At 60.4% G+C, this 57468-nt stretch carries 51 protein-coding genes; 23 read left to right on the top strand and 28 right to left on the bottom strand.

The genetic code is table 11. The features are described from left to right. Positions 1-83 precede the first annotated feature (83 nt). The 3 genes from betA to ABWV42_RS18410 all read right to left on the bottom strand — a co-directional run bounded on the left by betA (position 84) and on the right by ABWV42_RS18410 (position 4609). Positions 84-1739, bottom strand: coding sequence for a choline dehydrogenase (gene betA / locus ABWV42_RS18420; RefSeq protein ID WP_353341455.1), 1656 nt, complete (start codon positions 1737-1739; stop codon positions 84-86). Between the two features lie 87 nt (positions 1740-1826). Continuing rightward, entirely contained in the window at positions 1827-3278 is a 1452-nt protein-coding gene (gene betB, locus ABWV42_RS18415) for a betaine-aldehyde dehydrogenase (RefSeq protein WP_255109230.1), read from the bottom strand. A 122-nt stretch (positions 3279-3400) separates the two neighbouring features. Beyond that, positions 3401-4609 (bottom strand): BCCT family transporter, encoded by a 1209-nt coding sequence (locus tag ABWV42_RS18410; protein WP_255109232.1) that lies wholly within the window; start codon positions 4607-4609, stop codon positions 3401-3403. A 169-nt stretch (positions 4610-4778) separates the two neighbouring features. Here ABWV42_RS18410 and betI (ABWV42_RS18405) point away from each other — a divergent pair, with 169 nt between their 5' ends. After that, complete coding sequence (gene betI, locus ABWV42_RS18405) at positions 4779-5363, top strand: choline-binding transcriptional repressor BetI (protein ID WP_255109234.1); 585 nt, start codon at positions 4779-4781, stop codon at positions 5361-5363. Positions 5364-5417: 54 nt separating this feature from the next. Here betI (ABWV42_RS18405) and ABWV42_RS18400 read toward each other — a convergent pair whose 3' ends face one another. From ABWV42_RS18400 to ABWV42_RS18385, 4 genes are all read right to left on the bottom strand, one after another. Next, positions 5418-7076: a BCCT family transporter gene (locus ABWV42_RS18400; protein ID WP_353341454.1), complete on the bottom strand. Its 1659-nt coding sequence runs from the start codon at positions 7074-7076 to the stop codon at positions 5418-5420. Between the two features lie 116 nt (positions 7077-7192). Beyond that, positions 7193-8701, bottom strand: a complete 1509-nt coding sequence (betC, locus tag ABWV42_RS18395) for a choline-sulfatase (RefSeq protein ID WP_353341453.1) — start codon at positions 8699-8701, stop codon at positions 7193-7195. Beyond that, complete coding sequence (betI, locus tag ABWV42_RS18390) at positions 8698-9273, bottom strand: choline-binding transcriptional repressor BetI (RefSeq protein WP_353341452.1); 576 nt, start codon at positions 9271-9273, stop codon at positions 8698-8700. The genes betC and betI (ABWV42_RS18390) overlap by 4 nt, the downstream gene beginning before the upstream one ends. A gap of 100 nt (positions 9274-9373) precedes the next feature. Further along, entirely contained in the window at positions 9374-10273 is a 900-nt protein-coding gene (locus ABWV42_RS18385; RefSeq protein ID WP_353341451.1) for a LysR family transcriptional regulator, read from the bottom strand. 91 nt (positions 10274-10364) lie between these two features. Here ABWV42_RS18385 and ABWV42_RS18380 point away from each other — a divergent pair, with 91 nt between their 5' ends. Further along, a complete protein-coding gene (locus tag ABWV42_RS18380) occupies positions 10365-11189 on the top strand; it encodes a TauD/TfdA dioxygenase family protein (RefSeq protein ID WP_353341450.1) in 825 nt (274 codons plus the stop codon). A 27-nt stretch (positions 11190-11216) separates the two neighbouring features. Here the strand turns inward: ABWV42_RS18380 and ABWV42_RS18375 are convergent, their stop codons facing one another. The 3 genes from ABWV42_RS18375 to ABWV42_RS18365 form a co-directional block, all read right to left on the bottom strand. Beyond that, on the bottom strand, positions 11217-12122 hold the full coding sequence (locus tag ABWV42_RS18375) for a DMT family transporter (RefSeq protein ID WP_353341449.1): 906 nt from the start codon (positions 12120-12122) through the stop codon (positions 11217-11219). A gap of 48 nt (positions 12123-12170) precedes the next feature. After that, a complete protein-coding gene (locus tag ABWV42_RS18370) occupies positions 12171-13103 on the bottom strand; it encodes a pirin family protein (RefSeq protein WP_353341448.1) in 933 nt (310 codons plus the stop codon). Positions 13104-13192: 89 nt separating this feature from the next. Then, entirely contained in the window at positions 13193-13789 is a 597-nt protein-coding gene (locus tag ABWV42_RS18365) for a LysE/ArgO family amino acid transporter (protein WP_353341546.1), read from the bottom strand. 92 nt (positions 13790-13881) lie between these two features. Between ABWV42_RS18365 and ABWV42_RS18360 the strand changes: the two genes are divergently transcribed. Next, positions 13882-14772 (top strand): LysR family transcriptional regulator ArgP, encoded by an 891-nt coding sequence (locus ABWV42_RS18360; protein ID WP_353341447.1) that lies wholly within the window; start codon positions 13882-13884, stop codon positions 14770-14772. A gap of 129 nt (positions 14773-14901) precedes the next feature. Here the strand turns inward: ABWV42_RS18360 and ABWV42_RS18355 are convergent, their stop codons facing one another. After that, positions 14902-15642, bottom strand: coding sequence for a YebC/PmpR family DNA-binding transcriptional regulator (locus tag ABWV42_RS18355; protein ID WP_353341446.1), 741 nt, complete (start codon positions 15640-15642; stop codon positions 14902-14904). A gap of 199 nt (positions 15643-15841) precedes the next feature. Between ABWV42_RS18355 and ABWV42_RS18350 the strand changes: the two genes are divergently transcribed. Then, positions 15842-17614, top strand: coding sequence for an SLC13 family permease (locus ABWV42_RS18350; RefSeq protein ID WP_353341445.1), 1773 nt, complete (start codon positions 15842-15844; stop codon positions 17612-17614). Here ABWV42_RS18350 and ABWV42_RS18345 read toward each other — a convergent pair. From ABWV42_RS18345 to ABWV42_RS18335, 3 genes are all read right to left on the bottom strand, one after another. Then, a complete protein-coding gene (locus ABWV42_RS18345) occupies positions 17611-18609 on the bottom strand; it encodes a type I glyceraldehyde-3-phosphate dehydrogenase (RefSeq protein WP_353341444.1) in 999 nt (332 codons plus the stop codon). The genes ABWV42_RS18350 and ABWV42_RS18345 overlap by 4 nt on opposite strands. Before the next feature lie 131 nt (positions 18610-18740). Beyond that, on the bottom strand, positions 18741-19556 hold the full coding sequence (locus tag ABWV42_RS18340) for a bifunctional allantoicase/(S)-ureidoglycine aminohydrolase (protein ID WP_353341443.1): 816 nt from the start codon (positions 19554-19556) through the stop codon (positions 18741-18743). A 110-nt stretch (positions 19557-19666) separates the two neighbouring features. Next, positions 19667-20320 (bottom strand): SOS response-associated peptidase, encoded by a 654-nt coding sequence (locus ABWV42_RS18335; protein ID WP_353341442.1) that lies wholly within the window; start codon positions 20318-20320, stop codon positions 19667-19669. A 77-nt stretch (positions 20321-20397) separates the two neighbouring features. Between ABWV42_RS18335 and ABWV42_RS18330 the strand changes: the two genes are divergently transcribed. Together ABWV42_RS18330 and ABWV42_RS18325 are read left to right on the top strand one after the other, a co-directional pair. Continuing rightward, the gene (locus ABWV42_RS18330; protein ID WP_353341441.1) at positions 20398-22143 is read left to right on the top strand and encodes a sulfotransferase; all 1746 of its coding nucleotides are present in this window, start codon (positions 20398-20400) and stop codon (positions 22141-22143) included. Between the two features lie 80 nt (positions 22144-22223). Further along, positions 22224-24065 (top strand): tetratricopeptide repeat-containing sulfotransferase family protein, encoded by a 1842-nt coding sequence (locus ABWV42_RS18325; protein WP_502930975.1) that lies wholly within the window; start codon positions 22224-22226, stop codon positions 24063-24065. Here the strand turns inward: ABWV42_RS18325 and ABWV42_RS18320 are convergent. Both ABWV42_RS18320 and ABWV42_RS18315 read right to left on the bottom strand, forming a co-directional pair. Beyond that, complete coding sequence (locus ABWV42_RS18320; RefSeq protein WP_353341439.1) at positions 24062-24367, bottom strand: DnaJ family domain-containing protein; 306 nt, start codon at positions 24365-24367, stop codon at positions 24062-24064. The genes ABWV42_RS18325 and ABWV42_RS18320 overlap by 4 nt on opposite strands. A 63-nt stretch (positions 24368-24430) precedes the next feature. Beyond that, complete coding sequence (locus ABWV42_RS18315) at positions 24431-26011, bottom strand: bifunctional metallophosphatase/5'-nucleotidase (protein WP_353341438.1); 1581 nt, start codon at positions 26009-26011, stop codon at positions 24431-24433. A gap of 102 nt (positions 26012-26113) precedes the next feature. Here ABWV42_RS18315 and ABWV42_RS18310 point away from each other — a divergent pair, with 102 nt between their 5' ends. Genes ABWV42_RS18310 through arsC form a run of 3 tightly spaced genes read left to right on the top strand, consistent with a single transcriptional unit; the run spans position 26114 to position 27845 of the window. Beyond that, positions 26114-26455, top strand: coding sequence for a DUF952 domain-containing protein (locus ABWV42_RS18310; RefSeq protein ID WP_353341437.1), 342 nt, complete (start codon positions 26114-26116; stop codon positions 26453-26455). Then, positions 26452-27510 carry a quinone-dependent dihydroorotate dehydrogenase gene (locus ABWV42_RS18305; protein WP_353341436.1) on the top strand — a complete coding sequence of 353 codons (1059 nt, stop codon included), beginning with the start codon at positions 26452-26454 and terminating at the stop codon, positions 27508-27510. The genes ABWV42_RS18310 and ABWV42_RS18305 overlap by 4 nt, the downstream gene beginning before the upstream one ends. Further along, the gene (gene arsC / locus ABWV42_RS18300; protein WP_353341435.1) at positions 27507-27845 is read left to right on the top strand and encodes an arsenate reductase (glutaredoxin); all 339 of its coding nucleotides are present in this window, start codon (positions 27507-27509) and stop codon (positions 27843-27845) included. Before ABWV42_RS18305 ends, arsC begins: the two co-directional genes overlap by 4 nt. Before the next feature lie 18 nt (positions 27846-27863). Here the strand turns inward: arsC and ABWV42_RS18295 are convergent, their stop codons facing one another. From ABWV42_RS18295 to ABWV42_RS18285, 3 genes are read right to left on the bottom strand one after another with little or no spacing between them, the layout of a single operon-like run. Then, positions 27864-29183 (bottom strand): MATE family efflux transporter, encoded by a 1320-nt coding sequence (locus ABWV42_RS18295; protein WP_353341434.1) that lies wholly within the window; start codon positions 29181-29183, stop codon positions 27864-27866. Beyond that, positions 29176-29688 (bottom strand): PaaI family thioesterase, encoded by a 513-nt coding sequence (locus ABWV42_RS18290; protein ID WP_353341433.1) that lies wholly within the window; start codon positions 29686-29688, stop codon positions 29176-29178. Before ABWV42_RS18290 ends, ABWV42_RS18295 begins: the two co-directional genes overlap by 8 nt. Beyond that, the gene (locus ABWV42_RS18285; protein ID WP_255109278.1) at positions 29688-30113 is read right to left on the bottom strand and encodes a PaaI family thioesterase; all 426 of its coding nucleotides are present in this window, start codon (positions 30111-30113) and stop codon (positions 29688-29690) included. Before ABWV42_RS18285 ends, ABWV42_RS18290 begins: the two co-directional genes overlap by 1 nt. Before the next feature lie 113 nt (positions 30114-30226). On the opposite strand from ABWV42_RS18285, the gene ABWV42_RS18280 reads away from it, so the two are divergent. From ABWV42_RS18280 to ABWV42_RS18245, 8 genes are all read left to right on the top strand, one after another. After that, entirely contained in the window at positions 30227-30601 is a 375-nt protein-coding gene (locus tag ABWV42_RS18280; RefSeq protein ID WP_255109280.1) for a MerR family transcriptional regulator, read from the top strand. 252 nt (positions 30602-30853) lie between these two features. Further along, entirely contained in the window at positions 30854-31255 is a 402-nt protein-coding gene (locus ABWV42_RS18275; protein ID WP_255109282.1) for a MerR family transcriptional regulator, read from the top strand. Between the two features lie 15 nt (positions 31256-31270). After that, positions 31271-33046 carry an acyl-CoA dehydrogenase C-terminal domain-containing protein gene (locus ABWV42_RS18270; protein WP_353341432.1) on the top strand — a complete coding sequence of 592 codons (1776 nt, stop codon included), beginning with the start codon at positions 31271-31273 and terminating at the stop codon, positions 33044-33046. 50 nt (positions 33047-33096) lie between these two features. Continuing rightward, positions 33097-33309, top strand: a complete 213-nt coding sequence (locus ABWV42_RS18265) for a hypothetical protein (RefSeq protein WP_255109302.1) — start codon at positions 33097-33099, stop codon at positions 33307-33309. Positions 33310-33328: 19 nt separating this feature from the next. After that, positions 33329-34468, top strand: a complete 1140-nt coding sequence (locus ABWV42_RS18260; RefSeq protein ID WP_255109304.1) for an acyl-CoA dehydrogenase family protein — start codon at positions 33329-33331, stop codon at positions 34466-34468. A 22-nt stretch (positions 34469-34490) separates the two neighbouring features. Then, positions 34491-35129: a glutathione S-transferase family protein gene (locus ABWV42_RS18255; protein WP_353341431.1), complete on the top strand. Its 639-nt coding sequence runs from the start codon at positions 34491-34493 to the stop codon at positions 35127-35129. Between the two features lie 14 nt (positions 35130-35143). Beyond that, the gene (locus tag ABWV42_RS18250) at positions 35144-36355 is read left to right on the top strand and encodes an acetyl-CoA C-acetyltransferase (protein WP_353341430.1); all 1212 of its coding nucleotides are present in this window, start codon (positions 35144-35146) and stop codon (positions 36353-36355) included. Positions 36356-36367: 12 nt separating this feature from the next. After that, on the top strand, positions 36368-38563 hold the full coding sequence (locus ABWV42_RS18245) for a 3-hydroxyacyl-CoA dehydrogenase NAD-binding domain-containing protein (protein ID WP_353341429.1): 2196 nt from the start codon (positions 36368-36370) through the stop codon (positions 38561-38563). A gap of 71 nt (positions 38564-38634) precedes the next feature. On the opposite strand, the gene ABWV42_RS18240 is transcribed toward ABWV42_RS18245, so the two are convergent. Together ABWV42_RS18240 and ABWV42_RS18235 are read right to left on the bottom strand one after the other, a co-directional pair. Continuing rightward, entirely contained in the window at positions 38635-39288 is a 654-nt protein-coding gene (locus ABWV42_RS18240) for a Hint domain-containing protein (protein ID WP_353341428.1), read from the bottom strand. A gap of 195 nt (positions 39289-39483) precedes the next feature. Beyond that, on the bottom strand, positions 39484-40386 hold the full coding sequence (locus ABWV42_RS18235; protein WP_255109314.1) for a DMT family transporter: 903 nt from the start codon (positions 40384-40386) through the stop codon (positions 39484-39486). A gap of 113 nt (positions 40387-40499) precedes the next feature. On the opposite strand from ABWV42_RS18235, the gene ABWV42_RS18230 reads away from it, so the two are divergent. Both ABWV42_RS18230 and ABWV42_RS18225 read left to right on the top strand, forming a co-directional pair. Beyond that, positions 40500-42128, top strand: a complete 1629-nt coding sequence (locus ABWV42_RS18230; protein WP_353341427.1) for an AMP-binding protein — start codon at positions 40500-40502, stop codon at positions 42126-42128. Positions 42129-42238: 110 nt separating this feature from the next. Next, positions 42239-43255: a M48 family metalloprotease gene (locus tag ABWV42_RS18225; RefSeq protein ID WP_353341426.1), complete on the top strand. Its 1017-nt coding sequence runs from the start codon at positions 42239-42241 to the stop codon at positions 43253-43255. Between the two features lie 54 nt (positions 43256-43309). Here ABWV42_RS18225 and ABWV42_RS18220 read toward each other — a convergent pair whose 3' ends face one another. The 6 genes from ABWV42_RS18220 to ABWV42_RS18195 form a co-directional block, all read right to left on the bottom strand. Then, positions 43310-44536 (bottom strand): SPOR domain-containing protein, encoded by a 1227-nt coding sequence (locus ABWV42_RS18220; RefSeq protein WP_353341425.1) that lies wholly within the window; start codon positions 44534-44536, stop codon positions 43310-43312. A 133-nt stretch (positions 44537-44669) separates the two neighbouring features. After that, positions 44670-45302, bottom strand: coding sequence for a uracil phosphoribosyltransferase (gene upp, locus ABWV42_RS18215; protein ID WP_255109349.1), 633 nt, complete (start codon positions 45300-45302; stop codon positions 44670-44672). Then, positions 45299-46285: an adenosine deaminase gene (locus tag ABWV42_RS18210; protein WP_353341424.1), complete on the bottom strand. Its 987-nt coding sequence runs from the start codon at positions 46283-46285 to the stop codon at positions 45299-45301. The genes upp and ABWV42_RS18210 overlap by 4 nt, the downstream gene beginning before the upstream one ends. Next, positions 46282-47493, bottom strand: coding sequence for a phosphopentomutase (locus tag ABWV42_RS18205; RefSeq protein ID WP_353341423.1), 1212 nt, complete (start codon positions 47491-47493; stop codon positions 46282-46284). The genes ABWV42_RS18210 and ABWV42_RS18205 overlap by 4 nt, the downstream gene beginning before the upstream one ends. Beyond that, on the bottom strand, positions 47493-48797 hold the full coding sequence (locus ABWV42_RS18200; RefSeq protein ID WP_353341422.1) for a thymidine phosphorylase: 1305 nt from the start codon (positions 48795-48797) through the stop codon (positions 47493-47495). Before ABWV42_RS18200 ends, ABWV42_RS18205 begins: the two co-directional genes overlap by 1 nt. Before the next feature lie 5 nt (positions 48798-48802). After that, positions 48803-49195 carry a cytidine deaminase gene (locus tag ABWV42_RS18195; RefSeq protein WP_353341421.1) on the bottom strand — a complete coding sequence of 131 codons (393 nt, stop codon included), beginning with the start codon at positions 49193-49195 and terminating at the stop codon, positions 48803-48805. A 178-nt stretch (positions 49196-49373) separates the two neighbouring features. On the opposite strand from ABWV42_RS18195, the gene ABWV42_RS18190 reads away from it, so the two are divergent. From ABWV42_RS18190 to ABWV42_RS18175, 4 genes are all read left to right on the top strand, one after another. Then, on the top strand, positions 49374-51653 hold the full coding sequence (locus ABWV42_RS18190) for an NADP-dependent malic enzyme (protein WP_353341420.1): 2280 nt from the start codon (positions 49374-49376) through the stop codon (positions 51651-51653). 273 nt (positions 51654-51926) lie between these two features. Continuing rightward, positions 51927-53819: a propionate-CoA ligase PrpE gene (prpE, locus tag ABWV42_RS18185; protein WP_353341419.1), complete on the top strand. Its 1893-nt coding sequence runs from the start codon at positions 51927-51929 to the stop codon at positions 53817-53819. Positions 53820-54005: 186 nt separating this feature from the next. Beyond that, on the top strand, positions 54006-55220 hold the full coding sequence (locus ABWV42_RS18180) for a threonine ammonia-lyase (RefSeq protein ID WP_353341418.1): 1215 nt from the start codon (positions 54006-54008) through the stop codon (positions 55218-55220). 80 nt (positions 55221-55300) lie between these two features. Continuing rightward, positions 55301-56449: a M24 family metallopeptidase gene (locus ABWV42_RS18175; protein ID WP_353341417.1), complete on the top strand. Its 1149-nt coding sequence runs from the start codon at positions 55301-55303 to the stop codon at positions 56447-56449. Between the two features lie 6 nt (positions 56450-56455). Here the strand turns inward: ABWV42_RS18175 and ABWV42_RS18170 are convergent, their stop codons facing one another. Further along, the gene (locus tag ABWV42_RS18170; protein ID WP_255109337.1) at positions 56456-57217 is read right to left on the bottom strand and encodes an NAD kinase; all 762 of its coding nucleotides are present in this window, start codon (positions 57215-57217) and stop codon (positions 56456-56458) included. Between the last annotated feature and the right edge of the window lie 251 nt (positions 57218-57468).

The raw sequence follows: 57468 nt of genomic DNA, 5'->3' as shown, positions 1-57468 counted from the left end.
TTTCTAAGTTCACAGAAACGCTATCCGCCCCCGGCGCGCGGCTCTTTGACAGGGATCAAAAAACCGGCGCCGGCGGCAATATTTTAACGCTGGGAGGTCTCCCAGTTCGGATTGAACCACGCCTGCGCATTCGACGAGGGAAGACGGCGACCAAGGATGTGATCCGAGGCCTTCTCGCCCGTCATGATCGACGGCCCGTTCAGGTTGCCATTGGTGATGCGCGGGAAGATCGAACTGTCGGCAACCCGCAATCCTTCAACACCGATCACACGGCATTCCGGATCGACAACGGCCATCGGATCGTCCAAAGCGCCCATCTTGCAGGTCCCGCAGGGGTGGTAGGCGCTCTCGACGTGTTCGCGCAGGAAACCATCGATTTCATCGTCGGTCTGCAAGTCCGTTCCGGGCTGGATTTCATGCTTCACGAAGGGCTTCATGGCGTCCTGCGCGAAAATCTCGCGGGTCAGGCGCACGCACTTGCGGAAATCGATCCAGTCCTGCTCGGTCGACATGTAGTTGAACAGGATTTTTGGCGCGTCCTTGGGATCGGCACTGGCCAGCGTGACCTCGCCCCGAGAAGGCGAGCGCATCGGCCCGACGTGGGCCTGAAAGCCATGCCCCTCGGCCGCCGCCTGACCATCGTAGCGCACGGCAATCGGCAGGAAGTGGTACTGGATGTCCGGATAATCGACACCCTTGTCCGACCGGATAAAGGCCGCGCTTTCGAACTGGTTCGATGCGCCCAGACCGGTTTTCGTAAACAGCCACTGTGCCCCGACAAAGGCCTTGCCGAAGAGGTTCCAGTATTTGAACAGGGTGATCGGCAGTTTCGAGGCAAACTGGAAATAGAACTCCAGGTGATCCTGAAGGTTCTGGCCAACGCCCGGACGGTCTGCCACCACCTCGATACCGTGTTCCGCCAGATGCTTGGCCGGGCCAATCCCCGACAGCATCAGCAGTTTGGGCGAATTCAGCGACGAGGCCGCGAGGATCACCTCAACTTTGGCACGGATCACCTCGATCTTGCCACCGCGCTCCACCTCAACGCCAACGGCACGGCCATCTTCGATCACGACCTTGCGGGCAAAGGCACGGATCAGATCACAGTTGTCGCGTTTCAGTGCGGGCTTCAGATAGGCATTCGCCGCAGACCACCGCCGCCCCTTGTAGACGGTCATCTCCATCGGGCCAAAGCCCTCTTGCTGCTCGCCGTTATAGTCCTTGGTGACAGGGTATCCCGCCTGTTCCCCCGCCTTCACAAAGGCATCGTGCAACGGGTTGTCCCGCGGACCACGGGTCACATGCAGCGGGCCATCCTTGCCGCGCCAATCCGGGTCTCCGCCATGGCCCCGGTCGTTCCAGGTCTCCATGCGCTTGAAATAGGGCAGCACGTCGGCATAGTCCCAGCCCTGTGCACCGCTTTCGGCCCAGTGCTTGTAGTCCCCCGCGTGTCCCCGCACATAAACCATTCCGTTGATCGACGACGACCCGCCAATCACCTTGCCGCGCGGCGTCACCAGCTCACGGCCGCCAAGATGCGGCTCGGGCTGGGATTTGTATCCCCAGTCATACATCGACATGTTCATCGGATAGCTCAAGGCCCCGGGCATCTGGATCAGCGGCCCCGCGTCCGTGCCGCCATGCTCGATGATCAACACCTTCTTGCCCGCTTCCGACAGGCGGTAAGCCATTGCACAGCCCGCCGAACCGGCCCCGACAATCACGTAATCTGCTTGCATTTCTTTCCTCCAGCTGGCCCACCACACCGCCGATCAGCGCCCTTTAGGGCAACGGGGTGGGTGGGTGGGCGTTGCCCGAAAGGGCGCTTAGAACGCCGCTTCCACATCTCCCATGCGCACGTAAACCGATTTGACCTGGCTATAGTGCTGGATGGCTTCCTTCGAATTCTCACGGCCAACACCCGAGGCCTTCACGCCACCAAACGGCGCTTCCACCGGGGCATCGTTGTAGGAGTTGATGAAACAGCTCCCCGCCTGCAATTCGCCGATCACGCGGTGCGCGCGCTGGATGTCGCGGGTAAACACGCCCGCCGACAGACCGAACTCGGTGTCATTCGCCCGCGCAATCACCTCGGCCTCGTCCTCGAAATCCAGAACCGCCATCACCGGCCCGAAAATCTCTTCGCGGGCAATGGTCATGTCGTCGGTCACATCGGCAAAGACGGTCGGCTCGAGATAAAAGCCATCCATGTCCAGACGTTTGCCGCCACAAACCAGTGTCGCGCCCTCTTCAACGCCCTTGGCCATATAGCCCAGAACGATGTTCATCTGGTTCTCGCTCACCATCGGGCCAAAGCTGACTTTCTCGTCCAGCGGATCACCGACAACGGCATCACCGATGCGCTCCACAAGGCGCTTGAGGAAGGCCTCCTTGATGTCCTTGTGCACAAACACGCGCGTGCCGTTCGAACAGACCTGCCCCGAGGAATAGAAGTTGCCGTTGATCGCGCCACCCACGGCGTTCTCGATATCGGCGTCCTCGAAAACGATCAGGGGCGACTTGCCGCCCAGTTCCATGGTGACGTGCTTCATGCCGGCCGCTGCTGCCGCATAGACCTTCTTGCCGGTCGGCACGGACCCTGTCAGCGATACCTTGTCGACACGCGGATCGTTGACCAGCGCACCACCCACTTCGCCCATGCCCTGCACGACGTTGTAAAGACCTGCCGGAAGCCCTGCCTCGACAAGGATCTCCGCCACTTTCAGTGCACAAAGCGGGGTGGTCTCGGAGGGTTTGAAAATCATCGCGTTACCACAGGCCAGCGCAGGCGCGCCCTTCCAGCAGGCAATCTGCGTCGGATAGTTCCAGGCCCCGATCCCGACGCAGACCCCCAGCGGTTCGCGCACGGTATAGACCCAGTCCTCACCCATCGGGATGTGCTCGCCGGTCAGCGTCGCCGCCATGCCACCGAAATACTCAAGCGCATCCGCCCCCGAGGTCGCATCCGCCACCAGCGTCTCCTGCAGCGGCTTGCCGGTGTCATAGGTCTCCAGAACCGAAAGCTCGTGGTTGCGTTCGCGGATGATGTCCGCCGCCCGGCGCAGGATACGCCCCCGCTCGGTGCCGCTCATCTTGGCCCAGGCCCCTTGCGCCTCTTTCGCCGCGACAATCGCCTTCTCAACAATCTCCGGCGTCGCCGCATAAACGGTTGCGACCACCTCACCGGTGGCCGGATAGATCACGGGGATCGGGGTTCCATTCGTATCCTCGACGTATTCGCCGTTGATGAAGTGACTGGCTTTGGGTTGCAATTCCATGCGCGCCTCGGTTCTTGAGTGGGCCTTTGGAATTGGCCCGGGTTGATCGAATAAAGGTCCAAATGAATCAAAAAGGCCCGGCACCCCCCAGAGGAAACAGGGGCGCCGGGCAAAGACCGCAGTTAGTGCACGGTCTCAATCTTGTGGAAGTCCAGCTCACGCTCTTCCGGAGACGAGTTGATCGCCATGACTTCCTTGCGCTTGGTCATCACGATGTAGCCGATGCAGGCCACATAGATGCCGATCACCACCGCACCAATCCACTGGATCTGCAGCCATTGGCTCTTGAAGGCCACGGTCAGACCAAACAGGACGACGGCGTTGCCCAGAACGTAAGGCACGGTGCCGAAACGCTTGGCGGTCAGGTTGAGGTTGTCGGTGTAAAGACGGATCAGCGAGTCAAACGAGTTGATCACGAAGGTCACGCCCACGATCACCATGGCGACGTTGATCATCAGCGTCGTCGGGATCTCGTTCAGGTGGTAGTAGTACAGCACCGAGAACCAGACGCCCAGCGGGATCGACGGGAACACCAGCAGTGCCGCCAGAACCTGCCATGTCTTCAGGCCGCCGACAAAGCGCGAGGTGAACTGTCCGATCATGATCGACCAAGCGAACCACCAGAACAGGTAGAACTCGTGATAGTCGGTCAGCGGCAGGATGAACTTGTGGATATTCGAGAAATAGCCACCAATGTTCGATGCGGTGCCAAAGAACTCGCCCAAACCCATGCCTGCATAAGCCCACATGCCCAGGATCAGCGCCGCGAACATGACGGTCGAGCCAACCGACAGGATGCGAACATACTTGATGTCGGTCGACGAGAAGGCCGCGAACAGGATCACCAGGAAGGTCACCACGTAGAATGCCGGGATCACGGTCTCGCCGTCACCCATGAAGGTCGCGTAATACGGCAGATAGATCAGGAACAGGGCGCCGGTGAAGGCACAGGTGCCGATGATGACGATGTTGTTGATCCATTTGACCAGCGGGATCTCGAAGAATTTCACACGCGGTTCGATCACGCAGAAATAGAAGGTGGTCAGGAAGTAGAAGCCCCAGATCAGGAAGCCCCAGAAGCCGAACTCAAGCGCCAGCGGGTTGGTAAAGGCATAAGCCGGTTCCGCCGCCGTATCCGCGTAGAGCGGAAAGTCCCAGGCCAGCGGGAACATGATCAGGCCCACGTCCAGCCCGGACGTGAACAGAATAGCGATGAAAGTGAAAAGGTGAACGGGTGTCGGTCCGATGTTGCGAACGTTCCACCACTTGATCACGCAGAAAACCACCAGCGCCAGCGCCAGCAGGATCCCGAATGAAATCAGTGCAGTCATTGTTTTTGGTCCCTCATTCCGGGGCATCCTCCGCACCCCAATTGATGATGGAAGCGGACGCTATCAGCAATTTTTGAAATTCCAAAGCAATTTTTTAAACGCTCATTTAATAATTCCGCATTCACAATCGCGCTTGCGACATGATCCGCCAACGTTCAAACTGAATTTCATGAGCAGAAGAAGAATCCGCGACATCCGCCACGACGAGCTGATCCAGGCGACCCTTAAAGCCGTTCATCAGCGTGGTTATGCTGTTGTGACAATGGCGGAAATCGCGCGCGAGGCCGGAGCAACGGCCGCCTCGATCAACTACTACTTCGGGTCCAAGGAAAAACTGATGGAGGCCACCATGCGGCGGCTCCTGTCGCTCCTGAAAACCGCAATGCTCGAACGCTACGCAGAGGCAAAATCACCGCAGGATCGCCTGATTGCCGTGCTTGATGCCAACTTTGACGACAGGTTTTATACGGTCGAGCACTGCAATTTCTGGATGCAGTTCTGGGCAAACGCCCCTTATTCCCCCCCCCTCGCCCGCCTGCACAGAATCAACCGTGCCCGTGTGACCTCGCATTTCCGCGCCGAGTTGCGCTCGCTTGTCGAAGACTGCCGCCGCGAGACGGTGCGCGATGCGTTGCAATGCTACATGGACGGTGTCTGGCTTGAAGCCGCGCAGTCCGCGGCCCCGCTGGATCCGGCCTATGCCCGTTCCGAAGCCCGGCGCGTTGCCCGCCTGCTCCTGAACGGCGACCACTGAACAGGAACGGCCGGCACCGCGCGGGCACCGGCCGACTTGCAATTGGCATTTTGCTCAGGCGTCCGTATTCTCCGCCATTGTCGTCGGCAAGCCATGCGCCGCACGCTTGCTGTCGCGATAGATCGCCTTGATCAGCGCCACGCACATCAGGACCATCACAAGTGAAAACGGAAGTGCACCGATCACCATCGCGGTCTGGATCGCCTTGAGGCCGCCAACCAGCAAAAGCGCCGCAACGACCAGTCCCAGTGCGCTGCCCCAGAAGATGATGTGAGGCCGCGCCTTCGGACCTTCGTCCCCGGCGGCATTGATGGTGTTCACGATCAGGACAGCCGAGTCCGCCGATGTCACGAGGTAGGTCATCAACAGGATCACGATGATCACTGCCATGCCCCACCCAAGGACATCCCCAAGGATCAGCCCCGTCATTGCGAAAATCTTGTCGCCGTCCGTGGCCGAGAAGATCGCACCATTCGCAACGCCCGACATCTCCATTTGGATGGCCGTGCCGCCCGCAAACGAGAACCAGACAAAGCACATGATGGCCGGAACGATCATCGCTCCCAGAACGAACTCTCGGATCGTGCGACCTCGGGAAATACGCGCGAGGAACAGGCCAACAAAGGGGGCAAAAGCCACCCACCATGCCCAGTAGAACACGGTCCAGCCGCCCTGCCAGCCCTCAAGCTTGTCGGCAACGCCGCCAGTGCCATCGCCGCGGAACACATCGAACAGCATACCGGGCAGCGCCAGCACGTACTCATAGGTGCCCTGGAACAGCGCGGTAATACCGAACCACGTCGAGCCAAACAGCATCAGGAAGCCCAGAAGGAAAATCGAAAGCCCCATGTTCAGGTTCGACAGCCACTTGATCCCCTTGCCAACACCCGAAAGCGCCGACAGGGTCGAAGCCCCCATGATGATCAGCAGGGCAAAAATGATCCCGGTGGTCGAAGCGGTCCCCGCCTCGTTCAGAAGCCAGCCGCCGATCCCGATGCGGCTCATGCCGGCAACAAACTGCTCGACGCCGAACCCGAGGGTCTGTGCCACGCCCAGAATGGTTGCGATCACTGCGACGATGTCGACAACATGCCCCAGCGGCCCCGATAGGCGCGATCCGAACAGCGGCGTCAACGACGACCGGATCGTCAATGGCAGACCGCGACGATACGAGAAAAAGGCCAGCGCCAGACCTGCAATGGCATAGGATGCCCAGGCCGAGAATCCCCAGTGCAGGTACGACCACTTGTAGGCGTTCATGACGTTATCCGCGCTGCTCCCCGTGGCCAGGCCCTGGATCACGTCCGGGTTGTTCTTGAAGTGATACACGGGTTCGGCCACCGCCCAGGTCAGCATCCCGACCCCGATCCCCGCCCCAAACATCATGGAGAACCAAGAGAAGTTCGAAAACTCGGGCCGGTCCCCGTCATGTCCCAAACGTAGGCGCCCCGCGGCGGGCCACAACGCCAGCCCGAGGCACACCAGGACGAAAGACGCCATCACGTAGATGTACCAGCTGGCAAAGTTCGCCAGAATGAATTTGTTGAAACCGGCAAGAACGGTTCCTGCCTGCTCCGGAAAGGCAACGGCCCAGATGACAAGGCCACCCACTGCCAGTTTGGAGGTCACGGTGACATCGACGCTAAAGCCGGAGTAAAACCCCTTCTCCGCTGTCTTGATCGGCAACTCTGTTACCGGTGGTTCGATAGACATTACTTACTCCCTGTTCTTGGAACTTGGTTACTCTCCCAATGCCATCTCACCGGCACTCACACATACAGGGGACGATCAGCACGGCCTCCGCGCTGACCCTTCCATTTTACTTGTGGCTATTCGCCACGCGGGTATCTCTGGTTTTCCTCCACGACGTTCAGGTCCATGTGGTTGCGCATGTACCTCTGGGTCGCGTCCTTCTTGGGCTGGAAATCCCACGGCGTATATCCGCCCTGCCGCAGCGCCTCGTAGACAACCCACCGCCGCGCCTGGCTGGCGCGGATCTCCGCATCGAACGCCCCGAGATCCCACCGTGCCTCGCATTTCGCCTGCAGGCTTTGCAGAGTGCCCTGGTGCTCTGCCACCTCAGCCAGATTGGTCAACTCGTGCGGATCGGCCTCCATGTCATAAAGCTGATCGGGATCCAGCGCACAGCGGTTGAACTTCCACTTGCCATAGCGCAGCGACACCAGCGGCGCATAAGAGGACTCGGCCGCATATTCCATCATCACCGGCGCCGTGCGCTCTCCCCCCTGCCCCAGATGCACCAGGCTCTCGCCATCCGTCCAAGGCATGATCTCTGTCATGTCCATCCCCGCGAGATCGCAAAGCGTCGGGCAGATGTCCAACAGGCTCACCGGCGCCGCAACCTTTCCCGGTTCCATATCCGGCGCCGACACCATGAGCGGCACCCGCGAAGATCCGTCAAAGAAGGTCATCTTGAACCAGAGCCCGCGTTCGCCAAGCATGTCGCCGTGATCTGACAGGAACAGGATCACCGCCTCCTGCCGCGTGCTCTCCAGCGCCTCCAGAACCTCGCCAATCTTGTCGTCCAGATAGGAGATATTGGCAAAATAGGCCCGCCGCGACCGTTTGATATCCTCTTCGCTGATATCGAAACTCTGCCAATCATTGGCATCGAAAATCCGCTTGGAATGGGCATCCTGCGCGTCATAGCCAAGGTCCCCGACCTCCGGCAGCAGGTGTTCGCAATCCTCGTACAGGTCCCAGTACTTCTTGCGCGCCACATAAGGATCATGCGGATGGGTAAACGAAACCGTCAGACACCAGGGCCGCGCATCATGCCCCCGCGCGAGATCATAGACCTTGCGCGTGGCGTTATAGGCCACCTCGTCGTCATACTCCATCTGGTTGGTGATCTCGGCCACCCCGGCCCCCGTCACCGACCCCATGTTGTGATACCACCAGTCGATCCGCTCGCCCGGCTTGCGATAATCCGGCGTCCAGCCATAGTCAGACGGGTAGATATCCGTGGTCAGCCGCTCCTCGAACCCGTGCATCTGGTCCGGCCCGACAAAGTGCATCTTGCCACACAGGCTTGTCTGATACCCCGCCCGGCGCAAATGGTGGGCGTATGTCGGCAAGTCCGGCGCAAACTCGGCGGCATTGTCATAGACGCCCGTATTGGACGGCAACAACCCTGTCATATAGCTCGCCCGCGACGGCGCACACAACGGCGACGCGCAATAGGCTTTCTCGAACCGGGTCGACCGTGCTGCCAGCTTCTTGAGGTTCGGCGCATGCAGCCAGTCGGCGGGGCCATCGGGAAACAGGGTCCCGCTCAGCTGATCCACCATGAAGATCAGGATATTGGGTTTGCTCATCTCGCCTCTCCCAGCAATGCGTCCAACGTCATCAATACCGTTTCCGGCGCTTTCGGGTCCGGCCCCGCGCCTTTCAGCGCCGCCCGCAGGTAAACCCCGTCGATCATCGCCCCGATGGCGGTCGCCACCTCTTCTGGGCGGTCCGTCAGGGCGCGCAGGTCATACAAAAGGTTCGACCGCAGGCGCGACTGGTACATCCGCATCAGCTGCGCCGCCTGTCGATTGCCCTGCGCCATGCCGTAAAAGCTCAGCCAGGCGCTTGTCTTGCTGCGATCAAAAACGTGGTCTTCAAAGTTGGCCCGGATCAAGGCCTCCAGCCGCTCTCGCGGATTGCACTTCCCACGCAACCCGTCACGCACTTTCCCGGCATAGACCGTCAGGATGTGGCGCATGGCCGCCAGCATCATCTGCTCCTTGCCTCCAAAATAGTGGTGCGCAAGCCCGCTCGACATACCAGCCCGCCGCGCGATCTGCGCCACGGTTACGTCAAGCGACCGCGCGTCCCCGATCTCGGCGATGGCCGCATCCACAAGGGCGCGGCGTCGTTTTGGTTCCATCCCGACCTTGGGCATCGAACCCCTCCCAACTGTGTTGAAGGGGACGTTAATTTTTTATTGATTGACGAGTCAATCAAAATAAACATTCAAAAATCGAGAGGCGTCCTGCGCGTTATCAGGCCACCTGCGCCCGACACGCATCCAGAAAAGCATCAAGTAAAGCGCTTCCGTTCACGGCCCGCGCCTGCGCAATCACCACCCTGAACCGGCCAATGTCCCTATCAAGCGGGCGCGCAACCACAGCGTCGCCCTCGATGGTCAGGTTCCTGTCCGGCGGAAAACCAACCAAAGTGTATCCCAGCCCCTTGCCCACATAGGCCTGCACCAATTCGCGCGACTGCGAGGTAAAGGGCACCTCGGGATCAAGCCCCGCCGCCTGCAACAGGCTAAGGTAACTCGGCCCCGGCCCGGCACGGGACACCGCGATATAAGGCAGGCCGGACAGGGCCTCCAACGGAACACGATCATCCTGCGCCAGCGGGTGTGCCGCCGACAAAAGAACAAGCGTCGGCAAGTCCGCAAGCGGGGCAACCGCGTGCCTAGCCTCATCAAATCCTTGATCGAACACCACCAGCGCGTCGACATCCCCGGCATCGAGCGCCGTTAAAAGGCTTGGATAATCGTCTTCGACAACCTCGATCCGCACACCGGGATGGCTTTCCCGAAAGGCAAGCACGGCAGGCAATACGATCTTGTGGGCAATGCCATAATGGGTACCGATGTGAATGGTCCCGCTTGTGCCTTCGACAAGATCAGATATTCGCCGGCCCAGCGCATCTGCACGCGTCAGCAGGGCTTCGGCCTCGACGATGAAGTCCTGCCCTGCGCGTGTCAGACGCATCCCGCGCGCGGGAAACCTGTCGAACAGGATCAGGCCGGTGGTCTCTTCGAATTTGTCGATGGCTGATGAGATCGCCGCCGGAGAGACATTCAAAATCCGCGCCGCCGGGGCGATCCCGCCGCTGCGGGCGGTTTCCACCAAAAGTGCCAACTGGCGCAGCGTGAACCCATTCATCAGAAAAACCTTTCCTTTAGGTCAATTAATTCAGTTTTTCCGATCTTCAGCAATCCCCTATACCTGACAACGTAGGAACGGGAGGAAGCAAATGGACATCAGGCCACTGACCGGCGGATTGGGCGCGGAAATCCATGGGGCAGACATTCGAAATGCTGAGGATTTCGACGCCATTCACGAGGCCTTTGCCACCTACTCGGTGATCGTGCTGCGAGATCAGATCGCCAGCCCCGACGACCACCTCGCCTTTGCCCGTCGCTTTGGCCCAATCAACGTCAACAGGTTCTTCAAACCGGTAGAAAGCCACCCCGAGATCGCCATGGTCCTCAAGGAAAAGGACCAGAAAGAGGCCGTGGGCGAAGGCTGGCACACCGATCATTCCTACGATCAGGTTCCGGCAATGGGCTCCATCCTGCACGCCATCGAAATGCCGCCCTTCGGGGGCGATACGCTATTTGTCTCGATGGGCGCGGCCTACGACGCCCTGTCGCCCACGATGCGCGGCTTTCTGGATGACCTCCACGCCATCCACTCCTCGCGCCACGTCTTTGGCGCCAGCGTTCAAGACAGCGAGGCCGCGAAAAGCGGGCGGCTTGGCAACGCCGAGGCCGCCACGCAGGACGCAAGGCATCCGGTGGTTATCACCCATCCCATGAGCGGCCGGCGCGGGCTGTTCGTGAATCCCGTGTTCACCACCCACATCGAGGACCTGACACCAGACGAGTCCGACGCCATCCTCGCCATGCTCTACGACCACTGCAAACAACCCGAATTCCAATGCCGCGTCCGCTGGCAGGCCGGTGACATCACCATGTGGGACAACCGCGCTACCTGGCACAAGGCCATCAACGACTACCACGGCTTCCGCCGCCTGATGCACCGGATCACCGTCGACGGCGTTGCGTTGACACCCTAGCAATAGATATCGATGGCGGCGCGGACTCTAAACCTTCGTCGCCGTGTCCGTCGGCGTGACCTGCCGCCGCTTCAGCACCGCTTCGCGCCAGGTTATGAAGCTGATCGACCCGATGATGATAAGGCCCCCCGTCACAACCCAGACGTCCACGCTTTCATTGAACACCAGCCACCCCAGCAGCACCGCCCAGACCAATTGCAGAAAGGTCACCGGTTGGGTCACCGTCACCGGCGCCGCGGCAAAGGCCAGTGTCATCGCATAGTGTCCGGCGGTCGCGAAACTGGCCACCCCGAACAGGATCAGCAAATCCCAGAGCGTCGGCGTCACCCAGACCGAGGCCGCAAGCGGCGCCAGCCCGATCGTCACCGTCACCGACAACATGCCCACCACCACGGACGGGCTCACTTCTTCGCTCATGATCTTGGCAATCAGATACCCGGCTGCAAAAAGCACCGCCGTGAACAGCATCGCGATGTGGCCACTGTTCACCTCGCGAAATCCGGGCCGCAGGATGATCACCGCCCCGATCAGGGCCACGACAACCGCCAGAATGCGGCGCGCCGCCAGCGTTTCCCCAAGGAACAGTGCCGCCCCGATGGTCACATAGACCGGCGAGAGATAGTTCATCGCCGTCACCTCGGCGATCGGGATCTGTGTCATTGCGTAGAACCAGCAGACAACCCCGGCGGTATGCACCACGCCCCGCGTCCCGAACAGACCCAGCTGCCGCTTGGTCAGCCCCGCCCGCAGCATCGGGCGCACCATCGGCAAGAGAAACACCAGCCCCAGCAGATAACGCAGAAAGGCCGCCTCAGCCGCAGGCACCCGCGGCCCGAGGTATTTCACCAGCGCCGTGACGGCCACAAAACAGGCCCCCGTCACCAGCATCCAGAACACCCCCATCAGGGGTCGTGAAGTTGTTGTCTCGCTCATGCCGGCATTAACACCCGTTGGCCGGGGAATGTCGAGATCGGAAACACGTTAAGGAAGTGGAATAAACTCCTGATCATCCCCCGCAGGCAGTTGGAACCTGCCGTTGGTCCAGTCACCAGCCGCCCAGGCCGCCTTGGCCTCTTCGATGCGTTCGCGCGATGAGGCCACGAAGTTCCACCAGATATGGCGCTGCCCGTTCATCGCCGCCCCGCCCAGCGCCATCAGGCGCGCACCCTGCGGACCGGCCTGAACGGTGATGGCATCACCGGGGCGGAACACCATCATGCGCCCCGCCTCGAACACGTCTCCCGCGATCTCGACCGACCCTTGCGTGATGTAAAGCCCGCGTTCCTCATGCTCGACCGGCAAAGGCAGTTTTGCCCCCGCCTCAAGCACGACATCGGCATAAAATGTTTCCGACAACATCGTTGCCGGCGCAGCCTCGCCCCAAGCCGATCCAAGGATCAGCCGCACGCTTTTGCCCTCTGCCTCAAGAAACGGCAACGCCCCGGCACCATGATGCTCGAAAAACGGCGCATCATCCTCGTGTTTCTCGGGTATGGCGATCCAGGTCTGGATGCCGAACAGGTTGCTTGCCCCTCTGCGCGTCTCTTCACTGGTGCGTTCGGAATGGGTCACCCCCTGCCCGGCCATCATCCAGTTCACCTCGCCCGGGCGGATCATCTGATGCGCGCCCGTGCTGTCGCGGTGCTCGAACTCGCCATCATAGAGATAGGTCACCGTTCCCAGCCCGATATGAGGATGCGGGCGCACGTCGATGCCCTGCCCGGTGACAAACTCTGCCGGTCCCATCTCGTCAAAAAAGATGAAGGGGCCCACCATCCGCCGCCCCGGCGCAGGCAAGGCGCGGCGCACCTCGAAATCGCCAAGGTCACTGGCACGGGGCAAAATCACCGTTTCAATATCGTCAAGCTGTGCGGGCGTGACATGGTCGGGGTCGATACAGGGGTTCCAGCTCATCTGCGCCTCCTCGCGTTGCGGCTATGCTGATCAACCTAGGGCGATACCGTCCCCCGCCAATGCACACCCGTGCACAGGGCTTGTGCACCTCACCCCAGGATCAGCTTGGCCGCAATCGCCCACATGGTCAGCCCGACAACCACGTCCAGCACCTGCCAGGCCCGCGGGCTGACAAACAGCGGCCGCAACAGACGGGCCCCAAAGCCCAGCGAGAAGAAGAACACGAAACTCGACACGACCGCCCCGACACCAAAGCCCCAGGCCGGGCTGTATTGCGATGAAATCCCGCCCAGCAACACAACCGTATCCAGATAGACATGCGGATTTGCCCAAGTCAGCACAAGGCAGGTCGAAACCGCCGCCCAGAGGCTCGACGCATTGCGCCCCTCTTCCTCCAGCGCCTCGCCCCCCTTCATCGCCGCCCGCAGACTCATCGCGCCATAGACGATCAGAAATAGCGCCCCGCCCCATCGCGCAAACTCCACTGCCGTGGGCATCTGTTCGACGATGATGCCGAACCCGGCCACACCGGCGGCAATCAGGATCGCGTCTGAGACCGCGCAGGTCATCACCAGCGGCAGCACGTATTCCCCGCGCAGCCCCTGCCGCAGCACAAAAGCATTCTGTGCCCCGATGGCGAGGATAAGTGAAAATCCGAGTGCAAATCCTGCCATTGCCGCCTGCATCATGGCCGTCTCCTTTGTCCAGTCCCGGCTTGAGTACGCGGCCCCTCTGAATTACACAAATTAAAGTGATTGACCTGACATTAGGAAATCTAATGCACCTAGACTATGGCCAGCTTCGCGCATTGTCCGCCATTCTGCGCACCGGCTCCTTCGAAGCCGCAGCCGCCGAACTGGGCATCACGCAATCTGCGGTCTCGCAACGCTTAAAGGCCCTCGAGGATCAGGCCGGGGCCCTTCTGGTGCATCGGGGCCAGCCCTGCACAGGCACGGATGCGGGCCGTCGCCTTGCCGCCCATATGGATCATGTCGGCCTGCTTGAGGGCCAACTGAAAAGCGATCTCGGTGCACTGACCCCCGGCAGCGACACCCCCCTGCGCATCGCGGTCAACGCCGACAGCCTCGCCACATGGTTCCTGCCTGCTCTGGCCTCTGTCCCCGGTCTTCTCTTCGATCTTCTGGTCGACGATCAGGATTTCTCCGCCGACTGGCTTCGAAAAGGCGAGGTCGTCGGCGCGATCACCGCCAATGCCCGGCCAGTCGCGGGCTGTGATAGCACCCCGCTGGGCAATCTCGCCTATATCGCGACCTGTAGCCCTGCCTTCTTCGCGCGCCACTTTGCCAATGGCGTCACGTCTGACGCGGTGCAACACGCGCCAATGCTGCGCTTCGATCAAAAAGACGCGCTTCAGGCACAGTGGATGCAAAAGCACCTCGGCAACAAGGTCACACCGCCCAGTCACCGCCTGCCCTCCTCTCAAGGCTTCGTTGATGCCGCCTGTCTTGGGCTTGGCTGGGGCATGAACCCTGAACTCCTCGTACGGGATCACATCGCCCAAGGTCGCCTTGTCCCGCTTCTGCCGGACACCCCGCTGAACACGCCGCTCTACTGGCAATCGACACGCCTTCTGCGCGACGCGGTCGAACCGCTGACCCGCGCCGTGAAAATGGCCGCCCGCAAGGCCCTGCCCCCGATCCCCGCCTGAACCGGCACCTCCGCAATACAGCCGTAATACCGACGCAATACCGACGTTGGTTTTCGAGGGTTTCCCAAGAAAAAACCGGCGCGCCTTGGCGCACCGGTCTTAACCATTCCTAACGGGTTGGTAAGCGGCTTAGAGCTGATCCATGACCTCGTCGGACGCTTCGAAGTTCGCGGTCACACGCTGAACGTCGTCGTCATCCTCCAGGGCATCAATCAGCTTCATCAGCTTCTGCATGCCTTCCAGGTCCATCTCGGTGGTGGTGGTCGGCTTCCAGACTAGCTTGGTCGAATCCGATTCACCCAGCGCCTCTTCAAGCGCGTTGGATACGTCGTTCAGGTCGGTGTCCTCGCACCAGATGATGTGGCCGTCTTCCGAGCTTTCCACATCTTCTGCGCCCGCCTCGATGGCCGCTTCGAAAATCGCATCCGCATCCCCGGCACTCGCCGGATAGGTCACTTCGCCCTTACGCTCGAACATGAACCCGACCGAGCCCGTCTCGCCAAGGTTGCCGCCGTTCTTGGAAAAGGTCGAACGTACGGTCGAAGCGGTCCGGTTGCGGTTGTCGGTCATCGCTTCCACGATCACGGCAACACCGTTCGGGCCATAGCCCTCGTAACGGATTTCCTCGTAATCGTCGCCTTCACCCGCCGTCGATTTCTTAATGGCCCGCTCGATCACGTCCTTGGGAACCGACTGCGACTTCGCCTCCTTCACCGCCAACCGCAACCGCGGGTTCTTGTCGGGATCAGGGTCGCCCATCTTCGCTGCGACGGTGATTTCCTTCGACAGCTTCGAAAACAGTTTCGACCGCGCGGCGTCCTGACGTCCCTTGCGGTGCTGAATGTTTGCCCATTTACTATGGCCGGCCATGTGTGCGTGCCCTGTTCTGTTACCTGAATTTCGCTTCATATAGCCCAACGCCACAGGGGCCTGCAAGTTGAGCACGCCTCTTAATCCATGCACTTTTGGGGGCTTTTCCCGCCGACAGCGGGGAATTTTCGCTTACCAAGCCCGCTTGCCATCCTGCGCGCCCTGCGTTTGGGTAGGGACAACGCGTAAAAGGTGCCGCATGACCACTGACCAGATCATCCTGTTTTCTCTTTTCGGAGCCGTCTTTGCCCTGCTGCTCTGGGGACGCTTCCGCTATGATCTCGTGGCCTTCGCCGCGCTGATGGTTGGCGTGGTGACCGGCGTCGTCAAGGTTGATGACGCCTTCGCAGGCTTTGGCCATCCCGCCACCATCGTCGTGGCACTGGTCCTCGTGGTCTCGGCAGGCCTCATGCGCTCCGGCGCTGTCCTGCTCATCACCCGCACACTCGTCGACAGCGCCCGTGGCCTCGGCAGTCACATCGCGCTGATGGGGGGTGTGGGCGCCGTCCTTTCCGCCTTCATGAACAACGTCGCGGCCCTTGCCCTCCTGATGCCCGTCGACATCCAGACCGCGCGCAAGGCCGGCCGCAGCCCCGCTCTGTCGTTGATGCCGCTGTCCTTTGCCACCATCCTCGGCGGCATGGCGACGCTGATCGGCACTCCGCCCAACATCATTATCGCATCGATCCGCGAAGAGGCCCTTGGCGAACCCTACAAAATGTTCGATTTCGCTCCTGTCGGTGGCCTCACCGCCATTGCGGGGCTCGTCTTTGTTGCCCTGATCGGCTGGCGCCTGATCCCCTCTCGGGAAGATGCGGGCAAATCCGTCTCTGACCTCGGCCAATACCTCGCCGAACTGACCGTGCCGTCAGAAAGCAAGCTGATCGGTCAGCGTCTGGGGGAGTTGCAAACGCAGGCCGACGAAGCCGATGTGGCCCTCCTTGGCCTGATCCGCGATGGCAAACGCCGCTACGGCTCGTCCCGTAATGCGCGCCTGCACGCAGGCGACACTCTGATCCTCGAGGCAACGCCGGATGCCCTCGACGAATTCCGCGCGTCCCTGTCCCTCAACTTCTCTGACGAAAAACGCGAAGAACACCTCAAGGCGGCTGGCGAAGGTCTCGACATGATCGAAGTCGTGGTACCGGAAACCGCGCGCATCGCAGGCAAGACCGCGCAGGCTCTTGGCCTTGCATGGCGGCAGGGTTCCGTTCTCATGGGCATTTCCCGCGAGGGCCGTCGCATCACCGAACACATCCGCCGCACGGTGGTCAAACCGGGTGATATCCTCCTCCTGCTGGTCCCCAAGGACCGTGGACCGGACGTCACCGACTGGCTTGGCTGCCTGCCTCTGGCAGATCGCGGCCTTGTCGTCACCGACAACACCAAGGTCTGGCTGGCCATCGGACTGTTCACCGCCGCCGTCCTCGCGGCCTCTGTTGGGCTGCTTTACCTGCCCATCGCCCTTGGCCTCGTGGTGATTGCCTATGTCCTCACCAAGATCGTGCCGATTTCGGAAATCTACGATCACATCGAATGGCCCGTCGTGGTTCTCCTGGGGTCCATGATCCCGCTGGGCGCGGCTCTCGAAGATGCCGGCGGAACCGCGCTGATTGCCAATTCGCTGATCGGACTGACCGAAGGCCTGCCCGGTTGGGCGGTGCTCACTGTCTTGATGCTGGTCACGATGACGCTTTCGGATGTCTTGAACAACACCGCAACAACCATCGTTGCAGCCCCTGTCGGCATCCAGATGGCCCACACCCTCGGCGTCTCGCCAGATCCCTTCCTGATGGCCGTGGCCGTCGCAGCCTCTTCCGCCTTCCTGACCCCGATCGGGCACAAGAACAACACGCTGATCCTTGGCCCCGGCGGCTATCACTTCGGTGATTACTGGCGCATGGGGCTGCCGTTGGAAATCCTTGTGGTTGCCGTATCCGTGCCGTCGATCCTGCTGTTCTGGCCGCTCTAGCGACGCCCCATCAGGCGGGCCATATCGAGCATCCGCTCGGAAAAGCCCCACTCGTTGTCGTACCAGCCAAAGACCCGCAGCAACCCGCCAACCGAAACCGATGTCTCGCGCCCCGAAAGGATCAGCGACTCTGGCCGCGATCGCAGATCGGTCGAGACCAGCGGCTTTTCCGTCCAGCCCAGCAGGTGCGCCTTGGCCGCTTCGGCTTTCAGCAGGGCATTGACCGCCTCCACCGAAGTCGCCGCATCCGTCTGAATCGTCAGGTCGATCGCAGACACACTTGCCGTCGGCACCCGGATCGCCCGCGCCAAGACCCGCCCCGCGAGGTTCGGCAGAACCTTGTCAATCAAGCGCCCCGCACTGGTCGTTGTTGGCACCATAGACAAAGCCGCTGCTCGACTGCGCGCAAGGTCACCGCGCGGCTTGTCCACCGTCGGCTGGCTGCCGGTGTAACAATGCACCGTGGTCATATGCCCCGAGATCAACCCGTATTCCGCATCCAGGACCTTCAACAACGGCGCCAACGCGTTGGTCGTGCACGAGGCGTTCGAGATAATCCTATGATCGCCCATCTCGTCCTCGTTCGCGCCCATGACCAGGGTGATATCCGCCTGGTCGGAAGGCCCCGAGATCAGGACAGACCCTGCCCCCGCCTCAAGCCCCCGTTCGGCCACCGCACGTGTTCCGGCCATGCCCGTACATTCCAGAACCACGTCTACAGAAGACAAATCCAGCTCACGCAGATCGGTCACCCCGTGAAAGGGAAACCTCTGGCCGTTGATGATGATTGCTTCCTCGCCGGTTTCCACCGATCCCCGGAAGGTACCGAACACGCTGTCGTATTCGAATAGGTAGGCGCAGGTCTCAAGCGGCTCGATGTCATTGATCCCGACGATCTCGATATCTTCGTGCCGACCCTGCGCAAGAATGCGCAGCAGCGTCCGACCAATGCGGCCAAAGCCGTTGAGAAAGATGCGAATCTTGCGGTCACTCATGTGCGCCTCCTCCGGTTGGCCTGTTTTCAGCGTGTTTGCCGCCGAAAGACCAGCGCATTTTTGTGATACATCGCATCAAGGAGGCAGGTGATTTACGGCGAAATCACCCGGAAATGCGCAATTCGATGGGCTCAGCCCAGCGTCATGTGCCGGTTCACGTCCTTGTAAAGCAGGTAACGGAACCGTCCCGGGCCACCCGCATAACAGGCCTGCGGACAAAAGGCGCGCAGCCACATGAAATCCCCGGCCTCTACCTCGACCCAATCCTGATTGAGCCGATACACCGCCTTGCCTTCAAGAACATAAAGCCCGTGTTCCATGACGTGCGTCTCGGCAAAGGGGATCACCGCGCCGGGTTCAAAGGTCACGATATTGACGTGCATGTCATGGCGCAGGTCCTCGGACTCCACGAACCGCGTCGTGGCCCATTTTCCCTCGGTGTCAGGCATCGGCGTCGGCGCAACGTCCTTTTCGTTCGTGACAAAGGCCTCTGGCGCATCCAACCCTTCTACGGCCTCATATGCCTTGCGGACCCAGTGAAACCGCACCGGCGTATCGCTCTCGTTGCCCAGCGTCCAAACAGCTCCGGGCGGGATATAGGCATAGCCCCCCTCGCCCATTTCGTGGCGCGTGCCCTCAAGCTTCAGAACCATCTTCCCTTCCACCACGAAGAGAACCGTCTGCGCACGGGGATCGGTTTCGGGCCTCTCGCTCCCGCCACCCGGCAACACCTCGCCGATGTACTGCGAAAAGGTCTCGGCAAACCCCGACAATGGCCGCGCCAACACCCAGAACCGCGCCTTGTCCCAAAACGGCAACAGCGACGTCACGATATCGCTCATCGTCCCTTTCGGGATGACCGCATAGGCCTCGGTGAACATGGCACGATCAGTCAGCAACTGGGTCTGGGGCGGCAACCCGCCCTTGGGCGCATAATAGGTGGTCATGGTGGTTCCCGGTTGTCGGAGGTCGTCTTATTCTGCCCCCTCTCGCGACAGAGGTCCAACGGCAATGGCGGGAGATCGCTGCTGAAACATCCCCTTGGAATATTTGATAATCAGATTGGCTCGATCAACTCCGGCCCACTCGCGCGGTTCGAATTCACCGCCCGGTCCACCTGATGGAAGTGCAACAGATCATCTTCTGCCGACACCATCAGCCGCGCGGCGCCGTGACCTTCTTCGCCAAGCCAAAGCCCCCAATCCTCGCAGTCCACGATCACCGGCATCCGATGGTGAACCGTCGACATCGGCTTGTTGGCGCCCGTGGTGACAATCGCGCAGGTATCAAACGATATGTCCCCCATTTCCCAATGCTGCCAGACCCCGGCAAGCGCCAATGGCCCTTCCCCTTGAATGTACCACGGCCAGCGCACGCCCTCATCATCCTTGGTCCATTCATAAAACCCGCTCACGGGAATAAGACACCGTCGCGTACGGCAGGCCGCGCGAAAGGCGGGTTTCTCGGCAAGTGTCTCGGCACGGGCGTTGATCAGCAGCGGGCCATCGTCAGGCTTTTTGTACCAATGCGGCACAAACCCCCAACGCATCGCCACCAGCCTGCGCCCGGCCTCGTTGCCCATCACAACGTGAACCTGTGTGGTTGGGCATACGTTGTAATTGGGAACATCGGGCAGATCATTGGCCGGAGCCGCCGAAAACAGCTGCGCCATCGCGTCATTGGGTAAGGTGATTGCAAATCTTCCGCACATGGCTACACCCTGTCATAACCTTTGTTGCCACCATTCATTCGTCCTACACGATAGGCCCCCGAAAAGTAAGGAATCCAATGGCCGCCTCCCAAAACCAGCATACGCAAAAAATCGTATCGCTATTGAACTCCGGTCAACTTGGCGCCGCGGCCAAAGCGGCCAAGACCGCAATGAAAGCCTTTCCTAAAGCCCCCCAATTTCCAAACATGGCCGCAACAATCGCGGCACAAAGCGGCGATCCGCGTGCGGCAGTTCAATTCTTTGCCAAGGCACTCAAGCTGAGTCCGGGCGACCCGGGCATTCAAGAAAACCTAATCCAATCGCTCGTCGAATCCGATCAGCACACCAAAGCTCGAGAGTTGATTTCGAAACTTGTTGTTAAGAGACCTTCCTCTGATCGGCTATGGCAGCTACTTGCCGTCTCTCACATGCGCTGCAATGAGCACGCAGAATCTATAGACGCAGCGACAAAGGCCATCGCTGTCAATGCTAGCAATGCGCTGGCATTCAACCTGCGTGGTATTTCACGAAAAAGCCTAGGGTATCACGCGGAAGCGGTGGTGGATTTTCGAAAATCCCATGAAATCAAACCGCGCGATCCAGATCCACTGGCCAACATGAGCCTGCCGTTAGCGGAGCTTGGCAAACCGGAAGAGGCGTTTGAAGCCTGTAGGATGGCTCTGGAACTTGATCCCAATCACCGAATTGCCTTGTTCAACAACGCGGTCCTGCTGAACGAACATGGGCGTATTGAAGACGCAGTTGGGGTGTTCAAGCGTCTACTTGAAATCGACCCTCTTCACGCGGAAGCATGGTCGGAGTTGGTTCAGACGCAATCAAAAGAAGACAACCTGCGACTCGAGCCTGCCATCAGATACGCTATTACGAAAACACCTCGAAAGTCCGAAAATCAAATCCACCTCAACTTGGCCCTGGGAAATTGCCTTTTTCAAAAGGGTGACTTTGAAGGGGCGTCTGCAGCGCTGGCTGTCTCCAATGAGCTGGCATTTAAAACGCGGGACGTGGACACACGAAATGCCCAACGCCAGCTAGAGGCAATCAAGGATAGGTTTCCGAAGGACGGCACGCTGTCAACAGCAGGGGACACCCAATCCCCTTGCCCAATTTTTATTATAGGACAGCCGCGCTCAGGGACGACATTGGTTGAAATGATGGTTTCTTCTCGGTCGGATGTGGCTTCATGCGGTGAATTGCCCTTCGCGAACCAACTGTTGATCGAGCTCTTAAAAAATCAGGAAGAGTTCGACCCAAAAACCTTTTCCCATTCGTACAGAAGCAGCTTGCCAGCTCTACCTTCAGGAGCAGAGTACTTTGTCGACAAGATGCCAAGCAATTACAGGTATGTTGGCTTTCTGCTGTCCGCATTCCCAAACGCACCGATAATTCATGTAGAACGCGACCCCCGCGATGTTGCATTGTCAATGTGGCGCTCGCATTTCCCGGCTGGGGATATGGACTACACGTCAAACCTAGAGGCAATGGCACGCACGGCAAATATCTATCGGAAATACATGAACCATTGGAAATCCATCGCAGGCAATCGAATGCTGACGTTGGACTATTCTGATATCGTTACAGATATTGAAGGGAGTAGCCGTAAGATAGCTGATCTCTGCGAAGTAGAATGGACGCCGGAAATGATGTCGCCTGAGCAAAACAAGGCAAGGGTCAAAACCGCATCAGTTGTGCAGGTCCGCCACGGCGTTCACACGAAATCCATAGGTGGCTGGCAACGTATGGAAAGGGCCCTGCTTCCATTCACCAAAGCTCTCGACCATGAATTGTGGCCGGATCTTGATTGACAAATCAGATCGCAAACTGAACCACTGATCTATTCGTAAACGCCCATTCCTGCGGGCAAAAGCAACCACCTGATGCTGGAATGCCAGAAAATGAGGCTGGAACAGCAGCACGTTTGCAATCGTGTTGCGTTCAGGTAAATCTGACCCGACTAAGACATTTCCGTACGAGACAGCACATGGCACTCGCCCCGCAGGCCCAAGCCCAGAAAATTATGACTCTCCTGAACCAACGGCAGTTTCCCGCGGCGGTGAAGGCAGCAAAGGCGGCACAGAAAGCCAATCCGCGAGCATGGCAGTTCACGCATCTATATGCCATGGCACTCGCCCAAAACGGTCAGTTGAAAGAAGCGATTCCGCTATTCACCAAGGTTTTGAAGCAGCAACCAACTGACTTAGATGTTCAGAACAATCTGATTTCGACCCTGGTCGAAGCAGGACAACATACGCAAGCCCGACAACTGATCTCCAAGCTTCTGCCAAAACGTCAGACAAAGCATGATCTCTACCAAGTGCTTGGCTTGTCTCACATGCGCTGCAACGAACATGCCGCCGCAATAGAAGCCGCCGACAAGGCTCTTGCAGAAAATCCCGAAAACGATACCGCTCACAACATCCGCGGTATATCGCTGATCGGCGTCAAGCGTATGGAAGATGCCATCGCGGCCTTTGAAGAGGCACACCGCCTAAATCCTCAAAACCCCGAACCGCTTTCCAACATGAGTGCCGCTCTGTCTCACGCTCAGCGCTTTGACGAGGCAATGACCGCCGTAGAAAAGGCGCTGCAGCTGAATCCAAGGCACCTTACAGCCTTGCACCGTTTTGCCGCTCTGCATTCCAAGATGGGCAATCTGAACGATGCCGTCGCTCTCTATCGCAAGATACTCGAGTTGGATCCTTACTACGCAGAAGCCTATTCCGAGCTGGTTCAAGCACAGACCATTGACGAAAACAAACAGCTGTTTGGAACGCTCAAAACCGCCATCTCCAAGATACCCAAAAACTCGTATCTTCAGGTCCATTTGAACCTCGCTATGGGGAACCTGCTTTTCAAGGAAAAATCTTATGACAAGGCCGCCCCTTATCTTTCTACGGCGAATGCGCTTGTTAGCAAACGAAGACCTCATGATTTCGCTCGCGCAACCTCGGACCTTGAAAAGACGCGCGAGATGTTTCCCCTCGACAAACCTCTTCCGAAAGAAGGCGACACCGAGACGCCCCGGCCGATTTTCGTGTTGGGCCAACCTCGTTCAGGTACAACCCTTACCGAAATGATGATCTCCGCCTCTGACGAAGTAGTGTCCTGCGGCGAGCAGCCGATGGCAGGCCAGATAGCACAAGAGATCCTCCAGGGAAGAGCGAGCTTCGATGCCGTGGAATTCGCCAGGACCTACCGCGAAGGGCTGCCATCTTTCGCGGGCGACCGGAATTTCTTTGTCGACAAGATGCCCGCGAATTATCAATACATCGGTTTTATCCTCAGCGCCTTCCCGGAGGCCCCGATCATCCATATCGAACGCGACCCGCGCGATGTCGCCCTGTCAATGTGGCGCGAGTTCTTCACGTCTGCTTGGATGAATTTCACCTTCGACATGAAAGCCATGGCACATTCGGCAAACCTCTACCAAGGCTACATGAAGCACTGGCAGGCATTGGTGGGTGATCGTATTCTCAACCTGAACTACGCTGACATCGTTTCAGACCCTGAAGCAGCGAGCCGCAAAATGGCTGATTATTGCGGGCTGGAATGGTCAGAAGTTATGATGGCACCAGAGCGCAACACGGCACGCGTCAGCACCGCCTCGGTTGTGCAGGTCCGCGAGGGCGTGCACACCAAATCCCTCGGAGGCTGGCGTCGACTGGAGAAATCGCTCAAACCCTTCGTGGAGGCGCTTGATCCGGACCTCTGGCCTGATCTCGACTAGCGGTATTGCTTGCGGGCCAGGTCGATCCGCGCCTCCATCATCGACATCTCTTTCATGATGTCCTGGCGGAGCGTCCGGTCGCCTGTTTCGAGCAGCTCTTCGCGCAGACGTGCCAGTTCGCGCGACAGGGATACGAATTCGGGAACACCACCCGCTTCTTTGACGAGGCGGTTCAACATCGCGTTTTCGGGGTCTTCCTCGCGCGGCAAAGGCTTGCCGGCACCTTCGAGATTGTCGAAGGCACCTTCTGCCTCGGCCTCGGCGATCTTGGCGTTGATAAGATCAATCAGCGGATGGTCCATGCCACCTCCAAATGAAAACCCCCGCCAGTGTTCCGGCGGGGGCGTCCAAGGTCAAGTCGCCTGTTACTTTCGGGTGATGCGCCCGTCAGTGTAGGGCGCATAAGGCCCGCTCTTGGCCAGGAATTCGGCCGTCACATCCGCCAGATCCGGACCGTAGTCATAGGCGTTGGTGGCATCGCGGAACATCTTGTACCCGTCACCGCCGTTGCGGACATAGTTGTTCGAGACAAGGCCGTAGGTCTTGGCCGGATCAATCGGCCCCCATGCCCCGTTCTCCATCACCATGACATCCGAAACCCGTCCTTCGTTCGGCGCTACCGACATGTCGAAGGTGAACTTCAGCCCCGCCACCTGCGGGAAGCGGCCCTTGCCGTCCTCGACCTGGCTGACACCGTTTTCAAGCGCATCGATCACGGTCTGGCCGGACACCTGGAAAGTCGACAGCGTGTTCTGGAACGGCAGAACCGTCAGGACCTCGCCCATCGTCACTTCGCCCGCATCAATCGACGCGCGCAGACCACCGCCGTTCTGGATCGCGATCTGGACTCCCTGATCCTTTACGCGGTCCAGCATGGCATCGGCCACCAGGTTCCCCATCGGGCATTCCACCGCACGGCAGGTTTCACGCGCACCTTCAATCGCCGCGCTGGCTTCGGCGACCACGCGCTTTTTCATCTCCTCGATCGGTGCGCCCATCTCGGCCACACGCGCGGCAATCGCCGCATCCGGCGTCACCGAGGCATCCAGCAGGATCGGCTCCCCCTTGGCCGCGGTCACGTTGCCCGCGTCATCAAAGGTCACGACCAATTCGCCAAGGTACTTGGAATAGGCATAGGCCTGTACCACCGGAACGTTGCCCACCATGACGGGATAAGCGCCCTTGGCGCGGTCATTGGTGTTGGACAACAGCGTATGCGAGTGTCCGCCCACGACCAGATCGATCCCCGGCACGTTGGCCGCAATATCCATATCTTTGGGCAGGCCGACGTGGGTCAGTGCGATGATCTTGTTCACGCCTTCCGCCTCAAGTGCCGCGACATCGCCCTTCAGGCTTTCGATCTCGTCCTGAAAAACCACGTTCGGCCCCGGCGAAGAGGTATCAACGGTGTCGGTGGCCAGAACCGAGATGATGCCGATCTTCTCGCCACCGACCTCAAGCACCACATGGTTGCCCACCTTGCCTTTCAGCGCAGGTTCCGAGGACAGATCAAGGTTGCCCGAAATCACCGGGAAAGAGACCGCGTCGATGAACTTTTCAAGGCCCACCGGGCCATCGTCGAACTCGTGGTTGCCTACGGCCATGACGTCATAGCCAATGGCCTGCATGAACTCGGCCTCTGCCGCGCCCTTATAGGTCGTATAGAACAGCGAGCCCTGGAAAGGGTCACCGGCATCCAGCACCAGATAGTTCTGTCCGGCAAGCTCGGCGCGTTTGGCATCGACCATGGTTTTGATACGGGCCACGCCGCCAAAGCATTTCCCTTCGGCTTCGCCTTCCGCGTTACAGGTCGAATCGTACTTGTTGATCGACTCAATCCGGCTGTGAATGTCGTTCGTATGCAGAATGGTAATCTTGTAATCGGCCCAGGCCATGCCGGCGGTCATCGCCAGCGTGGCCGCCCCGGCCATCAATCTGTGAAACATCTTGTTGCTCCCCGCGTTTTTGTTGCTCCTCTCAAACGGTGACTCGGTTTCGGGCACCTGTCAAACCTTGACCTCGGGACAGCATGAAGGCATGTCACGACCATGCTTATTTTCAAGATCTTCCGCGCCCCCGAGTGGGCGGAATTGCGCGCAGCCGGCGAGACCGTAGGCGCCCCCGTGGACGTGGCCGATGGCTTTGTCCATTTCTCGACCGCCGAACAGGTTGCCGAAACCGCCGCCAAGCATTTCGCTGGCGAGGATGACCTTTTCCTTCTGGGCCTCGAAGCGGATGACATGGGCGAAGACCTCAAGTGGGAACCCTCCCGCGGCGGCGCACTTTTCCCGCATCTTTACCGCCCGCTCAAGCTGGCGGATGTCGCCTGGGCCCAGCCCCTGCCCCTTGAGAATGGCACCCATCAATTTCCCGCAGGTCTTGGCATATGAAACTGCTTGAAAATATCGGCCTCAAGGCCCTCCACCAGATTGATCCCGAAGCCGCCCACGGCTTTGCCATCAAGGCGCTGCAAATGGGGATGGCACATGCGCCGGGCACCCTGACCTCACCACGCCTGAAAACCACCTTTGCCGGGCTCGACCTGCCCAATCCCGTGGGGCTGGCCGCAGGTTTCGACAAGAACGCAACTGCGCTCGATGGTCTGGCCAAGGCCGGTTTCGGCTTTTTCGAGGTCGGCGCAGCCACCCCGCGCCCGCAGCCCGGCAACCCCAAGCCCCGCCTGTTCCGCCTGTCCGAAGACCGCGCCGCCATCAACCGGTTCGGCTTTAACAACGAGGGCATGGACGCCATTTCCGCGCGACTGGCAAATCGCCCCAAGAACGCGGTGATCGGCCTCAACCTCGGGGCCAACAAGGACAGCGAAGACCGTGCGAGCGATTTTGCCAAAGTGCTGGCGCACTGCGGCGCACACCTCGACTTTGCCACCGTCAACGTGTCCTCCCCCAACACCGAGAAACTGCGCGATCTTCAGGGCAAGGCCGCCCTTTCGGCGCTGCTGTCCGGTGTGATGGAAACCCGCGATGCGCTGGACCGGCCGATCCCCGTCTTCCTCAAGATCGCGCCTGATCTCTCTGACGCGGAAATCGCCGAGATTGCCGAAGTGGCCGTCGAATCCAGGCTCGATGCGGTGATCACCACCAACACCACGCTGGATCGCAAGGGCCTCGCGTCCAAGCACCGTGACGAGATGGGCGGCCTGTCCGGCGCCCCGCTCTTCACCAAGTCCACCCGCGTTCTCGCCCGCCTGTCGCAACTGACCGACGGCCAGATGCCCCTGATCGGTGTCGGCGGCATCTGCAACGCGCAGGACGCCTACGACAAGATCTGCGCCGGCGCTTCTGTCGTGCAACTCTATACCGCGCTGGTCTATGGCGGTCTGTCGCTGGTCGAAGACATCGTGCGCGGTCTTGATGTGCTTCTTGAACAAGACGGTTTCAGCAATGTCGCCGAAGCCGTCGGCACGAAACGGGAGAACTGGCTGTGATCACCATCTGGCACAATCCGCGTTGCTCGAAATCGCGGCAGACACTGGCCCTGATCGAGGACAAGGGTGACATCACCATCCGCAAGTATCTTGAAGATGCCCCAAGCGTCGAAGAGATCACCGCGGTCCGCGATCTGCTCGGCGTCAAAGCCATCGAAATGATGCGCCCGCGAGAAGCCGTGTTTCAGGAAATGGGCCTCTCGCGGACTGATGAGGACGACGCGCTCATCGCGGCAATGGCGCAATGCCCCAAGCTGATCGAACGTCCAATTGTGCTTGCCAATGGCAAAGCGGCCATGGGACGCCCGCCCGAAAACGTGCTCGACATCCTTTAATCTGCGCTGCGGCCCCGCTTACGCACGCGAGGCCGCTGCTTCTACTTTTGGGTATTTCCACCCCAGCGTCGCCCCGCGCGCCACGAAGGATACAAGCAGCGCCAGCCAAAGCCCGTGATTTCCGAATAGGGGAATGAACGCAGCCACCGCCACGACATAAACCACCAGGGAAATTGCCATCATGTTGCGCATGTCGCGTGTGCGCGTGGCCCCGATGAAAATCCCGTCCAGCATCCAGCTCGCGATGCCAATCGGCGGTGCCAGAACCATCCACCATAGATAGCTGCGCGCCTCACTGCGCACCTCGGGCGAGGTTGCCATCAGGTCGATGATCGCGCCGCCCGCCAAGGCAAAGGCCGCGGCCAGCCCCAAGACCACGATCAATCCCCAAAGGCTGCTCTTGATCGCCGCCTGCCGAAGCGCCCCGCGATTGTATGCCCCCAGAGCCTGCCCCACCATGGCCTCGGCCGCAAAGGCAAACCCATCCAGCGCATAGGCCGTGATCTCAAGGAACTGAAGCAACACCTGATTGGCCGCAAGTGTCACATCTCCGAACCGCGCTCCGAGAAACAGGAAAGACATGAATATCGCCTGCAACATCAACGAGCGCAGCATGATATCCGTGTTGACGGCCATGACCTCGCGCAGGCGGGCCTTGTCGAACACCCGCACCCAATCGCGCCAGGCGGGCTGACGAAAGGCGCTGCGACACAGCCACAACCCAAGCGCCAATCCCGTCCATTCGGCAATGAAGGTGGCAAAGGCGACGCCCGGAACGCCCCAGCCAAGCCCCAGAACGAACCACAGGTCCAGAACGATGTTGAGCCCGTTCATCCACAGCTGCAACACGAGAACGGCGCGCGTTCTCTCAAGGGCGATCAACCAGCCCGTCACGCCGTAAAGCGCGATGGCCGCCGGGGCGCTGTAGACTCGGATTTGCAGGTACTGCCGTGCAAGTCCCTCTACCTCGGCACTGGCAGGCGAAAGCTTGAACGCCAGCGCATAAAGCGGCACCTGCAACAGGACAATCGCCACGCCGGCAAGGCTGCCCAGCATCAGGGCCCGCGTGAGCATGGCCGCCACTTCACCATGCCGCCCCGCGCCTTGTGCCTGGGACGTCAGCCCCGTGGTGCCCATGCGCAGGAACCCGAACAGCCAGTAAAACCCAGTCAGGATAACGGCCCCGATCCCCACTGCGCCAATCGGCGCGGCCTCGCCCATCTGTCCGACAACGCCCGTATCCACCGCCCCGAGGATCGGAACTGTGGCATTGGAAATCACGATGGGGATTGCGGTGCGCAGCACCCGACCATGGGTGATAGCGCCGACGTCAGCCATCCTTGCGCGCGGGCATCAGGAAATGCCCGGTCGCCTGTGCGAACAGTTTTGCCCGCTGGTCCTGCCAGGCCTCGACATGCACCGATGCATAGCGCCGCCCCGAACGGTTTACCCGCGCCCGCGCATAGGCATCCCGCGGCAGGCCCGAGCGCAGGTAATCAATATTGAAATCGATCGTCTTGGGCAGACGCGGCAGATGCCCCAAAGCCAGTTCGTCGGCATCCAACACACCGGTTTCGATCTCTTCCCACAAGACGGACCATGCCAGACCGATCACGGCGGTGGTTTCAAGAAAACCGGCAATGGCCCCGCCATGCAGCGCTGGCAGCATCGGATTGCCGATCAGCTTCTCGTCAAACGGCATGACCGCGGTCAACTCGTCACCGCGGCGCTCGAATTCGATGCCCATGAACTGCACATAGGGAACTCCGTGAACCAGCGCATTCAATGCTGCGTCTCGGCGTTGCTTTACCACCTGGACGGGCTCGGGACGTGTACGCGCCATTACCGTTTGCCCTCCACTGTAAAGGCACCCGTGGCCGTGGCCACCGGTCGGTCAGTGTCATCATCCATCGCCGTGGCGCGGACAAAGGCAACAGAACGGGTGATGTGATAACACTCGGCGCGCGTCCGGACGGTCTGCCCCGGCGTCGCCGCGCGCATATAGTCGATTCGCAGATCAATCGTTGCCGTGCCAGCAGGAGAGGACGGGTGGCTCATCGCTGCTGCACCGCAACATGTATCCATCAAAGCCGACACCGCGCCGCCATGCAGCACACCCGTTTCCGGGTCTCCCACAATCCGCAGATCATAAGGCAATTCCATCTCGGCAATCCCGTCACCGATATCCGTCAGCGTCATCCCCAACGCCTTGCAATGCGGGATCGCATTGATGAACTGTTCCGCCATTCGGGCTTTTTCCGGGTTCATAATCCGCTCTCCTGTTCTTCGGCCAACTATGATCCTGATTTCTCTGCAACGGCAAGGGGGCGGTTGCACCTTGCAGCGCAGCATTTTAAGTTCATGCCGGAGGAGAGTTGCAAATGTCTGATACCCGTCTGACCTTTAAAGAGATGTGCGCGAGATTCGACGTCACACCAAGAACGTTGCGTTACTATGAGTACATCGAACTTCTCGAGCCCGAGCGCGAAGGCCGGTCGCGCTATTTCGGCCCGCGCGAAGTCGCCCGCATGACCTTGATCATGCGCGGACGTCGCTTTGGCATCAAACTCGAAAACATCCGACAGTGGCTTCTGATCTACGAACACGAAGGCAGCGCAGCGCAGATGCAGGCCTTTGTTGCCATGGCGGATCGCCAATACGAGGAACTCCAGGAGCAAAAAGCGCAGCTGGAGGAAGCCATGGACGAGCTGATGCAACTGCGTAACGAAACCGCGGATTCCCTCGCCAAGGTCTGACCAGTCTCCCCCGACAATTGCTCAAGCCCGGTGCTTTCACCGGGCTTTTTGTGTTCCGCCGCCTGAAAACCACGACCGGACACACGAAAATTTGCAGCCCATTCACAGGATCGTCACTTTACCTTCACATACGCCACGTCAACTTTTGAAGTGACGCAGCGTTCTACTTACGTCAACGTAAAGCAACATTGTAACCACGACGGCAGATGCCAATCTTGCCCATGGAGCGACCGTAAAGACGAGGGTGATGAGATGACCGATACGACAATGACAATCCGCGAAATGTGCGACGCATATGACGTCACACCCAGAACCTTGCGGTTCTACGAAGCCAAGGAACTGCTGTTTCCTATTCGTGAAGGCCAGAAACGCCTGTTCACGAAACGCGACCGCGCACGCCTCAAACTGATCCTTCGGGGCAAACGCTTTGGCTTTTCGCTGGAAGAAATCCGGCAACTTCTCGATCTCTACGACATGGGCGACCAGCAAGCGACCCAATTGCAGCGCACCTACGAAGTCGCGCAGCAACGCCTGCAGGACATGGTTGAACAGCGTGATGAGCTGAACGAGGCCATCGACGATCTGAAAGAACAGCTGAAATGGGGCGAGAAGGTTCTTGCCCAGCTGAGCACCACGAAAAAAGCAGCAGAGTAATTAGGGAAGAGACTGATGCCGAGCTATACCGCCCCTGTGAAAGACATGCAGTTCGTCCTGCACGACGTTCTGGACGTTTCGAAATCCGACATCCCCGGCTATGCCGAACTTGAATCCGATTTCACCAACGCCGTTCTGGAAGAAGCCGGAAAGCTGACCGGCGACATTCTCGCGCCGTTGAATGCCGTGGGTGATCAGGAAGGCTGCCGTCTTGAAAACGGCATCGTCTACACCCCCACCGGTTTCAAGGAAGCCTTTGAACAGGTGAAAGAAGGCGGCTGGACCGGTCTGGACATGCCCGAGGAATACGGCGGCCAGAACATGCCCTACGTGCTTGGCACCGCTGTCGGGGAAATGTTCTCGGGCTCCAACCAGGCCTTTACCATGTACCAGGGTCTGACCCACGGTGCGGCCTCGGCGATCCTCGCCCACGGTTCGGAAGAGCAGAAAAACACCTACCTGCCCAAGATGGTGTCCTGCGAATGGACCGGCACCATGAACCTGACCGAGCCGCATTGCGGCACCGACCTCGGCCTGATGCGCACCAAGGCAGAACCGCAGGACGACGGCACCTACAAGGTATCGGGCCAGAAGATCTTCATCTCGGCCGGTGACCACGACATGTCGGAAAACGTGATCCACCTGGTTCTGGCTAAGGTTCCCGGCGGTCCCGAGGGTATCAAGGGTGTTTCGCTCTTCATCGTGCCCAAGTTCATCGTCAACGAAGATGGCACCCCGGGCCAACGCAACGGCGTCTCGGTGGGCAACATCGAGAAAAAGATGGGCATCCACGGTAACTCGACCTGCGTCCTGAACTACGACGAGGCAACCGGCTACCTGATCGGAGATCTGAACAAAGGCATGCGTGCCATGTTCACGATGATGAACGAAGCGCGTCTCGGTGTCGGCATGCAGGGCCTGGCCCAGGCCGAAGCCGCTTACCAGAACGCAGTGATTTACGCCAAGGAGCGCCTTCAGGGCCGCGATGTGACCGGCACCAAGAACCCTGACGGCCCGGCCGACCCGCTGATCGTGCACCCTGACATCCGTCGCTCGCTGATGGACCAGAAGTCCTTTGTCGAAGGCGCACGTGCCTTCATCCTCTGGGGCGCGACCTTGATCGACCAGGCGCACCGCAGCGGGGACAAGGACGCCGACGGCCTGATCTCGCTCCTGACCCCTGTCATCAAGGGTTTCCTGACCGACGAAGGCTACGACATGACCGTCAAGGCACAACAGGTTTACGGTGGCCACGGCTATATCGAAGAACACGGCATGAGCCAGTTCACCCGCGATGCCCGCATCGCGATGATCTACGAAGGTGCCAACGGTGTTCAGGCCCTCGACCTGGTTGGCCGCAAACTGGCGCAAGATGGCGGCAAGCACGTCATGGCCTTCTTTGATCTGGTCAAGAATTTCTGCAAGGAAAACGGTGAAGATGAGGCCATGGCCGATTTCATCGGCCCGCTCAAGGCCGCGTCGAAAGACCTTCAGGCCGCCGGAATGTACTTCATGCAGAACGGCATGAAGAACCCCAACCACGCGCTGTCGGGTTCGAATGACTTCATGCACCTCTTCGGCCACGTCTGCCTCGGCCTGATGTGGGCCAAGATGGCAAAGGCCGCAACGTCAGCTCTGGCCAACGGCACCTCTGACGCTGCGTTCTACGAGACCAAGCTGGCCACCGGACGCTACTACATGGCACGTCGCCTGCCCGCCACGGGCATGCACCTGGCACGTATCCAGACCGGCGCCGACACCGTCATGGCTCTGGACGCCGAAGCATTCTAAGGGCTTGGGCGGGTCACTCCCGCCCCCCTCAAGGCATTAAGGGAGGACAGATGCCGAAACGCTTTCGCCTGACCCGCCGTCTCCCGGTCGCGCTGACCGAAGACGCCTATCGCCGGCTGCGAGGCTTCGCCGCCGAATCGGGTCTGGACGAAGGAGAGGCCCTGTCCTTCCTGCTCGAAAATCTTGACGCCGTGGTGGACGAGGAAAGCTTTGCCCACCGCCTGCGACAGTTCAATTCAACGCTGGACGCGCGCAAGCGCTGACAGCCAGAGGAGGAAAGACATGGCATCGTCCTGGATGACCGATGAGCACCAGATGCTCGCTGACATGACAGCAAAATTCATCAACGATGAATGGGCGCCGAAATTCGAGAAGTGGCGCAAACAGGGCGAAATGGACCGCGAGACCTGGCAACAGGCCGGTGAACTTGGCCTGCTCTGCCCCTCGATCCCCGAGGAATACGGCGGCGTTGGCGGTGACTTCGGCCACGAAGCCGTCATCCTGATGGAATCCAACCGCGCCAACCTTGCCAGCTGGGGCCACGGCATCCATTCGGGCATCGTTGCTCACTACATCCTTGCCTATGGGTCGGAAGAGCAGAAGAAACGCTGGCTGCCCAAGATGGTTTCGGGTGAAATCGTCGGCGCGCTGGCCATGACCGAACCCTCGGGCGGCTCGGACGTTCAGGGCATCAAGACCAAGGCCCTGAAAGAGGGCAATTCCTACCGCCTGTCGGGCCAGAAAACCTTCATTACCAACGGCCAGCACGCCAATCTCGTGATCGTGGCTGCCAAGACCGACCCAAGCGCCGGTGCCCGCGGGACATCGCTGGTGGTTGTCGAGACCGAAAACGCCGAAGGCTTCTCGCGCGGTCGCAACCTCGAGAAAATCGGGTGCCACGCGGCAGACACCTCGGAACTCTTCTTCGACAACGTCGAGATCCCGCCCGAGAACATCCTGGGCGGCGAAGAAGGCCAGGGTTTCTACCAGATGATGCAGCAGCTTGGTCAGGAACGCCTTGTTATCGCCTGTATCGCCATGGGGTCGATGGAAGGCGCGGTGGAACGCACCATTGCCTATTGCAAGGAACGCGAGGCCTTTGGCGGCCCCATCATGCAGTTCCAGAACACCCGCTTCAAACTGGCGGAATGCCTGACCAAAACCAAGGTGGCACGGGCCTTTCTGGATGAGTGCATCAGCGAGTTGATCGCCGGCGAACTGACCGTCGAAAAGGCGGCAATGGCGAAATACTGGATCACCGACACGCAGGGCGAAGTTCTGGACGAATGCCTGCAACTGTTTGGTGGCTACGGATACATGCAGGAATACGCCATCGGCGAAATGTGGGCCGACGCCCGCGTTCAGCGCATCTATGGCGGCACCAACGAGATCATGAAGGAACTGATCTCGCGCAGCCTTTGATCTTGTTGGGGAGGACAAGACCATGACCATCAAACTCTACTGCTTCGGCGAAAGCGGCCATTCCTACAAGGCCGCCCTCGCCCTCGATCTGTCGGGCCTCGACTGGGAACCGGTGAAGGTCGATTTCTTCGCCGGGGAAACCCGCAGCCCCGAATACCGTGCGACCGTCAATGAACTCGGCGAAGCCCCGGTTTTGGTCGATGGCGATGTCTCGCTCACCCAATCCGCGGTGATCCAAGACTACGTTTCCGAGAAATCGGGCAAATTCGGCGGCAACAACGCAGCCGAACGCCGAGAGATCCTGCGCTGGCAGTTCTGGGACAATCACAAGCTCTCGTCCTTTGCCGGGATGACCCGCTTTCTCATGAACTTCCTGCCAGAAGACAAGCAACCCAAAGAGGTGATCGCCTTCAATCAAGGCCGCCTTCAGGGCGCTTACGACATCCTCAACAAACACCTTGAAGGGCGCGATTGGATCGTTGGCGACAGCGTCACCAATGCCGACCTCACCTGCTGCGGCTACCTGTTCTACGACGAGCCTTTTGGCTTTTCCCGCGCCGACTGGCCGAACATCGACCGCTGGCTCAACGACATCTCGGCCCTCAAGGGCTGGAAACACCCTTACGACCTGATGCCCGGCTCCCCTGCGGACCGCGCCTGAAAAGGAGATCATTGATGACCGAAGCCTATATCTATGACGCCGTGCGCTCGCCGCGGGGCAAGGGCCGCAAGGACGGCAGCCTGCACGAGGTGACCTCGGTGCGCCTCTCGACAACCGTGATGAACGCCCTGAAAGAGCGCAACAACCTCGAAGGCCACGCCGTCGAAGACGTGATCTGGGGCAACGTGACCCAGGTGAAGGAACAGGGCGGCTGCCTCGCCCGGACCGCCGTTCTGGCCTCTGATCTCGACGAGCGCATTCCCGGCCTCTCGATCAACCGTTTCTGCGCCTCCGGCATGGAAGCCGTCAACATCGCCGCCAACCAGGTCAAGGGCGGCGCAGGCAATGCCTATATCGCAGGCGGCGTCGAAATGATGGGCCGCGTTCCCATGGGCTCCGACGGTGCTGCCATCGCCGTTGACCCCTCGGTCGCCATGGACATGTATTTCGTTCCGCAGGGCATCTCGGCCGATATCATCGCCACCGAATACGGCTTCAACCGCGATCAGGCCGATGAACTGGCCGTCGAATCGCAACGCCGTGCCGCGGCTGCCTGGGAAGAGAACCGGTTTGCGAAATCCATCGTCCCGGTGAAAGACCAGAACGGTCTTACCATTCTCGACCGCGACGAATACATGCGCCCCGGCACCGACATGCAAAGCCTCGGTGGCCTCAAACCTGCCTTCAAGGAACAGGGCGAAGTCATGCCCGGTTTCGACAAGCTGGCGCTGATGAAATACCCGCACCTCGAAGCCATCAATCACATCCACCACGCAGGCAACTCCTCGGGTATCGTGGACGGCTCGGCAGCCGTGCTGATCGGCAACAAGGAATTCGGCGAAGAATACGGCCTGACCCCGCGTGCCCGCATCAAGGCCACCTCGAAAATCGGTCTCGACCCGACCATCATGCTGACCGGCCCGGTGCCCGCGACCCAGAAGATCCTCGCCGACAGCGGCATGGCAATCAGCGACATCGACCTGTTCGAAGTCAACGAAGCCTTCGCATCCGTGGTTCTGCGCTTCCAGCAGGCCTTTGACGTCGATCCTTCGGTCGTGAACGTCAACGGCGGCTCGATTGCAATGGGTCACCCGCTGGGTGCAACCGGCGCCATCATCATCGGCACCCTGCTGGACGAGATGGAACGTCAGGACAAGGAAACCGGTCTCGCCACCCTGTGTATCGCCTCGGGCATGGGCGCAGCGACCATCCTGGAACGCGTGTAAGGAGCAAGAATAATGAGCGATTTCAACCTCTCCGTAGACGCAGACGGCGTCGGCATCATCACCTGGGACACCATCGGAAAGTCGATGAACGTCATGTCGGAACAGGCCTTTCAGGACCTGAATGCCATCATCGACACGGTTCTGTCCGATGACGCCATCAAGGGCGCAGTCATCACCAGCGGCAAGCCCGGCTCTTTCGCCGGAGGCATGGACCTCAACGTTCTCGCCGCCATGCGCGACCGCGCAGGCGACAGCCCGGCACAGGGCCTGTTCGACGGCGTGATGTCGATGCACCACGTCCTGCGCAAAATCGAACGCGCAGGAATGGACCCCAAGACCAACAAGGGTGGCAAGCCGATTGCCTGCGTCCTGCCCGGCACCGCGCTTGGCATCGGTCTGGAACTGCCGCTCTCGTGCCACCGCATTTTTGCCGCCGACAATCCCAAGGCCAAGATCGGCCTACCGGAAATCATGGTCGGCATCTTCCCTGGCGGCGGCGGCACCACCCGCATGGTCCGCAAGATGGGCGCCATGGCGGCCTCGCCGTTCCTGCTGCAGGGCAAGATGGTCAACCCGCAGAAAGCCAAGTCGGCAGGCATCATCGACGAAGTCAGCGCCGACCCGATGGCCGATGCAAAGGCCTGGGTTCTGTCCGAGCCGAAGATCGTCAAACCCTGGGATGAAAAGGGCTACAAGATGCCCGGCGGCGACCCGTATCACCCCGCTGGCTTCATGACCTTTGTCGGCGCATCGGCGATGGTCAACGGCAACACCTGGGGCGTCTATCCGGCGGCCAAGGCGATGCTGTCTGCCATCTACGAAGGCGCGCAGGTTCCGTTCGATACCGCCATCAAGATCGAGGCACGCTGGTTCACCAACGTCCTGATGAACCCCTCTTCCTCGGCGATGATCCGCAGCCTGTTCATCAACAAGGAAGCTCTGGAGAAAGGCGCCAACCGTCCCGACGTCCCCGACCAGTCGGTCAAGAAAGTCGGCGTTCTGGGCGCAGGCATGATGGGCGCTGGCATCGCGCTGGTTTCGGCCAAGGCGGGCATGGATGTTGTCCTGATCGACACCACCCAGGAAGCGGCAGACCGCGGCAAGGCCTACTCCGAAGCCTTCATGGACAAGGGCATCTCGCGCAAGAAAGCGACGCCCGAGCAGAAAGAGGCGATGCTGGCTAAGATCAATGCCACCACCGACCTTCAGGCGCTGTCCGATGTTGATCTGATCATCGAGGCCGTCTTCGAAGATCCCGGCGTCAAAGCCGAGATGACCAAGAAGGTCGAGGCGATCATCCCCGAGGACGCGATCTTTGCATCGAACACCTCGACGCTGCCGATCACCGGCCTTGCGCAGGCCTCGGTCCGCAAGGAACAGTTCATCGGCATCCACTTCTTCTCGCCCGTCGAGAAGATGGCACTGGTCGAGATCATCAAGGGCAAGGAAACCGGCCCCCGCGCCGTGGCCAAGGCACTGGACTATGTCCGCCAGATCCGCAAAACCCCGATCGTCGTCAACGACGAGCGTTTCTTCTACGCCAACCGCTGCATCATCCCCTACATCAACGAGGGTGTCATGATGGCTGGCGAAGGTGTTGCACCGCAACTTCTTGACCACGCGGCCCAGCTTCTCGGCTTCCCGGTGGGCCCGATCCAGCTGGTTGACGAAACCTCGCTCGACCTCGGTGCCAAGATCGCCAAGGCAACGATGGCCGCGATGGGCGACGCCTATCCCAAGTCGGTGGCCGACGATGTGACCTTCTGGATGGTGGAAGAAGGCCGTCTGGGCCGCAAGGCCAAGGCCGGTTTCTTCGACTACGACGAAAAAGGCAAACGTCAGGGCTACTGGAAAGGCTTTGCCGACAAGTTCCCGCGTCTTGACGAGCAACCCGACGTGACCGAAGTTCAGCACCGCCTGATCTTCGCGCAGGTTCTCGAAGCAGTCCGCGCCCTTGAGGCCGGTGTTCTCGAAGACATCCGCGAAGGCGACGTTGGCGCGATCCTTGGCTGGGGTTTCATGCCGTGGTCGGGTGGCCCGTTCTCGTGGCTCGACATTGTTGGCGCCGCCTGGGCTGCCGAGAAATGTGACGAGCTGACCGAGAAGTACGGCGACCGCTTCGCCTGCCCGCCGCTGCTGCGCGAAATGGCAGACAAGGGCCAGTCGTTCTACGGCCGCTTCGGACCGGGTGCCGCCAAGGCCGCCTGATCTGCCCCTGAAAAACGCGAAACGCCCGGTCCATTCAGGCCGGGCGTCTTCATTTCTGGATCAGTCGGCCTTCAAGCCACGTCGTAGTCGAAATTATCGCCCATGTAGCCGCGCTGCAAAAGACGCGCCGCCACGACCAACGGCAGCATATTATAGTTCTGCGCCGCGCCGAACTTGGGCGGAAGACCAGCACTTACCCCCCAATGCGCCTGGCAGAACATCAAGGCCCCGTGGTTCACGAAAACCATCTGGTCGGTCTCGAAGACCGGCAGGTAAACCTCTTCCGCGCCCTTGGGCTTCACACGCTTGATCCCCCCCAGAACCTCAAGCGCCGCGCCCGGGATCACGGCAAAGGGGTCACCCCATTCATCCATGATCTCATCGCTTTCCACCAAGATGCCCTGACGCGGCATCACCGTCAAAGCGTCGCGATTTCCGATGGTTCCGGGCGGCACGAGAAACGGCCATGCCTCGACAGGGCAATCGTCCGAGCCTTCCCAAAGCTCGCCGCGTACCACTGCCTGCACTTCCTGCAAGCCACCATCAAATGTCAGAATTTCGTCGCCAGCCTCGATCGTCTCGATCGGCTGCCAGCCCTCCTGCGTGGCCACTTGTGTTCCCTCCACAAGTCCACATCCAACGCCCAGGAGAACCGGGTCTTTGTGTTTCTGCTTCCGGGGGTCAGGCCTTCTGCCGCCATCCACCGGATTCGTCCATCCGAACATCTTCATCCCCTTGCTTCTGCATTACGGATTTCTGTGTTCTCATTAATCTCCAAGTTTTGGGAACCGCTTTGCCCAAAATGAGGAGACTTTGAGGCAAAGGGCAAAAAGTGAGGACAATCCCGGCCTTGATTGCGAGATTGGCGGCCAGAAAGGCGGCAATTTCGCCTCCTGCGCGTGCCCGACCTGTTGATTCTATCAGCTCTCGCCCTGCGATCTAAGCGCGATGATCAGACCCGAAGATACAATCATCGCGATACCCACTCCTTCCAGCAGCCCGAGATTCTGTTCAAACAAGATCCACGCAAAGAAGGGGGCGAACACCATGATCGAGTATTCGAACACCGCCACGTTGGTAGGTTCATCCATCTGGTAAGCCCGGATAATCAGGAATACCCCGATCACCGACCCGACGGCCTGCAGGGCGATCCACGGCAAAGCATCTGCGAAACTCCAGGTCCACCCGCGGCTCAGAAACGTATCACCAGCCCACCCCGACGATGTCAGGACCACCGACATCACGCCGCCAATCACCCCAAGCACCAGCATGTTCATGGTCAAAAGCGACAGGGCGCTTTCTCCCGCGCACCAGCTCCTCGTGGCAATCGCCGAGATCGCATAGAAGAACCCGGCAGCCACCGGCATGACCATCCAGAGGCTGAACCCGTCCCCTCCGGGCTGCAAAACCAACAGGATTCCGGCAAATCCGGCAAAGACCGCCAATATGCGCCACCGCCCGATCCGCTGCCCCATGACCAACACGTTGATCAGCAGAACGAAGATCGGAGAGGTAAACAACCCCGCCAAGGCCTGCGCAATGGGCATCAACCCGAGCGACCCGAAGTACAGCATCATCGACGTCGACAGAACCACGGCCCGCGCCAGCACCGGTCGCCAGTTTTCGGGGCGCATGACCCCCAGCCCTAAAAGCGACATCACCACCAGCAGCGGTGCCATGAATGTCGAGCGCATGGCATGCAGCTGCCACAGACCCAGCGACTGGGAGATCACCGTGACAAAGTTGTCGATGAACCCGATGATACACATCGCGCTCAACATCGAAATCGCTGCTGCAATGGGTCTGTTGTTGACGCCGCTCATGATTTCTGCCTCTAATTGTCTGACATTTGTCGCTAAGGAACAAATATCCCGATGTGGCACACAATATCTGTCGTAAAACCGACAAACGCTCTGAGAATCAAGGGAGGGATCTGATGGGCTGGATGGTTGATGAAACCGGGCTGGACAAATGCGCCGCCAACTTCGTGCCCCTGACACCGCTGTCGCACCTGCAACGTGCCGCCAAGGTGTTCCCCGACACGCTTGCCGTCAGCTACGGCAAACATCGCAAGACCTATGCCGAATACCACGCACGCTGTAGCCGCCTGGCCTCTGCACTGGTCGGGCTGGGCGTCAAACCCGGTGACGTGGTCGCCACCCTCATTCCGAACCTGCCCGCACAGGCCGAGGCGCATTTTGGCGTGCCCGCCTGCGGAGCCGTTCTCAACACCATCAACGTGCGTCTCGATATCGATACGGTGGCCTATATCTTCGATCACGGCGGCGCCAAGGTGGTTCTGGCGGACCCGCAGTTCATGGATACGGTCGAAGCCGCCATCGAAGCGATGGAAGGCCCTGCCCCCACCGTCATCGAAGTGGCCGACGATCAGGCCAGCTTTCACGCCAGCGGCAAATACACCGAATACGAGGCCCTTCTTGAAAGCGGCGATCCCGAATTCGACTGGATCATGCCCGAGGACGAATGGGAAAGCCTCGCGCTGAACTACACCTCCGGCACCACCGGCCGCCCCAAGGGTGTGGTCTATCATCACCGCGGTGCATATCTCATGACGATGGGAACCGTTGTCAGCTGGCGGATGACCCTGCATCCGGTCTTCATGGCCATCGTCCCGCTGTTCCACTGCAACGGCTGGAACCACACCTGGATGATGCCGATGCTTGGCGGCACCCTGATCTGCTGTCGCGACATCAGCGCCCAGAACATCTACAACGCCATCCACTACGAAGGCGTGACCCACTTCGGCGGCGCACCGATCGTCCTCAACATGATCGTCAACGCGCTGGACGAGGAACGCCGCACCTTTGACCACACCGTCGAGGTCTTCACCGCCGGTGCCCCGCCCGCCCCCGCCACGCTCGCCAAGATCGAAGATCTCGGCTTCAACGTGACACAGGTCTACGGCCTGACCGAAACCTATGGCCACGTCACCGAATGCCTGTGGAAACCGGAACAGTGGGATGATCTCGACAAACCCGATGTCGCGGCGATCAAGGCCCGTCAGGGTGTTGCCATGCCGATGATGGAACATATCACCGTCATGGACGAGAACATGGAACAGGTGCCGATGGACGGCAAAACCCAGGGCGAGATTGTCATTCGCGGCAACTCTGTCATGAAGGGCTATCTCAAGAACCCCGAAGCCACCGAAGAAGCCTTCAAGGGCGGCTACTTCCATTCCGGCGACATCGCCTTGCAGCACCCCGACACCTATGTCCAGATCGCCGACCGCGCCAAGGACATCATCATTTCCGGCGGCGAGAATATCTCCTCTGTCGAGGTCGAAGGCGTTCTTATGGGGCACCCCGCCGTTTCGCTGGCTGCCGTGGTCGCCAAGCCCGACGACAAGTGGGGAGAGGTGCCCTGCGCCTTCATCGAACTTCTGCCCGGCCAGGAAACCACCGAGGCCGAGATAATCGCCTTCTCGCGTGAAACCCTTGCCGGCTTCAAAGCGCCCAAGAAGGTGGTGTTCCAGGAGCTTCCCAAGACCTCGACCGGCAAAATCCAGAAGTTCCAGCTGCGCAAGGTCGCGGCGGATCTCTAGGGTTTGACCTGCACAAATGTGAAAGGGGCGGTGGCAAAGGTGCGTTGCCGCGCCGCCTCTCCTCATGGTAGTGTCGCGCCAACAGAGGCAGAGCAGCCCGGCACCACCCAATGAGCAAAACCGCCCTTCAGAAATATGATCGCATCGAGGCAACCGGCCTCTGGCGTCCGTCCCGCGACGCCCAGCGCCGTGATGTCATCGTCTCGATTGGCGAGGCCACGCTCACCATCACCGATACACAGGACCGGCCCCTCGCGCATTGGTCCCTCCCCGCCGTGGCCCGCCAGAACCCCGGCCAGCGTCCGGCGATCTATGCACCAGACGGCGATCCCGGCGAAACGCTGGAACTCGCGGACGGCGAAGACGAGATGGTGGATGCCATCGAGAAACTGCGCTCCGCCCTGCATCGTCGTCGCCCGCGCCCCGGCCGCCTCCGGCTTGTCACATTGGGCAGCCTCGCCCTTGGCATCGCCGCCCTCGCCGTGTTCTGGCTGCCGGATGCGCTGCGCAACCATGCGGTTTCGGTTGTGCCTGATGCAAAACGGGCCGAGATCGGCACATCGCTGCAAACCCACCTGATCCATCTCACCGGAAAACCCTGTTCCAGCCTGCTTGCCACACCGGCGCTTGGCAAACTCGCCACCCGTCTTGACGTTCCGAACCTTGTCGTGGTGCGGGACGGCGTTCGCGACACGGCTACCCTGCCCGGCGGCACGATCCTGATGAACCGTGCCATTGTAGAAGACTTCGAAGAACCGGATGTTGCCGCGGGTTTTATCCTTGCCCAAAAGGCCGAGTCCCGCGAACACGATGCCCTGCGACAGTTGCTGGAGCACGCGGGCATCGGCGCAACCTTCCGCCTCCTGACCACCGGCTCCCTGCCCGATGGTGCCCTGCGCGCCTATGCCGAGGCGCTGGTCCTGCTCCCCCATTACACGCCGCCGACAGAAGACCTGCTGGCGCTGTTCTCGGAAAAACAGGTCAAATCCACGCCCTATGCCTTTGCGCTGGACCCCTCCGGCGAAAGCACGATTGACCTGATCGAAGCCGATCCCTTTGTCACCACCCCCGAGCCCGTTCTCACCGATGGCGATTGGGTTGCGCTTCAGGGCATCTGCGACAGTTGAATCAAAAAGCACGCCCCAGGAGGCGTGCCCTTCTTTCTAAACCAACAGTCGAAATCAGTTGCGCACAAAGGCTCCGGCATAGCCCGCGCCGCGCACTTTCTGCGCCGCGCTTTCGGCAGCCCCATCATCGGCAAACGGGCCAACCAGAACCATACGCTTGGTGACACCGCTGCGCGTGTACTTCCCGATCTTGACCGGCACCCCAAGGCTGCGCACCTTGCGGGCAACGCTTTGCGCCGTGGCGGCATCACCGTAGGTCGCCACCTGCACATAGGCGCGGCCCGAAAGGCGCAGGGCCTTTTCCTTGCTCTCGCTGCGCGTGGACACCACCGGCGATCCCGCCGACTTGGTCGAGACATAACCTTCGGCCGCAGTTCCCCGACGCAGAACCCGTGGCGTCCCATCAACCCAGACGCCATCCATCTGCGCCTTGCCGGCAAAGGTCTGCTCGGCGCGATAGGGGTTATAACGGTCATCGCCGAAATCCACCGCACGGTAGCCCGCCGGAGCCTCTGCATTTACCATGGCATGATAGCGGTCTTCATAGACGTGACGCGGCACGACGCGCACGTGTGGCCCTACTTCACCTTCGCGCACAACGCGACCACGCAGGTATCCCTCGCGGTGGATGCGGATCACGGGCGCAGGCGCTGTCGCCTTGCCGGTTCCGGGGGTATAGGGCAACTCGGCCTGCGGACCACAACGCACCTTGTACTTTGACACGACACCGGTCCGACAGGGCGCATCATACCCGGTCTGGCGCGGTACCTGTTCCAGCGAACGACGCGGCTTGGTCTTGGCCATGGCCGGTTTCGTCTTGGGCTTTGCAGGGGTCACGACAACAGGCGCGGCAGCAGCGGGCTTGACCTTGCGCACTGTCGTCTTCGGTTTCGTCACCACGCGCGTCGTGGGTTTCGGCGCAGCCGCGGCAACCGGTTTTGGCGCGGTCTGTGTTTCCGGAGACGCGGCCTCAATTTGGACAACGTTCTTGTCGAGCTTCGGCGCAGCCTGCACAGATGTCGTGCCACCGGGGTTTGTCGGCTTATAGCCGCAAACAACCTTGCGATCCCGCGTCATGCGCGGCACCCAGGTCACATTCCCATCAATGCCGGCGCGGATGTAAACACAGCCCTTGCTGTCGACGTACTGCTTGCCCTTGTAGGATGCCGGTGGAAATTCGTTCGGCGTGTCCACGTTTCTCAGGGACTGGGCGTTAACGCCCGCCGCGACCCCGAATGATCCCGCGATAATGGCAATCGCTATTGCTCTGCTCAGTTTCATTGTGCCCCCACAATATATTGGGGCTAGTCTAGCCGCAAAACCCTATATGAGTAAACCTTCCATAGGGTCACAAAATGGCCTTATTTTCTTTGGATTAGCGGCCCGCCCCCGGCGGGACACGGGCCGCGCACCATTATTTGGTGCCAAACATCCGGTCACCTGCGTCGCCCAGACCGGGCATGATATAGCCCTTTTCGTTCAGGCGCTCGTCGAGTGCGGCCGTCACGATCGGCACATCGGGATGCGCTTCTTTCATCCGCGCAACCCCTTCCGGCGCCGCCAGCAGGCAAAGGAAGCGAATGTCCTTTGCGCCCTGCTCCTTCAGAAGATCAATCGCCGCCGCAGATGAGTTACCCGTCGCCAGCATCGGGTCGACGGCAATCACCAGACGCTCGCCAAGATTGTCCGGTGCCTTGAAATAGTATTGCACGGGCTCAAGCGTTTCTTCGTCACGGTAAAGACCAACAAACCCGACTCGCGCCGAGGGGATCAGTTCCAGCATCCCGTCCAGAAGACCGTTGCCCGCCCGCAGGATCGAGACCAGCGCCAGCTTGCGCCCGGCAAGCACCGGCGCGTCCATTTCCTGCATCGGCGTGTCGATCCGCTTGGTGGTCATCGGCAACTCGCGCGTCACCTCATAGGCAATCAATTGGCTGATCTCACGCAGCAGGCGGCGAAATTCGCCGGTCGAGGTATCCGTCTGACGCATAATGGTCAGTTTGTGTTGCACCAGCGGGTGATCGACGACGGTCAGGTGATCCATCAGTTGCTCTCCAGTTTCTTCTTGATACGCGCCCGAGTGTCCTCGTCGCAGAATGCCGCCTCGGCGGCCGTTAGGTTGATCGCGCGGAAATCATCTTCTTCCCAGCCAAACGCCTCGGCCAGCATGTCATACTCCCGACGCATTGTCGTATGGAAAAACGGCGGATCATCGGTCGACACCGTAACCCGTACCCCCGCCTCGCGCAGCCGCTGGATCGGGTGGGCCGCGAAAGAGGGATAAAGACCCAGAACCACGTTGGAGCCCGGGCACACCTCCAGCGTGATCTGCCGCGCCACGAGTTCCGCCACAAGCTTCGGGTCTTCGATTGCGCGCACCCCATGCCCAATCCGCTCCACGTTCAGATCGCGGATCGCTTCCCAGACACTCTCGGGGCCGCCAAACTCGCCTGCGTGGGTGGTCAGCCGCAGCCCCGCCTCCCGCGCCATGTCAAAGGCATAGGCAAAGTCACCCTGATGGCCCTTGCCCTCGTCCCCGCCCATGCCAAGCCCGACAATCCAATCACCGGCCGTCTCGGCCGCACACAACGCCGTCCGCTTGGCCTGTTCCGGCCCGAAATGGCGCACGGGCGTCACGATCCCGCGCAGGATCACGCCCCATTCGGCCTCGGCACGATCCGCGGCTTCCTGAATGGCCGCAAGGTATTCCCGCCACGCTGCAACATCCCCCCCACCACAGAAATCCGGCGACAGAAAGGTTTCGCAGTAGATCACGCCGTTCGCGGCACTTTGCTCAAGCACCGCACGTGTCAGCCGGGCATAGTCTTCCGGCGTCTTCAAAACGCTGGTTGCCGCTTCATAGACCTGCAGGAAGTGAACGAAGTTCTCAAAGGCATAGCCACCCCGCTCATCAAACACGCGGCTCAGATCGGCCTTCTTCTCGAACGCCAACTGCCGGATAAACTCCGGCGGCGCGGCCCCTTCATGGTGCAGGTGCAACTCGACCTTGGGCAGATCACTCACGCTCACAGGAAACTCCTCCCTGGCCCTTCACTTTTCACCCCCAGATGCGCCGCCACGCTGGCCGCCACATCCACGAATTCCACGATTCCGGCCTGCTTGGCCCCTGCCCCCGCGCACAGAACTGGCACGCGCTCTCGCGTGTGATCGGTTCCGGGCCAGCTCGGGTCATTGCCGTGATCGGCGGTCAGCACCAGAAGATCATCCTCTCGCAACCTGCCAATCACCTTGCCAATCTCGCGATCAAACCACTCCAGTGCGCGTGCATAACCGGAAATGTCGCGGCGATGGCCATAGAGACTGTCGAACTCCACGAAATTTGCGAAGGTCAGACTTCCATCCTCGGCAGTATCCACCAGGTCATGCAAGTCCTGCATCAGCTTGGCATCCGCGCCCTTCACGCAGTCATCGATACCAGTCATCGAGAATATATCGCCGATCTTGCCGACGCCATGAACCTTGCGCCCGGCATCCTGAACCCAGTTCATCAGAACCCGCTCGGGCGGCGCGATGGCATAATCCTTGCGGTTGGTTGTGCGCTCGAAGCCTGCCTCGACACTGCCCACGAAGGGCCGCGCGATCACACGCCCCACCTTCATCTCGTGCAGCACCGGCGCCAGTTGTTTGCAAAGATCCAACAACCGCTCCAGCCCGAAATGCTCTTCATGGGCCGCGATCTGGAACACGCTGTCGGCGCTGGTATAGCAAATCGGCTGCCCGGTGCGGATATGCGCCTCGCCAAGATCGGCAATCACCTGCGTCCCCGACGCATGGCAATTGCCAAGAATACCCTCGACTCCGGCAATCTCGCAGACTTTGGCCACCAATTCCGCAGGAAAAGACGGGGTTTCATCCGGAAAATAGGTCCAGTCCCAGGGCACCCGCAATCCGGCCAACTCCCAGTGTCCCGAGGGCGTGTCCTTGCCCGCCGAACGCTCGGTCGCTGCCCCCCATGTCCCCGTCGGCACTGCGTCCAGCCCCGGTGTATCCTCGCCGCTTGAAAGCCGCACCGCAGCCCCAAGCCCAAGGCGATCCATATTCGGCAGGCTCAGAGGCCCGCTTCGCCCTTCTTCCGCGCGACCCTCGGCACAGGCCTGCGCGATATGGGCAAGCGTGTTCGCCCCCACATCCGGCAGGTCGCCGTTGAAAAACCGATCGGCATCCGGCGCGCCACCACAGCCCACCGAATCCATCACCACGAGGAATGCCCGCGCCATCAGCCGATCCTTTCATGCACCAGGGGCGGCACGACCGGAGCCTCCTGCCCCAGGGTGATCGCCGCCAAAACCGCCTGCTCCGCCTTGCGCGCCGCCTCTTCGCGGGCTGCATGAATCCGCAGCAGGGGTTGGCCTTTAACCACCTTCTGACCCAATGTCACCACGTCGGAAAACCCGACGCTGGGATCAACCACATCGCTTTCCACCTGCCGGCCGCCACCCAGCGCCACAACCGCCAGGCCCAACGCCTCGCCGTCCATCGCGGTCACAAAGCCGCTTTCTGGAGCGGCAACCTCGCGGATAACCGTCGCTTCGGGCAGGAACCGTCGCCAGTTCTCGACAAACTGCACCGGCCCGCCCATCAGCGCGACCATGCGGCCAAACCGTTCTGCCGCCCTTCCATCTGCAATCGCCTTGCCGATCGCATTCGCCCCGGCATCCACATCCCCTGCCAGACCGGCATTCGCCAGAAGCACGCCGCCAAGCTCCGCGGTCAGGTCCAGCAACGGACCACCCGTCTCGCCGGTCAGAACGTCCATGCAGTCTGCGATCTCAAGCGCGTTGCCAAGGGACGGCGCCAGCGGGCGGTTCATGTCAGAGATCACCGCACTTGTCGGACATCCCGCAAGGTTGGCGGTGTCCACAAGCGACTGGGCCAGAGCCCGCGCCTCATCCGCGCTCTTCATAAAGGCCCCCGTGCCGACCTTTACATCCAGCACCAGCCCCTCAAGCCCCGCGGCGAGCTTTTTCGACAGGATCGATGCCGTGATAAGATCGAGGCTCTCCACCGTCGCGGTCACGTCACGGATCGCATAAAGCCGCTTGTCAGCCGGGGCAATTTCACCGCTGGCCGAAACAATGGCACATCCAGCCTCGCCGACAACGCTCTTGAATTCCGCCTCTGAAACACCCGTGCGCAGCCCCGGAATGGCTTCCATCTTGTCCAACGTCCCGCCAGTATGGCCAAGACCGCGCCCCGAGATCATCGGCACATAGGCCCCGCAGGCCGCAAGCGCAGGCGCCAGCACGATCGAGACGCAATCCCCGACGCCACCCGTTGAATGCTTGTCCAATACCGGACCATCACAGGACCACGACATCGTGTCGCCGCTGTCGCGCATCGCCAACGTCAGGGCAACCCGCGCCTCTTCCCCAAGTCCTCTCAGGCAAACACCCATGGCAAAGGCCCCGGCCTGCGCATCCGAAACGCGCCCATCCGCCAGCCCCTGGGCGAACCAGGCCAGTTCCTCGCGGCTGGGGTCTTCTCCCCGGCGCAAATGGGCAATGATCGCGCGCGCGTCCATGACGATCAGGCCTTGTCCATATGCGCTTCGGTAAAGGCTCCCGGCAACAGCTCGGCCAGTGTCATCTTGAGTTCAGTGCCCTCAAGGTTCGCCATCGTCACGACAACATCGCTTGTGCCGAACTCTGAAAGCTTCTGGCGACACCCGCCACAGGGGGTCACCGGATGGCTGCTGTCGGCGACAACATAGACTTCGGTCAAACGGGTCTCACCCGCCGCAATCATCGCCGCGATCGCACCCGCCTCGGCGCATGTGCCTTCGGGATAGGCGACGTTTTCAACATTGCACCCGGTAAAAACTTCGCCGCTCTCGGCACGGATCGCCGCGCCAACCTTGAAGTTGGAATAAGGTGCATAGGCGTTTTCTCGCACCGCCAGTGCGTCTTTTTGCAAGCTCATGGCTCCCCTCTCGTGATCTGGATGATCTCGGCCAGTTCTGACTATTTGGTCAGTTATCGACACTGCGGCCTGCGACATATTTTTGCAAGGGGGGATGCCCTATGGTCAATACAAGCCATTCCCTTTCCGAAAGAAATAGTTTAATGCTAAACTAACTTGAGAATCCGAGGCCTCTACCATGTCCGACACGTCCAAAGAAACTTTGCGCCAGGCGGCGCTGTTCTACCACGAACAGCCGAAACCCGGAAAACTCGAAATTCGCGCTACCAAGCCGCTGGCAAACGGGCGCGACCTGTCCCGCGCCTACAGTCCCGGCGTCGCTGAGGCCTGCCTGGAAATCAAGGAAAGTGCAGCAAACGCATCACGTTACACGGCACGCGGCAATCTCGTGGCCGTGGTTTCTAACGGCTCTGCGGTGCTGGGCCTTGGCAACATTGGCGCCCTAGCTTCCAAGCCAGTAATGGAAGGCAAAGCGGTCCTCTTCAAAAAATTCGCCAACATCGACTGCTTCGATATCGAGGTCAACGAATCTGACCCAGAGAAGCTTGCTGAAATCGTTTGCGCTCTCGAACCCACTTTCGGCGCCATCAACCTCGAAGATATCAAGGCACCGGATTGCTTCATTGTTGAAAAACTGTGCCGCGAGAAGATGAACATCCCCGTCTTCCACGATGACCAGCACGGCACCGCCATCGTCGTCGGCGCCGCCGCCACCAACGCCTTGCGCGTTGCGGACAAGAAATTCGAAGACATCAAGATCGTCTCGACCGGCGGTGGCGCGGCGGGCATCGCCTGCCTCAACATGCTGCTCAAGCTGGGTGTGAAGCGCGAAAACGTCTGGCTCTGCGACATCAAGGGCGTCGTATACGAGGGGCGCACCGAGGAAATGACGCCGCAAAAGGCCGAATACGCACAGGCCACCGACAAACGCACTCTGGACGAGGTCATCGAAGGCGCGGACATGTTCCTTGGCCTGTCCGGCCCGGGCGTCCTGAAACCCGAGATGGTCGCCAAGATGACCGATCAGCCGATCATCTTCGCGCTCGCCAACCCGACACCCGAGATCATGCCCGAGGACGCCCGCGCCGTGAAACCGGACGCGATCATTGCCACCGGTCGCTCGGACTTCCCCAACCAGGTCAACAACGTTCTTTGCTTCCCGTTCATCTTCCGGGGCGCGCTCGACGTCGGCGCGACCGAGATCAACGACCAGATGCAACTGGCCTGTATCGACGGCATCGCGGAACTCGCCCGCACCACCACCAGTGCCGAGGCAGCCGCCGCCTACAAGGGTGAGCAACTGAACTTCGGTGCCGACTACCTGATCCCGAAACCCTTTGATCCACGCCTAGTGGGTGTGGTCTCGGCCTCGGTGGCCAAGGCCGCGATGGACAGCGGCGTCGCCACCCGCCCCATCGACAACATCGATGCCTATATTCACAAGCTGAACCAGTCGGTCTTCAAATCCGCCCTCCTGATGCGCCCGGTCTTCGAGGCCGCCAGCAAGGCGGCGCGCCGCATTGTCTTTGCCGAGGGCGAAGATGAGCGCGTCCTGCGTGCCGCTCAGGCAATCCTTGAGGAAACCACCGAAACGCCCATCCTCATTGGCCGCCCGGAAGTAATCGAGGCCCGCTGCGAACGCCACGGTCTTTCAATTCGCCTCGGCCGGGATTTCCAGATCGTGAACCCGGAAAACGACCCGCGCTACTATGACTACTGGAACTCCTACCACGAGATCATGCAGCGCCGCGGGGTCACGCCCGACCTTGCCAAGGCCATCATGCGCACCAACACCACCGCCATCGGCGCGATCATGGTACACCGGGGCGAGGCCGACAGCCTCATTTGTGGCACCTTCGGCGAATACCGCTGGCACCTGAATTACGTGAACCAGGTTCTTGGCAACGCCTCCTACCGTCCCCACGGCGCACTGTCGCTGATGATCCTCGAAGACGGCCCCCTGTTCATCGCCGACACCCATGTCTGGTCTCTGCCGACACCGGAACAGATCGCGGAAACCGTGGTGGGTGCCGCCCGCCACGTCCGCCGCTTCGGCCTTGAACCGAACATCGCTCTCTGCTCGCAATCGCAGTTTGGCAACCAAGCGGAAGGCGCCGGTAAACGCTTGCGCGCGGCCATTGACATCCTCGACAGCGAACCACGCGATTTCACCTACGAAGGCGAAATGAACGTTGATGCGGCGCTCGATCCGGAACTGCGCAACCGCATCTTCCCGAACTCGCGCCTTCAGGGCGAGGCCAACGTGCTGATCTTTGCCCATGCCGACGCAGCATCCGGCGTGCGCAACATCCTCAAGATGCGCGCCGACGGCCTCGAAGTCGGACCGATCCTCATGGGCATGGGCAACAAAGCCCACATCGTGTCTCCGTCGATCACTGCGCGCGGCCTGCTCAACATGGCGGCGATCGCGGGCACGCCCGTGGCGCACTACGGCTGATCCACCTGGCTCGGACACACCGGAACGAATCCTCGAACAGGGCGCGATTCTCGCGCCCTTTTTCTTTGCAGTAAAAAAATTAGCAAATTTGCAAAAATCGCCAAATTTCCAGCTAAATAGCAATATAACCATGTATTTGCAAAAATTTGCAAGCCAATTTACACACCAACTGCAAATTTTCCGCGATAATCTGACGCGACGTCCCTAAAACTTATTGCCCGCCTACGCTGCACTCCCGTAACTGTTCTGCAACCAGATTGGAGGAGAAGTGTCATGGCTTACAAAGACGTGTACGAGGGCTGGAAAAACGATCCCGAGGGGTTCTGGATGGAGGCCGCCCAGGCAATCGATTGGGACGAAGCACCAAAGCAGGCGCTCTTCGACAAGGGGGAAAACCTCTACGAATGGTTCGCCGACGCCAAGGTCAACACCTGCTGGAACGCCGTTGACCGCCATGTCGAAGCGGGCCGTGGTGAACAGACCGCAATCATCTACGACTCCCCGATCACCCACACCAAACGCGAAATCTCCTATGTCGAGCTGCGCAACCGCGTGGCCAACCTTGCAGGCGCCCTGCGCGCCAAGGGCATCGAAAAGGGCGACCGCGTCATCATCTACATGCCGATGATCCCCGAAGCGCTGGAAGCCATGCTGGCCTGCGCCCGCCTTGGCGCGGTGCACTCGGTTGTCTTCGGTGGTTTTGCCTCCAACGAACTGGCCGTCCGCATCGACGACGCCAAACCCAAGGCCATCATCGCCGCCTCCTGCGGTCTCGAGCCGGGCCGCGTGGTACACTACAAACCGCTGCTCGACGGGGCCATCGATCTGTCCGAACACAAGCCCGACTTCTGCGTCATCTTCCAGCGCGAACAGGAAGTCGCCGAACTGACCCCGGGCCGCGACGTCAACTGGCACGGCTTCCAATACGGCGTTGAACCGGCGGAATGTGTGCCGGTCGAAGGCAACCACCCCGCCTATATCCTCTACACCTCCGGCACCACCGGTCAGCCCAAGGGCGTCATCCGCCACACCGCGGGCCAGCTGGTTGCGCTGAACTGGACGATGAAAAACCTCTATAATGTCGAACCGGGCGATGTCTTCTGGGCCGCCTCCGACGTGGGCTGGGTCGTGGGCCACTCCTACATCTGCTATGGTCCGCTGATCCACGGCAACACCACCATCGTCTTCGAAGGCAAACCGGTCGGCACCCCCGACGCCGGTACCTTCTGGCGTGTGATCTCGGAACACAACGTCAAGTCGTTCTTCACCGCCCCCACCGCCTTCCGCGCAGTGAAACGCGAAGACCCGACTGGCGAATACGTCAAGAAATACGATCTCTCCTGCCTTAAGCAGGTCTACCTTGCCGGTGAACGCGCCGACCCCGACACCATCGTCTGGGCGCAGGAACAGCTTCAGGTGCCGGTGGTCGATCACTGGTGGCAAACCGAAACCGGCTGGTCGATCGCGGCCAACCCGATCGGTATCGAGGAACTGCCGATCAAACTGGGCTCGCCCACCGTGCCGATGCCGGGCTATCAGGTCGAAATCCTCGACGATGCTGGCCACCCGGTCGAAGCGGGCACCCTTGGCGCCATCGCAATCAAGCTGCCCCTACCCCCCGGCACCCTGCCGACGCTGTGGAACGCGGAAGAGCGTTTCAAGAAATCCTACCTCAACACCTTCCCCGGCTACTACGAGACCGGCGATGCGGGCATGATGGACGAAGACGGCTATGTCTACATCATGGCGCGCACCGATGACGTCATCAACGTCGCGGGCCACCGTCTCTCGACCGGCGGCATGGAAGAAGTGCTGGCAGGTCACCCCGACGTGGCAGAGTGCGCGGTGATCGGCGTGACCGACCAGCTCAAGGGCCAGATGCCCGTCGGCTTCCTCTGCCTGAACGCTGGCACGGACCGCGATCATGGCGATGTGGTCAAGGAAGTGGTGAAACTGGTGCGCGAAAAGATCGGCCCGGTTGCTGCCTTCAAACTGGCCGTGGTTGTGGATCGCCTGCCCAAGACCCGCTCGGGCAAGATCCTGCGCGGCACCATGGTCAACATTGCCGACAGCACCCCCTACAAGATGCCGGCCACCATCGACGATCCCGCCATCCTCGACGAGATCAAGGACGCGCTGCAAACCATCGGTTACGCCAAGGGCTAACCTCTTCGCCCAAGGCTACGTCAAGACCCCGCCAAGCGCGGGGTCTTTTCGTTTGTGCCGCGGATCGACGCGCGGGGTGTCGCTTTCGCAGGGCCACGCGATTGACTTTGCCCTTACGAAAACCCTCTATCCCCTCCGGGCGCCCCCAAGGTCGTCCCGAAACCGCGCACACAAGAAAGACATGTCATGAGCCTGACCCCGGAACTGATCCAATCCACCTATGCCGCGATCAAACCGGCGACGGTGATCACACCAACGGTGCACGCCTCTCGTCTTTCCCTGCAACTGGGGTTTGATCTTTACCTCAAGCTCGAAAACCTCCAGCACACCAACGCCTTCAAGGCCCGTGGCGCGCTGGCCAAACTGCTGACGCTGACAGAAGACGAGCGCAAGGCCGGCGTCATCGCCTGTAGCGCGGGCAACCACGCGCAGGGCGTGGCCTATCACGCCTCCTTGCTTGGCATCCCCTCGATCATCGTCATGCCCGAAGGCACCCCCTTCAACAAGGTCAAGCGCACAGGCGATTTCGGGGCCGAAGTCATCCTGCACGGCACCGGCTTTGACGAAAGCGTCCAGTTCACCCTCGACATGGCCCGCGACAAGGGCATGACCTTCATCCACCCCTTCGACGATCCCACCGTCGCCGCCGGTCAGGGCAGCGTCGCCATCGAAATGCTGGAACAGGAACCCGATCTCGACACCATCGTCGTGCCCATTGGCGGCGGCGGCCTGATCGCAGGTATCGCCGTTGCCGCCAAGTCGATCAAACCGGACATTCAGATCATCGGCGCGCAGGCCGAAACCTTTGATGCGGTCAAGGCCGCCATCGACGGCACCGAGGCGCAAAACAAGGGCAAAACCCTTGCCGAGGGCATTGCCGTCCGCGCCCCGGCACAAACCCATATCGAGACCATCCGCGCCCTCGTGGACCGCGTCGAAACCGCCTCGGAAACCGAGATCGAAGAGGCCATCTTCGACCTTCTCAGCCACGAAAAGCTGGTTGCCGAAGGCGCGGCAGGCGCGGGCCTCGCCGTGATCAAGAACAATGCCGAGGCCTTCAAGGGCAAGAAAGTGGGCCTCGTGGTCTGTGGCGGCAACATCGATTCCCGAATGCTGTCGACCCTGATCCTGCGCGGCCTCGTGCGCGACGGGCGCATCACCCGCCTGACCTTCGAGATCGACGACACCCCCGGCCAACTCTCCGACATCTCGCGCATCATCGGCGAAAGCGGGGCCAATGTGATCGAGGTGATCCACCAGCGCATGATGCAGACCGTGGCGCTCAAACAGGCCGAGCTGGAAATCGTGATTGAAGCCCGCGACCTCCTGCACGTGAAAGAGATCGTCGCCAATCTGCGCGGCGCGGGCTACACCCTGCGTACCGACAACCCGCTGGTCTAATCCCGACCCCATGTCGCTCCCGGACATGCGCCTTGCGAATGCGGGGCTAGCCTCCTTTCTGACAGAGAGGAGGACCCCGCATGTTCCAAACCCGCATGGACGCCTTTCGCGACCGACTGAAGGCCGCCGGAATCGACGTTGCCCTGATCACGGATGACGACAACGTCTACTATCTGACCGGCTACTACGACTATCTCCATATGGAGTTTGGCCGCCCCACCATCCTTGTTGTCCCCCGCGACGGTGACACCCTCCTCATCACCCCCACGATCGACCTTGTCGCAGCCCGGTCCTCGGCCCGTGTCGACCGCATTGCCGACTGGAACGATGGTGCTGGAGAGGAATGGCGCGCCGAACTGCCCGCCGCCATCGGCACCGCCCGCAAGGTCGCGCTTGAACCGGATCACATGCCCCCCGTGGTGCGCGCCTATGTTGACAGTCTCGTCGACAAGGAAACCCTGACCTCCGTCACCCCCATCCTTTCCGACATGCGGATGATCAAGTCGGCCGAAGAGTTGCAACTGGCCCGCCACGCCGGACAAGTTGCCAACGCGATGATGCAGGCAGGCCGCGATGCCATCTCGGACGGAACACCGGAATACGAGGTGGCCCTGGCGATCTCCCAGGCCGGAACCCGCACCGCCGCCGGCCTTCTGGCCGCGCATTACGACGACAGGGACATGTCGCCCACCACGCATTTCCTCCAGATCATGGCTTCGGGCGACACCATCACCAAGACCCACCACCGCGCCTCGACCCGCGTGATGCGCCGCACCGAACCCGTTTTCTTGTGTTTCTGCGGCATGACCAACTTTCACCGCTTCAAACTGGGCTTCGATCGCACCTTCTGGATCGAAAGCGCCGATCCCGCCCAGGTCGCGCTTTATGAAACCGCCGTCAAAAGCCAGCAGGCGGCCCTTGCCGCCCTGCGCCCCGGTGTCACCGCCGAAAGCGTCCACGCCGCCTATGCCGAGGTCATTCAGGAGGCAGGCTTCGACTATCCCTTCCGCTGTGGCCGCGCGACGGGGTTTTCATTTCTGGAACATCCGCAACTTGTCACCGGCGATACCACGATCCTGCAACCCGGCATGGTGCTCGCCGTCGACGGCTCTGTCGCCACCAGCGATTTCCGCGCCCAGGTCGGCGACAGTTTCATCATCACCCAAGACGGCTATGAACCGCTCACCAATCACCCAAAGACGCTGGAAGACGTGATCCTGCCCGCCTAGGCAGAGTCACACGAACTGTTCGCGGATCAGCCGTTCCTCAAGCCCGTGGCCGGGATCGAACAGGATACGGTGCGCAATCGAGTCATCCGAACTGATCTCGACATTCAGGACATTGCGTACCGCTCGGCTGTCCGCCTCGGCCATGACCGGGCGTTTCTCGGGGTTCAGCACATCAAAACGCACCCGCGCGTTCTTGGGCACCAGCGCCCCGCGCCAGCGCCGTGGCCGGAACGCCGCCACCGCCGTCAGAGCCAGAACATCCGACCCGATCGGCAGGATCGGCCCGTGCGCCGAATAGTTATAGGCCGTCGATCCCGCGGGCGTCGCCAGAAGCGCGCCATCACAAACCAGTTCATCCAGCCGCAACCGCCCGTCAATCGTAATCCGCAGCTTTGCCGCCTGCGCCCCGGCCCGCAGCAGCGAGACCTCGTTGATCGCCAGGGCCTCATGCACCGTGCCATCGGCACAGGTCGCCCGCATCGCAAGCGGGTTGATCACCTCTTCCTCGGCCGCGGCAAGGCGTTCAGGCAACCCGGTCTCGACATATTCGTTCATCAGGAACCCCACCGTGCCCCGGTTCATCCCGTAGACCGGCAGGTCGAGTTCCTGTGTCCCGTGCAGGGTCTGGAGCATGAAACCGTCGCCACCAAGGGCCACGATCACGTCGGCACCATCCGGCGCGACATTGCCATATCGGCTGATCAAAGCCGCCCGCGCGGTCTGGGCAACCGGCGCGTCACTGGCCAGAAAGGCGATTCTCTCAGGCATGTTTTTTCCCCGAATCCTGTTTCCAATGCCCTAAACGGTGTTTCCGATCGAAGCACATCTCCACCCAAGGCACCAGTATCGCCGCTCAGACAAAGCGTCACGTCGCTTTCAGCCCTTTCTCCCCCTATGTGTTTCCGATAGGAAAATCCTCGAAATATCACCCATTTTATGGAGCAATGCCCATGACCACTGTTCGCGATTCCGGTTTTTTCACCGAATCCCTGGCCACCCGTGACCCCGAGCTGTTTGGA

The organism is Pelagimonas sp. KU-00592-HH (assembly GCF_040369695.1).
In the GTDB taxonomy this organism is placed as follows: Bacteria; Pseudomonadota; Alphaproteobacteria; order Rhodobacterales; family Rhodobacteraceae; genus Shimia.
The sequence above is the reverse complement of the archived record's forward strand: the minus strand, read 5'-3'. Positions and strand labels throughout refer to the sequence as shown.

Bases quoted from the DNA above. Each gene is read 5' to 3' on its own strand.
- betA (WP_353341455.1), bottom strand. From the start codon at position 1,739: ATGCAAGCAGATTACGTGATTGTCGGGGCCGGTTCGGCGGGCTGTGCA.
- betB (WP_255109230.1), bottom strand. From the start codon at position 3,278: ATGGAATTGCAACCCAAAGCCAGTCACTTCATCAACGGCGAATACGTC.
- ABWV42_RS18410 (WP_255109232.1), bottom strand. From the start codon at position 4,609: ATGACTGCACTGATTTCATTCGGGATCCTGCTGGCGCTGGCGCTGGTG.
- betI (WP_255109234.1), top strand. From the start codon at position 4,779: ATGAGCAGAAGAAGAATCCGCGACATCCGCCACGACGAGCTGATCCAG.
- ABWV42_RS18400 (WP_353341454.1), bottom strand. From the start codon at position 7,076: ATGTCTATCGAACCACCGGTAACAGAGTTGCCGATCAAGACAGCGGAG.
- betC (WP_353341453.1), bottom strand. From the start codon at position 8,701: ATGAGCAAACCCAATATCCTGATCTTCATGGTGGATCAGCTGAGCGGG.
- betI (WP_353341452.1), bottom strand. From the start codon at position 9,273: ATGCCCAAGGTCGGGATGGAACCAAAACGACGCCGCGCCCTTGTGGAT.
- ABWV42_RS18385 (WP_353341451.1), bottom strand. From the start codon at position 10,273: ATGAATGGGTTCACGCTGCGCCAGTTGGCACTTTTGGTGGAAACCGCC.
- ABWV42_RS18380 (WP_353341450.1), top strand. From the start codon at position 10,365: ATGGACATCAGGCCACTGACCGGCGGATTGGGCGCGGAAATCCATGGG.
- ABWV42_RS18375 (WP_353341449.1), bottom strand. From the start codon at position 12,122: ATGAGCGAGACAACAACTTCACGACCCCTGATGGGGGTGTTCTGGATG.
- ABWV42_RS18370 (WP_353341448.1), bottom strand. From the start codon at position 13,103: ATGAGCTGGAACCCCTGTATCGACCCCGACCATGTCACGCCCGCACAG.
- ABWV42_RS18365 (WP_353341546.1), bottom strand. From the start codon at position 13,789: ATGCAGGCGGCAATGGCAGGATTTGCACTCGGATTTTCACTTATCCTC.
- ABWV42_RS18360 (WP_353341447.1), top strand. From the start codon at position 13,882: ATGCACCTAGACTATGGCCAGCTTCGCGCATTGTCCGCCATTCTGCGC.
- ABWV42_RS18355 (WP_353341446.1), bottom strand. From the start codon at position 15,642: ATGGCCGGCCATAGTAAATGGGCAAACATTCAGCACCGCAAGGGACGT.
- ABWV42_RS18350 (WP_353341445.1), top strand. From the start codon at position 15,842: ATGACCACTGACCAGATCATCCTGTTTTCTCTTTTCGGAGCCGTCTTT.
- ABWV42_RS18345 (WP_353341444.1), bottom strand. From the start codon at position 18,609: ATGAGTGACCGCAAGATTCGCATCTTTCTCAACGGCTTTGGCCGCATT.
- ABWV42_RS18340 (WP_353341443.1), bottom strand. From the start codon at position 19,556: ATGACCACCTATTATGCGCCCAAGGGCGGGTTGCCGCCCCAGACCCAG.
- ABWV42_RS18335 (WP_353341442.1), bottom strand. From the start codon at position 20,320: ATGTGCGGAAGATTTGCAATCACCTTACCCAATGACGCGATGGCGCAG.
- ABWV42_RS18330 (WP_353341441.1), top strand. From the start codon at position 20,398: ATGGCCGCCTCCCAAAACCAGCATACGCAAAAAATCGTATCGCTATTG.
- ABWV42_RS18325 (WP_502930975.1), top strand. From the start codon at position 22,224: ATGCCAGAAAATGAGGCTGGAACAGCAGCACGTTTGCAATCGTGTTGC.
- ABWV42_RS18320 (WP_353341439.1), bottom strand. From the start codon at position 24,367: ATGGACCATCCGCTGATTGATCTTATCAACGCCAAGATCGCCGAGGCC.
- ABWV42_RS18315 (WP_353341438.1), bottom strand. From the start codon at position 26,011: ATGTTTCACAGATTGATGGCCGGGGCGGCCACGCTGGCGATGACCGCC.
- ABWV42_RS18310 (WP_353341437.1), top strand. From the start codon at position 26,114: ATGCTTATTTTCAAGATCTTCCGCGCCCCCGAGTGGGCGGAATTGCGC.
- ABWV42_RS18305 (WP_353341436.1), top strand. From the start codon at position 26,452: ATGAAACTGCTTGAAAATATCGGCCTCAAGGCCCTCCACCAGATTGAT.
- ABWV42_RS18295 (WP_353341434.1), bottom strand. From the start codon at position 29,183: ATGGCTGACGTCGGCGCTATCACCCATGGTCGGGTGCTGCGCACCGCA.
- ABWV42_RS18290 (WP_353341433.1), bottom strand. From the start codon at position 29,688: ATGGCGCGTACACGTCCCGAGCCCGTCCAGGTGGTAAAGCAACGCCGA.
- ABWV42_RS18285 (WP_255109278.1), bottom strand. From the start codon at position 30,113: ATGAACCCGGAAAAAGCCCGAATGGCGGAACAGTTCATCAATGCGATC.
- ABWV42_RS18280 (WP_255109280.1), top strand. From the start codon at position 30,227: ATGTCTGATACCCGTCTGACCTTTAAAGAGATGTGCGCGAGATTCGAC.
- ABWV42_RS18275 (WP_255109282.1), top strand. From the start codon at position 30,854: ATGACCGATACGACAATGACAATCCGCGAAATGTGCGACGCATATGAC.
- ABWV42_RS18270 (WP_353341432.1), top strand. From the start codon at position 31,271: ATGCCGAGCTATACCGCCCCTGTGAAAGACATGCAGTTCGTCCTGCAC.
- ABWV42_RS18265 (WP_255109302.1), top strand. From the start codon at position 33,097: ATGCCGAAACGCTTTCGCCTGACCCGCCGTCTCCCGGTCGCGCTGACC.
- ABWV42_RS18260 (WP_255109304.1), top strand. From the start codon at position 33,329: ATGGCATCGTCCTGGATGACCGATGAGCACCAGATGCTCGCTGACATG.
- ABWV42_RS18255 (WP_353341431.1), top strand. From the start codon at position 34,491: ATGACCATCAAACTCTACTGCTTCGGCGAAAGCGGCCATTCCTACAAG.
- ABWV42_RS18250 (WP_353341430.1), top strand. From the start codon at position 35,144: ATGACCGAAGCCTATATCTATGACGCCGTGCGCTCGCCGCGGGGCAAG.
- ABWV42_RS18245 (WP_353341429.1), top strand. From the start codon at position 36,368: ATGAGCGATTTCAACCTCTCCGTAGACGCAGACGGCGTCGGCATCATC.
- ABWV42_RS18240 (WP_353341428.1), bottom strand. From the start codon at position 39,288: ATGTTCGGATGGACGAATCCGGTGGATGGCGGCAGAAGGCCTGACCCC.
- ABWV42_RS18235 (WP_255109314.1), bottom strand. From the start codon at position 40,386: ATGAGCGGCGTCAACAACAGACCCATTGCAGCAGCGATTTCGATGTTG.
- ABWV42_RS18230 (WP_353341427.1), top strand. From the start codon at position 40,500: ATGGGCTGGATGGTTGATGAAACCGGGCTGGACAAATGCGCCGCCAAC.
- ABWV42_RS18225 (WP_353341426.1), top strand. From the start codon at position 42,239: ATGAGCAAAACCGCCCTTCAGAAATATGATCGCATCGAGGCAACCGGC.
- ABWV42_RS18220 (WP_353341425.1), bottom strand. From the start codon at position 44,536: ATGAAACTGAGCAGAGCAATAGCGATTGCCATTATCGCGGGATCATTC.
- ABWV42_RS18205 (WP_353341423.1), bottom strand. From the start codon at position 47,493: ATGGCGCGGGCATTCCTCGTGGTGATGGATTCGGTGGGCTGTGGTGGC.
- ABWV42_RS18200 (WP_353341422.1), bottom strand. From the start codon at position 48,797: ATGGACGCGCGCGCGATCATTGCCCATTTGCGCCGGGGAGAAGACCCC.
- ABWV42_RS18195 (WP_353341421.1), bottom strand. From the start codon at position 49,195: ATGAGCTTGCAAAAAGACGCACTGGCGGTGCGAGAAAACGCCTATGCA.
- ABWV42_RS18190 (WP_353341420.1), top strand. From the start codon at position 49,374: ATGTCCGACACGTCCAAAGAAACTTTGCGCCAGGCGGCGCTGTTCTAC.
- prpE (WP_353341419.1), top strand. From the start codon at position 51,927: ATGGCTTACAAAGACGTGTACGAGGGCTGGAAAAACGATCCCGAGGGG.
- ABWV42_RS18180 (WP_353341418.1), top strand. From the start codon at position 54,006: ATGAGCCTGACCCCGGAACTGATCCAATCCACCTATGCCGCGATCAAA.
- ABWV42_RS18175 (WP_353341417.1), top strand. From the start codon at position 55,301: ATGTTCCAAACCCGCATGGACGCCTTTCGCGACCGACTGAAGGCCGCC.
- ABWV42_RS18170 (WP_255109337.1), bottom strand. From the start codon at position 57,217: ATGCCTGAGAGAATCGCCTTTCTGGCCAGTGACGCGCCGGTTGCCCAG.